Genomic DNA, 57,671 nt, shown 5'->3' on the forward strand with positions numbered 1-57,671 from the left:
ACGACGGCGGCCGGTCGCGTTCTGCGCGTGGCCGCGGTGGGCGCACCGCCGCCCCGGCGGGAACGCCCGACGGCGCCCGTTCCGGTGGCGGCTCGGCGACCGGTTCAGCCGGTGGCCCGCGGTCGACCGAGGGCGGGCGCTCCGGCGGGCGCTCCGAGGGTGGGCGCTCCGGCGCACGCGACGGGCGCGGCTCGGGCGGTGGCCGTTCCGGTGGCCGCGGCGGCGCGCGTTCCGGTGGTTCGACCCTGACCTATTCGACGTCCTCGGGCGGCACCGGCTCGGCCGGGGGTCAGACCCGCTCCGGCATGCAGGCCTCTTGGGCCACCGAACGGACCGTTGCCGGCTCCGGCTCCGGTGGCGGCGCGCCGCGTGGCCGTCGCGGCGGCCGCCGGTCCGGCCGCGCCGCGGGAGCACCCGGGGCCCGCTGACTGCCGAACCGAACGCCCTGCCACCCGCAACCCGGGTGGCAGGGCGTTCGGCTGTCCCAGCTCTGCCCAGCCCAGCCCGGCCGCGGGGTGCCGGGTGGGTGGGCCGTCCGCCCCTCGGTCGCGGTGCCGCGACAGCGCACGGCGCGCCTACGCTGAAGGGATCAGGTCCACCGCGCGGGCCGGCTCTCGGCAAGGGCGACCGGCGCGGGACGCGCCCCCCGATCCCGAGACGAGTGAGACGAACACCGTGGCCACCTCTGACTCCCGCGACCTCAGCTACCTGACCGACCCGGACCCGCACACCGGCCGGCTGCCCGCCCGGGCCCGCCTGGCCGGCGACGCCCCCGCCGTCGACCTCGACGGCGACTGGGCGTTCCGGTTGGCGAGCGACACGCTCGACCTGACCCCCGCCGTCGGCGCCGAGGACCTCGACGACTCCGGCTGGGACCGGATCACGGTGCCCGGCTCGTGGCAGTTCGTCGGGCTGCCGGGCGAGCCGACCTACTCCCCGCCCGCCTACACGAACGTGGTCTACCCGTTCCCGGTGGACCCGCCGCACGTGCCGGACGCGAACCCGACCGGGGAGTACCGGCGCACGTTCACGGTGCCCGCGCTCGCCGAGGGTGCCCGCGCGGTGCTGCGGTTCGAGGGCGTCGACTCGACGTTCGTGGTGTGGGTGAACGGCACCGAGGTGGGCACCAGCGCGGGCAGCCGGCTGGCCGCCGAGTTCGACGTGACCGGGCTGGTCCGCGAGGGCGAGAACACGGTCGCGGTCCGGGTGCACCAGTGGTCCGCGGCGAGCTACCTCGAGGACCAGGACATGTGGTGGCTGTCCGGGATCTACCGGTCGGTGCGCCTGCTGCTGCTGCCCGCCGGTGGCATCGAGGACGTGTTCGCCCACGCCGGCTACGACCACACCACCGGCACCGGGACGCTCGCCGTCGACGTGACCACACGTGACGGTGCGGCCGCCGTGCTCGACGTGCCGGAGCTCGGCCTGCACGGGGTGGATCCCGCCGGTCCGCACACGCTGGACGTCGAGCCGTGGAGCGCCGAGGTGCCGAGGCTGTACGACGCCGTCGTGCGCACGCCGACCGAGCAGGTCAGCCTGCGCCTGGGCTTCCGCACCGTGCGGGTCGCCGACGGGCTGATCACGGTCAACGGTGCGAACATCCTGTTCCGAGGCGTGAACCGGCACGAGTGGCACCCCGAGACCGGGCGGACCCTCGACGAGGCGACCATGCTCGAGGACGTGCTGCTCATGAAGCGGCACAACATCAACGCCGTGCGCACCTCGCACTACCCGCCCGATGCCCGGTTCCTGGACCTGTGCGACGAATACGGTCTGTGGGTCATCGACGAGTGCGACCTGGAGACGCACGGCTTCGGGCTCAACGGCTGGCGCGGCAACCCCAGCGACTCCCCGGACTTCGCCGAGGCGTTGCTGGCCCGGATGCAGCGCACCGTGGAACGGGACAAGAACCACGCCAGTGTCATCTCCTGGTCCCTCGGCAACGAGAGCGGGACCGGGGCGAACCTGGCCGCGATGGCCGCCTGGACGAAGGACCGGGACCCGAGCCGGTTCATCCACTACGAGGGCGACTGGGACAGCGCCCACGTGGACGTCTACTCCCGGATGTACGCCGACCACGCCGAGACCGAGGCGATCGGGCGTCGCGCCGAGGCCCCCACGACCGACCCGGCCGCCGACGCCCACCGGCGCACCCTGCCGTTCATCCAGTGCGAGTACGCGCACGCGATGGGCAACGGTCCCGGCGGACTCAGCGAGTACCAGGACCTGTTCCACACCTACGACCGGCTGCACGGCGGCTTCGTCTGGGAGTGGATCGACCACGGCATCACCCGCACCATAGATGACGGTCGCTCCTACTACGCCTACGGCGGCGACTTCGGTGAGGTGCTGCACGACGGGAACTTCGTCACCGACGGCCTCGTGTTCCCCGACCGCACGCCCTCGCCCGGGCTGCGCGAGTACAAGAAGGTGATCGCCCCGATCGAGATCGAGGCGGTCGACGGCGGCTCCCGGGCCCGGGTGCGGAACCGGTACGCGGTGCGCTCCACCGCGGGTCTGGTGGTGCGCTGGGACGTGGAGGTCGACGGCGAACCCGTCGCCTCCGGCGACGTGGACCTGCCGGTCATCGCGGCCGGGCAGGTCGGCGAGGTCGACCTGGCGCAGGCGGCGGCGGTCGCCCTGCCGGACGCGGTCGACGGCGAGGCCTGGCTCAGCCTGCGGGTGCGCCTCGGTGCCGACACGGCCTGGGCGGACGCGGGGCACGAGATCGCCTGGACCCAGCACCTGCTGCGCGAGCGCGCGCGGCCGCTGGTGCGCGCGGGCGGCGGGGCCGCCGACGGCGACCACGGCGGCGGTGGCCGGTCCGGCGCAGTACGGACCGACGCGGGCTACGCCGTCGGGCCGGCGCGGTTCGACGCCCGCGGAACCCTGACCGCACTCGGCGACCTGCCCGTGGCCGGTACCCGCCTGGACCTGTGGCGGGCGCCGACGGACAACGACTCCGGGTGGGATGACGTGGCGACGGCGTGGCGCAAGCTCGGGCTCGACCGCACCGAGCAGCGGACGGTGTCGGTGGATGTCGACGGGGATGCGCTGCGGGTCGTGACGCACACGATGGGGGCGGCCGTCGACGTCGGGATGCGCGCGGTCTGGACCTGGACACCCACCGCCGACGGCGTGCTGCTCGACGTCGCGACCGAGGCGATCGGCACCTGGACCACCACCGTGCCCCGGATCGGGGTGCGCCTCGGCCTGCCCGCGGCCCTGACCGACGTGACCTGGTTCGGGCTCGGACCAGGCGAGGCCTACGCCGACACCCGGCGGGCGCCGCACGTCGGCCGGTTCGACTCGACCGTGGCGGACCTGCAGACGCCGTACGTGTTCCCCCAGGAGAACGGGAACCGTGCGGACGTGCGCTGGGCCGAGCTGCGCGACGGTACCGGCCACGGCATCGGGCTGCGCGCCCCGGACCTGGTGGACCTGACCGTGCGGCCGTGGACGTCGGAGGACCTCGATGCGGCGAAGCACACCACGGACCTGGTGGCCGGCGAGACGACCTGGGTGAACCTGGACGCCGCCCAGACCGGGATCGGCACGAACTCCTGCGGCCCGGGCGTGCTCGCGCAGCACCGCCTGTACGCGGCGCCGGCACGGATCACGGTGGAGCTGCGCACGATCTGACCGGTCGGTTCCCGTCGCTGAGATCGCACCTGCCGTGCTGAACTCGTGCATGGGCAGGTGCGATCTCGACGCGGCGGGTGCGAACTCGGCGCCCCCGGCCCGGCTGCGTGGCCGCCTACGTGCCTCGGCCCCAGCGTGGTCTGGTTGAGGCGGTGCGCGCCGCGCTAGCGTGTGCGACCTCGGATCATTCCGTTCTGCGCGAACGCCGCGCTTCCGCGGAAGAGCTCCCGTGATCCTGCTGTTCGGCGGAAGGTGGGCTTTGACGTGAGCACGAACAGCACCGGCAGCACCAGCAGCCCGGAGGGCACGGACGGCCCGGAGAGCACCGACGGCACGGACCGACATGCGGACCGACCCGGGCGGCCCAGCGGCGACGGTCCGCAGAGCCGGACCCACCGCAAGCACCTGATCGGCCAGCTCCCCGGGCCGCTGCGCTCGTTCCTGGCCACCGAGGCGGGCGGCGCGACCCTGCTGCTCGTGGCAGCCGCGCTCGCGGTCATCTGGGCGAACTCGCCGTGGTCCGCCTCGTACGAGGCGATCTGGGACGCGGACGGCGTGATCGGGCTGGGTCCGTGGATGCTCGAGATGCACCTCGGGCACTGGGTCAACGACGGGCTGATGGTCGTGTTCTTCTTCGTCATCGGCCTTGAGGTGCGCCAGGAGCTCGCCACCGGTGAGCTCACCGACCGGCGCCGGGTCGTGGTCCCGATCCTGGCCGGTATCGGCGGCATGCTGATCCCGGCGGCGGCCTACCTCGCCCTCAACGCCGGCACCGAGGCGGCGCACGGGTGGGGGATCGTGATCGGCACGGACACCGCGTTCCTCCTCGGAGCGCTGGCCCTGGTCGGCCCCGCGGTCTCCACGCAGCTGCGGATCTTCCTGCTCACGCTCACGGTCGTGGACGACCTCGTGGCCGTCACCGTCATCGGCGTCGCCTACTCGGACGACCTGGACCTCGCCGCGCTCGCGCTCGCGGTGGTCTGCCTGCTCGGACTCGTGGTGCTGAGCCGGTACGGGGTGTGGCGGGCCTGGCCGTACGTGGTGGTGGTGGTCGTGCTGTGGCTGGCCACGCTCGCGTCCGGGGTGCACCCCTCGATCGCCGGCATGGCCGCCGGGCTCCTCGTGCCCGCCTACCTGCCGCGGCGCCAGGAGGTGGAGGGCGCGGCGCGGTTGTTCGCAGCCTTCCGGCAGTCGCCGCAGCCGGACTCGGGTCTCATCGTGCAGGCCGGGGTGGCCCGCTCCATCTCGGTCAACGAGCGGATGCAGACCATCCTGCACCCGTGGACGTCCTACCTGATCGTGCCGGTGTTCGCGCTCGCCAACGCGGGCGTGGACCTGCGCGGCGGCGTGCTCGCCGATGCGCTCGGTTCGCCGGTGACCTGGGGCGTGGTCGCCGGCCTCGTGCTGGGCAAGACGATCGGGATCAGCCTCGGCGCGTTCGCCGGGGTGCGGGCCCGCCTCGGCGCACTCCCGCAGGGCGTCGCGCCCGGGCACGTGGTGGGTGGCGCCGCCCTCTCCGGGATCGGGTTCACGGTGTCGCTGCTGATCGTGGACCTGGCGTTCGGGGACTCGGTGATCGCGGACGAGGCCAGGGTCGGGGTGCTGCTCGCTGCGGTCCTCGCGGTCGGGCTCGGCGCCCTGGTGTTCCGGCTGGCCGCCCGGTTCCGCGGCGAGACGAACGCGAGCCTGCCGACGGTGCTCTCCGAGCCGGTCGACCCCGGGCGCGACCACATCCGGGGCCCGGTGGACGCCCCGCTCACGCTCGTCGAGTACGGCGACTTCGAGTGCCCGTTCTGTGCCAAGGCCACCGGTGTGGCCCGGGAACTGCGCGAGCACTTCGGCGACGAGATGCGGTACGTGTTCCGGCACCTGCCGCTGCCGGACATCCACCCGCACGCCGAACTCGCCGCGGTTGCGTCCGAGGCCGCCGCCCACCAGGGCCGGTTCTGGGAGATGCACGACCTGCTGTTCCGGCGCCAGGACGAGCTCGAGGTGGAGGACCTGGTCGGGTACGCCGCGGACCTCGGCCTGGACGTGGAGGTCTTCATGCGCGGGGTCGACAAGGAGATGCTCAGACGCCGGGTGCGTGCCGACGTCGCCAGCGCCGAGGCCAGCGGCGCCCGGGGGACTCCCACGTTCTTCGTGGGGGAGCGGCGCCACATCGGCCCGCACGACACCGCCTCCCTGATCGCGGCCCTGGAGGCCTCCCGCGTGTCCGCCTGACCCGGCGCGCCGCGTGCGCTCCGGTGGTGGCAGACTCTGCCGGATGGTCACGGACGAGCGGGCGGGCGGGCACCAGCAGGCAGGCGGGCCCGGTCGAGCGCCGGTGCTCGGCGACCGGTCCTGGGTGGCCCTCTCGCTGCGCGGCCTCATCGTGGTCCTCGGGCTGGTGGCCGAGGTGTGGAACCTGGCCGAGCTGGGCGCCGGCGGCCTGGCGAACCACGTCGCCTACTTCACGGTCCAGACCAACCTGCTCGTCATCGTGGTGCTCGGCTGGGCGCTCCTGGTGCCGCCGCGGCGCCGGCCCACGTGGTTCGACCCGTTGCGTGGGGCCATGACCACCTACATCGTGCTCACCGGGGTCCTGTACAACTTGCTGCTTGCGGCGCCGGGCGAGCTGTTCTCCTGGGACGTGCACCCGTCGAACCTGCTCCAGCACCGGATCATCCCGATCCTGGTCGCCCTCGACTGGCTGCTGATCCCCGTGGCGCGGCGGCTGCGGCTGTCCCGGTTCTGGATCTGGCTCGGCTACCCGGTCGCCTACCTCGCGTTCACGCTGATCCGCGGCCCTCTGGTGGGCGACTGGTACCCGTACTTCTTCCTCGACCCGAACGAGTTCGGCGGGTACGGCGGGTTGCTGGTGCCGATCCTCGGCCTCGTGGTGGTGTTCGCCGTCGGGGCGTTCGTGGTGGGCGCGCTCGGGAACCTGCGGTACCGGACGACGGGTCAGCCGGTCAGCCAGTCCGGGGCGGACTCCTCGAGGTAGTCACCGATCAGGGCCAGGTTCTGGATCGCGGCGAGCCCGAACTGGGACGCGTCGTTCGTGGACACGAACGGGGCCTCGTCCACGGGCTCGAGCACGCCCGGGCCGTCGACCCGGGTCCGGGCCCAATGGCGCTCGCGGCACAGGGCGTTGACGTTGACCATGTCCCCGGAGTCCACAAAGAACCGACGCCACGCGAAGGCGGCCAGGTCCGCGTCGCCGTCGCGGCCGGCCGCATAGGCGCTCAGCCGGCTGTGCGCCTGGATCAGTGAGATCCCGGTCAGCGCCTGCCCGACCGCGGCCTCCTGGGTCGCCGCGTCCGCGAGGTAGAGCCGGCAGTACTGCAGCCACGCCTCCTCGAACCCGGGCACGTCCGCCAGGTCGATCAGCTCCGAGCACACCTCGACGAGCCCGAACACGGCACTCAGGTGCGAGACCCGGACCCGTTCGGGGGAGGTGTCGAACCGGCCGGTCGCCAGGTCCAGGCGCGCCTCCCCGGTGAGGAAGCCACGCCGGAGCGCCCCGATATCGGCCATCGTGCCGAGCACCTTGTCCCGGGCCACGGTGTCGGCATGCCGCTCCCACCGGGTCAGCCAGGTCGCGGCGAGCGCGCCCCAGTCCGTGCCGAGCCCCACCGAGAGCGCGGCCGGGTCGGGAGAGTAGACGTCGCCGCGGACCTTGCGGGTGGCGTCCACGTTCAGCAGGGCCCGCTCGGACGCCGCGAGCTCGTCGAGCAGGTCCCCGACCCGCTCATCGGCCGTCAGGTAGTAGTAGAACCGCCGGTAGCTGGGGTTGGAGATCCGCAGCTGCTTCGCGCTGCACCCCCAGTGCTGCACGTTGTGCCGGGTGCCCAGCCCGGCGAAGCGCCCCGCGTGGTAGACGTCCACCTCCCCGGTGTGCCGGGTCATCGCCTCCGCGAACCGGAACACGTCGGCCCTCCCGGACCGCAAGTAGGACAGCCAGAACCACAGGTCCGGGGACAACTCGGAGTTGTCCCACGCGTACCCGCCGACGTCGTAGCGCCAGGTGTGCCGGTCCGCGTCGTAGGTGTGCATCACGTCGCCGTAGTCCCAGAACCCGTACCAGCGGCGCTGCTCCACCTGGTCCAGGTAGAACGCGAGCAGGAAGTCGATCCGGTCCTCGATCGCGGCCCGGGCCGGAGTGGACCGGTCCACCGGGGCCCAGTCGCCGAACACACCGGCCGAATGCAGCCGGTCCGGGTCGGCCACCAGCAAGGGGGGTGTCGCCAGCGCTGCGGCGCGGGCCGCAAGAGCCGCCGACGACGGCGTCCCCGCCACCGCGGTCAGGTTGAGTTCGTGGGTGCGGGCGATGCCGTGGGCATCGCCGTAGCCGGGCTCGTAGTCCTCGTAGGTGATCTCGAGCGCGTCGAGCTGGTCGGCGTAGTCGGCCTGGCCGAGCCCGTCGTGGAAGAACCGCAGGTCCATGGCCCGCGACTCCGGCGACCACAGCCACACCGTGAGCTCGCCGGTGTCGGTGGTGGCGCCGCGCACGTCGAGCTGCGTCGGCGCGCCCTTCCAGAAGTCCCGGAGACCGAGCTCCAGTCCACCGGAGGTGTCCCCGAGGTAGGCGTACCCACCGGCCCGGGTGCCACCCCCGATACCGACCCAGCCTGCGCCGTCGGCCGTGCGTTTGCGGACGGTGTAGCCGTCCGGACTGCCCTGGTGCAGGGTCCAGTCGTTCCAGGTCGGCACCCAGTGCAGCCGGTCCGCCACGGCCGGCGCCCAGTCCCCGACCGGCGGGGTCGGCCGGCCGGCCACCTGCGCGGCCCGGACGTCTCCGCCGGGGTTGCGGCGGAGCCCGGTGATCCCGCGGACCGACTCGGTGAGGAAGCCGCCCGCGCTGCCGGCCACGCGCACGTGCCGGTCGTGCGGCTGCTCGCGCAGGGGCACCTCGAAGCGAACCCCGAGGCCGGCGAGGAAGTCGCGCTCGGCGTCGCCGTCCCAGACGAAGGAGTGCATCAACCTGAGGGTGGGTGAGCCGGCGTAGAGATACAGGCGGACGGTGAACGGCAACCACTCACGGGCGCCGCCGTCCTCGCGGTGGACGCCGTCGATGCGGAGCACCGCGCGCACCGGACCGGCCTGCTCCACGGTAGCCGCGCGCACCCGGGACGTGAACGGTGCCCGAGGCCGGGGGCCGTCATCGTCCGGGCCGTCCGCGAGCAGGCTGACGAGGCGGCCCGCGCGAGCGACCACCCGCCCGCCGGTCTCGATCTCGGAGACCAGATGCGCCCCCGTGCGCGGCACCCGGACCCGGATCACGCCGGTGTCCACGAGGACGTGGTCGTCGGTCTCGCGGACGTCGACGGCGGAACTCGGCTCGGGCGGCTGGGTGCCGGCCTCCAGCACGTAGGAGTCGGTGGGCGCCGTCGGCGCCGCGGCGTGGGCGGTCCACTTCACGGACCCGTCCGGCCAGGTCGCGGTCACCCAGGTCTGCACCGGTTCGGGGGTGCCACCGGCGGTGCGGAGCCCGATCGGGGTGTCCGGCGCGAGCGTGCCCCGAGCCCAGGGGACGCCCCAGGTCACGCCGGTCGCCGCGGCGGGGACGTCCTCCAACCAGTGCAGCGCGGTGCTCGGCCGGCCCGTGGGCTGGTTCGTGGGCGTGGTCGGGCCGGTCGCCGGCGACACGCTGGGGGCTTCGGTGGGCATGGGGCTCCTGGGTCGGGTGGTGCGGTCCAACGGGTTCACGCCGCGGCCAGGACGGGCGCCAGCGCGTCGGCGACGATCCGGGCCACGGCGGTGGCGCCGGTGACGTTGAAGTGGGTGTCGTCGGCGATGCCGTCCGGGTAGTTGGGGTGCTCGCCGGGGCCGAACCGGGTGAACAGGGACATCGACCCCTGCTCGCCGAGCGACTCGTACAGCTCGGTGGTGGCCGCGGTCAGGTCGATCAGCGGCACCCGCTGCGCCGCGGCCAGATCCCGGACGGCGTCCGGGTAGTCCCCGTGGGTGGCCGCGACCGCGCCGCCGGCGAACCGGCGCCGCTGCACGCTCGTGCAGAGCACCGGTGCGGCGCCGGCCTCGCGGACCTCGGTGAGCATCCGGGTCAGGTTGGCGGTGTAGCCGGCGCTCGCACCGAGGACCTCGGGCTGCTTCTGATCGTTGTGCCCGAACTGCAGCAGGACGACGTCACCGGCGGCAGCCTCCCAGAGCAGCGCGTCCCAGAGCCCGTCCGCGCGCAGCGACGCCGTGGTGGCGCCGCCCTTCGCGAAGTTGTGCACCACCACCCCGGGCGTGAACGTGGCCAGGTGCGCGCCCCAGCCTGACATCGGGGCCTCGTGCGGCGGGCACGCCGCCACCGTCGAGTCCCCGGCGAGCAGGATCCTCATCCCTTGACACTCCCGATCAGCATGCCCTTGGCGAAGTGCTTCTGCAGGAACGGGTAGGCGAGCAGGACCGGGATCGTGGCGACCATGACCACGGCGAACTTGATGCCCTGAGCCGGCGGCGGCAGTTCGTTGCCGAGATCCTCGGCGGTGAGGGAGGACGCCGCGGTGACCTGACGCAGGAACATCTGCAGGGTCCACTTCGAGGTGTCGTTGAGGTAGATCAGGGGCGACATGTAGTCGTTCCAGATTCCGACGGCGTAGAACAATGCGAACGTGGCTAGCACCGGCTTGGACAGCGGCATCACCACACTGCGCAGGATGCGCAGTTCGTTCGCGCCGTCGATCTTGGCCGACTCCTCGAGTTCCTTGGGCAGTTCCTGGAAGAAGTTCTTGATGATGATGAGGCTGAACGGGTTGATCGCCGCCGGCAGGATCAGGGCCCAGTAGGTGTCCAGCAGCCCGAGTTCCTTGACGATCAGGAACGTCGGGATCAGGCCCGCGGAGAACACCATGGTGAACACGACCAGGGACATGATGGTGCGCCGGCCGGGCAGGTCGATCTTGGACAGCGGGTACGCCATCAGCGCGGTCAGCGCGAGCTGGATGGCGGTGCCCACGCCGGTGACCGCGACCGTGGTGATGAACGCGCGCACGAACACGGTCGAGCCGAGGATCGAGGCGTAGGCGTCGGTGGTGAACTCGTTCGGCCACAGGAAGAAGGGCCGGGTGGTCAGCTCGTACTCGGTGGCGAACGAGCCGGCGAGCACGTACAGGAACGGCAGGATCGCGATCGCCCCGACACCGACCAGGACGACGACGTTGACGACGTCGAACGCCTTGCCGGCCGGGGTGTTGAACCGGTACTTGACCCTGGCCATCAGAAGATCCCCTGCTGGTTGAAGCGCTTGGCGAGCCAGTTCGTCCCGAAGATCAGGATCACGCCGACGATCGCCTTGGCCAGGCCGACGGCCGTGGCGTAGGAGTAGGAGCCCTGCTGGATCCCGACGAAGTAGACGTAGGTGTCGAACACGTCGGCGACGGTGCGGTTCAGGGCGTTGGACATGAGGTAGATCTGCTCGAACCCGGTGTTCAGGATCTGGCCGGTCTGCAGGATCAGCAGCACGATGATCGTGGATCGGATGGACGGCAGCGTGATGTGCCAGACCCGCTGCCAGCGCCCGGCGCCGTCGATGATCGCGGCCTCGTACTGCTCCTGGTCCACCCCGGCGAGGGCGGCCAGGAAGATGATGGTGCCCCACCCGGTGTTCTTCCAGACGTCCTGCAGCACGATCAGCGGGCGGAACCAGGCCGGATCGGCGAGGAAGTTCGTGTCGGTCCCCAGGACGTCGTTCAGCAGCGTCCACAACGGACCGTTGCCGACCGCGAACAACAGCCCGGTCAGGGAGACCACCACGGTCCAGGACAGGAAGTGCGGCACGTAGACGAGGGTCTGCACGGTCCGCTTGAGGATGTTCAGGCGCAGCTCGTTGAGCAGCAGGGCCATCACGATCGTCAGCGGGAACGCGATGAAGAGGCTCAACGCGGCCAGGATCAGCGTGTTGCGCAGCAGCCGCGGGAAGTCGGGGTTCGTGAAGAACGTCTCGAAGTGTTCCCAGCCCACCCACTGGCTGCCTTCGATCCCGAGGAACGGGATGTAGTCCCGGAACGCGATCTGGGCGCCGTACATCGGCCAGAACCGGAACAGCAGGAAGTAGATGATGCCCGGCAGCATCAGGAACAGCAGCCACCGGTAGCGAACGAGCGTCTCGCGGACGTTGCGGCGGTTCGGCGGCCGTGGCGTGATGTCCGCGCCGCCGCTGACAGCCTCCGCCTCGATGAGCGTGGCCATGGGAGCCTCCTCTCAGGGGTGGGGATGCGGGGGCCGGCCAACCGGCCCCCGCATCGTCGATCAGCCGAGTTCGCTGTAGAGCTCGTTCAGTTCGGCGATCACCTGGTCGCCGCCCTGGGAGTGCCAGCGGTCGATCACGTCCTGCAGCCCGGCCTCATCGATCTGACCCGCGATGAACTGGATCCGCGCATCGGAGATCAGCGTGTCGAGCTGGGTGCCGCTGGACTGGTAGGTCTCGGAGGCCAGCGAGGCCGCCGGGTTGAACACCGCGTTCTCGAGGTCCTCCGCCTGCAGGTCGAGTCGGAGCTGGGCCAGCTCCTCGTCGTACGGAGTCGCCGGCTGCGTCGCGTAGGCGTTGTAGCCGGCCACGTTCGTGCCGAGCTGGGCCCACGCACCGCTCACCTGGTCGGTGAAGTCCTGGCGGTCCTCGTTGTACACGGCGTACTCGCCCTCGACGGTGAAGTTGTCACCTTCGATGCCGTTGTTCAGGAGGATCTGCGCCTCGGTGCTGTTCATGTCGTTCAGGACCTGGAGCACCTGCTCGAGCTGTTCCTCGGTCTCCACCGAGGACCGCGGGATGGCCAGGAAGTTCGAGTAGCCGGAGGTGGGCATGGCGAACGTCCCGTGCGGGCCCTCGGGCTGCCCGACCAGGGCGACGTAGGACTCGGCGTTCTCGGGGTCCTGCTCCCGGAACAGCTCGACCAGCTGCGGTGCCCGGGACTGGACGTCGATGATGATGCCGCCCTGGCCGTTCAGGAACGGTTCGTTCCAGGTGGCCGGATCCATCGTGGCGTAGTCCGGGTTGGTGTACCCGTTCTGGACGAGGTCACGCTCGTACTCCACGGCTTCCATCCACGCGTCGGTGGTGAACGACGGGACCAGCTCCCCGCCGTCATCCAGCCAGACGTTCCCGGCGCCGTGCCAGAGCTCGAGCGCGTCGTACGGGCTGCCCGAGCCGATCGACCCGGGCCATGCGGGGTTGATGAAGCCGTAGGTGTCGTCCGCGCCGTTGCCGTCGGGGTCGTCCTCGGTGAACGCGCGGGCCACCTCGTAGAGCTCCTCGACCGTCTGGGGCTGCTCGAGGCCGAGGTTCGCGAGCCAGTCCGCGCGCAGGATGATGCAGTGCCGGATGACGTCACGGGACCGGTACACGCCGTAGACGTGGCCGTTCACGCTCGTCGCCTCCTGGACCTCCGGGTTCTCCGAGACGAGGTTCGGGTAGTCCCCGGAGTTGAGGTAGTCGGTGAGCTCCCAGAACCCGCCGGCCTCCGCGGTCTGCACGAACGCCGGGGTCTTGCCCATCACCATCACGTCCGGGATGTCGTCGCCGGCCAGGACCACGTTGGTGCGCTCGCCGTAGTCGGTGTTCGGCACCCACTGCACGGAGATGTCGACGCCGGTGAGCTCGGTCAGGGCCTGGTCGATCGGGTCGTCCTCCTCCGGCGGAACGGCCGCGAAGTAGGGCGACATGATGCTCAGGCTCGAGAGCGCGTCGCCCTCACCGCCGCCGTTCCCGTCGCCATCGCCTTCGTCACCCCCGCTCGAGCAGGCGGCGGTCAGCGCGAGGCCGGTCACGGTCAGGATCGCGAGCGGAGCTCGCAGTCGCTTCCTCGGTGTCATGGTCAGTGTTCCTTTCGTCATCGTTGGCGAGGTCAAACGGGGGTGGTGCGGGGCTGCGCCTCGACCTGGCGGTCATTGGCGGCGAAGAAGGACAAGCACAGCGCGGTGCACAGGTAGATCCAGACACCGACCGAGACGGTCGGCAGCAGGCCGGGCAACCAGGCGGTGACGGCGGCCACGAGGGCGGTCGTGGCGGCGAGCAGGAGCGGGACGCCGGGGAACCGGAGCGCGAACGCGAGCGCCAGGCGCAGGCAGTCCCGGGCGCGCAGGTCGTAGTGGGCGTCCATGGTGATGACGAGGACCTGATGGGTCAGGGTCAGACCCGCGGCGACGGTCAGGGCGACGACCAGCGCGGTACCACCGGGCTCACCCCAGAACGCCGAGAGGTTGAGCGCCAGGACCAGCAGGAGCAGCCAGCCCGGGGCCTGGAGCAGGTTCGCCCGGCGCAGTTGTCCGCGCCAGGCCGAGGCGAAGGTGCGCAGCAACGGCTGTGACTCGCCGCGGATCCGCGCCCGGCTGACCGCGACCGCGGCGGCGAGAGCCGGGGCGAACCCCAGCACCACACCGCCGGCGACGGTGAAGGCGAGGACCAGCACGTTGAGGACGGCCACGAAACCGACGGCGTCCGCCCACCCGTACCAGCGCTCGGTGCGCCCGGCGGCGACGGTCGTCGGTGCCTCCGGTGCCGTCGTCACGGTGCGTCCGTGGTCGCACGACCGGTGCCGAAGCGCCGTTCGTGAACGTTCACGAAGTTGAGTGTCATGGTTCTTTCCTCGATGAAGGGCTTGCGCTCGCCTGGCCTGGAGTCACGCGGGCACGTCGCCGGGTGGTAACCGGCTGGGTCGGGATGTCGGAGCTGGTGCAGTTGTGGCCGAGTGGGTCACCACCTCGGGGCCCATCCGGCCGGAGTGGACTGCGACTTCGCGAGCCACTCGGACGGGACTTCGTGAACGTTAGGGTTGAAAGCATTCAGTGTCAAGAGGGTTGGAAAGCGGTCTCCACGGTGATGTGCCTGGCGTGGGGCCGCGTTCCGGCCGGAGCGCGACGCCCGGGGGTTTAGGCTCGCGCTCACAACGCAGAGCGTGGGGAGTAGGAATCGCATGGTGGCGAATGGTCGTACGCGTCCAGGGATGAACGACGTGGCCAGGCTGGCGGGGGTGTCCCATCAGACGGTGTCCCGGGTCCTCAACGACCATCCGAACGTCCGTGAGAGCACCCGGGAACGCGTGCTTGCCGCCATTGCCGAACTCGGCTACCGCCGCAACAGCGCGGCGCGCGCGCTGGTGACCCATCGCTCCGGGATCCTCGGCATCATCACCAGCGGTTCGGTGCACTCCGGGCCGGCGAGCACGCTCGCGGTGCTCGAGCGGACGGCCCGGGCGGCGGGCTATTTCGTGACGGTGGCGGCGGCCCCGCACCCGACGCCGGAGCTCATGCAGGAGATCTTCGGCTCGTTCATGGACCAGTCCGTCGAGGGCGTGGTGGTCATCGCCCAGGGGGACGAGGTGGCCGGCGCCGCACGCGCAGCCTTCGCCGAGGTGCCGCTGTTGATGATCTCCTCGCTCACGCCGGAGCCGGGCGATCCGCCGCTGGTCTGCGTGGACCAGGAGGCCGGAGCGCGGCTGGTGGCCCGTTATCTGCTCGACCGGGGGCACACCGACGTCGTGCACCTGGCCGGCCCGCCGGACTGGTTCGACGCTCGGGCGCGGGTGCGCGGGTGGCATGCCGAACTGAGCGAGGCCGGCGTGGCGCCGCGCCCGGACCTCGCCGGCGACTGGAGCGCGGGCTCCGGGTACGAGGCCGCGCGCACGCTCCTGGCGGACCTGCCGACGGCGGTCTTCGCGGCGAACGACCAGATGGCCCTCGGGGTGCTGCGAGCGTTCGCTGAGGCCGGGGTCGCGGTCCCGGGCGGGGTCTCCGTGGTCGGCTTCGACGACATCGTCGGTGCGGACAACTTCTTCCCGCCGCTGACCACGGTCCGGCAGGACTTCGAGGCGCTCGGCCGACGTGCGATCGATGCCCTGGTTGCGGCCATGGGTGGCGCGGCCGTGCCACGCGAGCTCGTCGAGCCCGTGCTGGTCGAGCGAGCCAGCTCCGGCCCGCCCCGTCCTTAGCAGGCAGGCGACCCTCTCGACGGTGAGAGTGCTGAAGTGGCGACCACTTCAGCACTCTCGGGGGTGGCGGGCGAGGTCGGAAGGTGCGGGCGGGCGTCGCGCCGGCGGTGAGGGTGCTGAAGTGGCGACCACTTCCGCACTCTCGCGGCGGCGACCTGGCCGGAGAATGCGGGAGGTGGTTGGCAAGTCGCCATGTGAGCGTTAACATGCTAGGAGCGACACTACGAAGGAGTACGACTGCGATGAGTGAGCACCCCAACGCCCTCGTGATCGGGGTGGACTACGGGACGCTGTCCGGGCGGGCGGTGGTGGTCCGGGTGGCCGACGGCGCCGAACTGGGCAGTGCCGAGTATGCCTACCCGCACGCCGTGATGGACCGCGCCCTGACCGCCTCGAACGATCAGCCGCTCCCGCCGGACTGGGCTCTGCAGGTGCCCGCGGACTACGTCGACGTGCTCAGGAACGCCGTGCCGGAGGCGCTGCGGGCCGCAGGCGCGGACCCGGCCGACGTGATCGGGATCGGCACGGACTTCACCGCCTGCACGATGATCCCGACCCTCGCCGACGGCACCCCGCTGAACGAGGTCGCGCAGTTCGCCGACCGCCCGCACGCGTACGTCAAGCTGTGGAAGCACCACGCCGCCCAGCCGCACGCGGACCGGATCAACGACCTGGCCCGCCAGCGCGGTGAGGCCTGGCTGCCCCGGTACGGCGGCCTGATCTCCTCCGAGTGGCAGTTCGCGAAGGCGCTGCAGGTGCTCGAGGAGGACCGCGAGATCTACGACGCGATGGAGCACTGGGTCGAGGCCGCGGACTGGATCGTCTGGCAGCTCGGGGGCACCTACGTCAGGGACACCACCACCGTCGGCTACAAGGGCATCTACCAGGACGGCGCCCACCCCGGCGCCGACTTCCTCGGGGCGCTCAACCCGGATTTCGCGACCTTCGTCACCGACAAGCTGGATGCGCCGATCGCCCCGCTCGGCGCCCGCGCCGGGCGGCTCACGGCCCAGGCGGCCCAATGGACCGGGCTGCCCGAGGGCATCGCCGTGGCCGTCGGGAACGTCGACGCACACGTCACCCTCCCGGCCGCGAACGCCGTGGACCCGGGCCAGATGGTGCTCATCATGGGTACGTCGACGTGTCACGTCGTCAACGACGAGAACCTCCACGAGGTGCCCGGCATGTGCGGCGTCGTCGACGGCGGCGTGGTCACCGGTCTGTACGGGTACGAGGCCGGGCAGAGCGGCGTCGGCGACATCTTCGCCTGGTTCGTCTCCACCGGGGTGCCGCAGGCCTACGTGGAAGAGGCCGAGGCGGCCGGGCAGTCCATCCATGCCTACCTCACCGAGCTGGCGTCCCGACAGCCGATCGGGGCCCACGGCCTGGTGGCCCTGGACTGGCACTCCGGGAACCGGTCGGTGCTCGTGGACCACGAGCTCTCCGGTCTCACCCTCGGGCAGACCCTCGCGACCCGTCCGGAGGACATCTACCGTGCCCTCTTGGAGTCGACGGCGTTCGGCACCAAGAAGATCGTCGACACCTTCGCCGACTCGGGGGTTCCGGTCACCGAGTTGGTCGTGGCCGGTGGTCTGCTCAAGAACCGCTTCCTCATGCAGATGTACGCCGACGTCACCGGTCTGCCGCTGAGCACGATCGTCTCCGAGCAGGGACCGGCGCTCGGGTCGGCGATCCACGCCGCCGTGGCCGCCGGCGCCTACCCGGACGTGCGCGCGGCGGCGGCCGTCATGGGCGGCCGGGTGGCCGGCGCCTACACGCCGGACCCGGAGGCGACGGCAGGCTACGCCGAGCTGTACGCCGAGTACACCGCGCTGCACGACTACTTCGGCCGCGGCGGCAACGACGTGATGCGTCGGCTCAAGAAGATCCGCCGTCGGGTCTCGGCCGCCGCCGAGGGTGGTGCCGGGACCGTCGCTCCCGACCTCGAGCCGCAGGGAGATCTCGTATGACCGGGTCGACCGACGGCACGGAACCGATCGTGCTGGCGGACCTGCCCGACCAGGTGCGCGCCGCCGTCGAGCAGGCACGGGAGCGGGTCGCGGCGCTGCACGCCGAGCTGACCCGCTACGAACTCGTGGTCTGGACCGCGGGCAACGTGTCCGAGCGGGTGGCCGGGGCGGATCTGTTCGTGATCAAGCCGTCCGGTGTCTCCTACGACGACCTGACGCCGGAGTCGATGGTGGTGTGCACCTTGGAAGGCGTGAAGATCGAGGACGGCACCCCGGCGCATCTGAAGCCGTCCTCGGACACCGCCGCGCACGCCTACGTCTACCGGCACATGGGCGAGGTCGGCGGTGTGGTCCACACCCACTCCACCTACGCGACCGCGTGGGCCGCGCGCGGCGAGCCGGTGCCGTGCGTGCTCACGATGATGGCCGACGAGTTCGGCGGCGAGATCCCGATCGGTCCGTTCGCGCTGATCGGCGACGACTCGATCGGCCGCGGCATCGTCGAGACGCTCCGGTCCTCCCGATCTCCCGCCGTACTGATGCGCAGCCACGGGCCGTTCACGATCGGCGCGGACGCCCGCGCCGCGGTGAAGGCCGCCGTGATGTGCGAGGAGGTCGCCCGCACCGTGCACATCGCCCGCCAGCTCGGCGACCCGCTGCCCATCGCGCAGACCGACATCGACTCGTTGTACGACCGCTACCAGAACGTCTACGGACAGGGCCCCGCGCCCGAGGAGGATCCCGCGTGAGCAACCACTTGACCGACCCGTTCGAGGGCAAGGAGATCTGGTTCCTGACCGGGAGTCAGGACCTGTACGGCGAGGAGACTCTGGCCCAGGTCGCCGAGCAGTCGCAGCAGGTGGCGGCGTTGCTCGAGGAGTCGGGCGCGGTCCCGGCCCGGATCGTCTGGAAGCCCGTCCTGAAGGACTCGGCGGCGATTCGCCGGGCCGCGCTGGACGCGAACGCCGACGACGCCTGCATCGGCGTGATCACCTGGATGCACACGTTCTCACCGGCGAAGATGTGGATCACGGGGCTGGACGCGCTGCGGACCCCGTTGTTGCACCTGCACACCCAGGCCGGCGTCGAGCTGCCCTGGGCGGACATCGACATGGACTTCATGAACCTGAACCAGGCCGCCCACGGCGACCGCGAGTTCGGCTACATGGCGGCCCGGCTGGGCGTCTCCCGCAAGGTCGTGGTCGGGCACGCGTCCGACGGCGTCGTCCGCGCCCAGGTGGGCGCGTGGGCTCGGGCGGCGGCCGGGTGGGCCGCCCTGACGGGCATGAAGCTGGCCCGGTTCGGCGACAACATGCGCGGCGTCGGGGTCACCGAGGGCGACAAGACCGAGGCGGAGCTGCGCTTCGGCGTCTCCGTGAACACCTGGGGCGTGAACGACCTCGTGGCCCGGGTGGACGCGGTGGCGGACGCGGCCGTGGACGCGCTCGTGGCCGAGTACGTCGAGACCTACGACGTGGTGCCCGAGCTGCTGCCCGGGGGTGACCGGCACGAGTCGCTGCGGTACGGCGCCCGCCAGGAGCTGGGCCTGAGGTCCTTCCTCGAAGAGGGTGGATTCGCCGCGTTCACCACGAACTTCGAGGATCTCGGTGGGCTCCGTCAGCTCCCCGGACTGGCCGTGCAGCGCCTGATGGCGGCCGGCTACGGCTTCGGCGCCGAGGGCGACTGGAAGACGGCGATCCTGGTGCGGCTGGCGAAGGTGATGGGCCACGGGCTGCCCGGCGGTGCGTCGCTGATGGAGGACTACACCTACGAACTCACGCCCGGCAAGCAGAAGATCCTCGGCGCGCACATGCTCGAGGTCTGCCCGTCGCTGACCACGTCGAAGCCCCGCCTGGAGATCCACCCGCTCGGGATCGGCGACCGCGAGGACCCGGTGCGCCTGGTCTTCGACGCCGACCTCGGCGAGGGCCTGGTGGTGGCGCTCTCGGACATGCGCGAGCGGTTCCGGCTCGTGGCCAACGAGGTGGACATCGTCGGCCCCGACGCGGAGCTGCCGAACCTGCCGGTGGCGCGCGCGGTCTGGGTGCCGCGCCCCGACTTCGTCACATCCGCGCGGTCCTGGCTCACCGCGGGAGGTGCGCACCACACGGTGCTCACGACCGCCGTCGGGCTCGAGGTCTTCGAGGACTTCGCCGAGATCGCCCGGACCGAGCTCGCGGTGATCGACGCGCAGACGACGGTGCGCGGCTTCGCCCGGGAGTTGCGTTGGAACGCCGCGTACTTCCGGCTCGCCCAGTCGTTGTAGGGCAGACTGGGCCGGGGCACCCGACCGCCTCTGATAGCGTTAACAACACCGAGATTCCGCGCACGAGGACGTGATCCCCGAGCGCGTCGCGAAGGAGAAGAGCAAGGATGCGTCTGGCCAGGCTCCATGGGGTGGGTGACCTCCGGATCGAGGAGGCGGGGGTGCCCGAGGTCCAGCCCGGGCACACGCTGGTCCGGGTCACCGACGTCGGCCTGTGCGGGTCGGACCTGCACTGGTTCGCCGAGGGGGGCATCGGCGACGCCCAGCTCACCCGGCCGATCGTGCCGGGCCACGAGTTCGCCGGGGTCGGCGCCTCCGGGGACCTCGACGGCGTCCGGGTGGCGGTGGACCCCGCGATCCCGTGCATGAACTGCGCGATGTGCCACGAGGGGCACCCCAACCTGTGCCCGACGGTCGGCTTCGCCGGCCACGGGAGGATCGACGGCGGCCTCGCCGAGTTCATCTCCTGGCCCACGAACCGGCTGTTCCCGCTCCCGGAGTCCTTCACCGGCGCCGACGGGGCCGTCCTCGAGCCGCTCGGGGTCGCCCTGCACGCGTGGGACCTCGCGCACGTGCCGCTCGCGGCGAACGTGGTGATTGTCGGCGCCGGCCCGATCGGTCTGCTGCTCGTGCAGCTCGCGCGCTCGGCCGGCGCGGACCGGGTCGCGGTCGTGGAGCCGCGTGAGCACCGCCGGGACGCGGCGCTGCGCTACGGCGCCGACGAGGTCTTCGCACCCGACGAGGTGCGCGAGGCCGGAGCCTGGCAGGGCTGGGGTGCGGGCGGGCTCGGCGCGGACGTCACCTTCGAGATCGCCGGGAACGACGACGCGATCGCGATCGCGATGACGTCGGCCCGCCCGGGTGCCCGGGTGGTCCTCGGCGGCATCCCGGACGACGACTCCTCGTCCTTCCGGGCCGGCACCGCCCGCCGCAAGGGCCTGACCCTGGTCATGGTGCGGCGCATGAAGGAGATGTACCCGCGCGCCATCCGGCTCGTCGAACGCGGCCTGGTGGACGTGCGCTCGCTGGTCACCGAGCGGGCCCCGCTGGCCGACGCGCCCGGGGCCTTCGCCCGGGCCACCGAACGCACCGGCCTGAAGGTCGTCATCGGGCTCGACTGAGTCGGGCCCAACCTGCCCAACCGGCTCAACCTGCCCAAACCCGGCACCACCCGTCCGAATCCGAACCACCGAGAGGTCCGCGCAACGATGCAGGTCGACACCGGCACGCCACCGATGGGCTGGAACAGCTGGGACTGCTACGGGCCCAGCGTCACCGAGGCCGAGGTGCTCGCGAACGCCGAGTTCCTGGCGCAGCACCTGCTGCCGCACGGCTGGAACGTGGTGGTCGTGGACATCCAGTGGTACGAGCCGACGGCGCGCGCCGGCGGCTACAACGACGACCCGCCCGTGGAGCTGGACGGCTTCGGCCGACAGCTGCCCGCGCCGAACAGGTTCCCGTCCGCCGCCGGTGGGGCCGGCTTCGGCCCGCTCGCCGCTCGGGTGCACGAGCTCGGTCTGAGCTTCGGGATCCACATCATGCGGGGCATTCCGCGCCGCGCCGTCGAGCTCGACCTGCCGATCCTCGGCACCGACTGGACCGCCACCGACGCGGCCGACACCTCATCGGTGTGCACCTGGAACCCGGACAACTACGGACTGGACCACGACCACCCGGCCGCGCAGGCCTATTACGACGCCCAGGTGGCGCAGTTCGCGGCGTGGGGCGTCGACTTCATCAAGGCCGACGACATGCTCGCCCCGTTCCACGACGCCGAGATCGCCGCCTACGCCGAGGCGATCCGCCGGTCCGGCCGCCCCATCGTGCTGTCGCTGTCGCCCGGCACCGGCCTGGACACCGCGCACCTGGACCACCTGCGCGCGAACGCGGCCATGTGGCGCATCAGCGACGACCTCTGGGACCGCTGGGAGGACGTGCTCGACCAGTTCGACCGCCTCGCCCGCTGGGCACCGACCCAACGTCCGGGCGGCTGGGCGGACGCGGACATGCTCCCGCTCGGTCGGATCGGCATCCGCGCCGAACGCGGACAGGACCGCCCCAGCCGGCTCACCGCCGACGAGGCGCGCACGCTGATGACCCTGTGGGTGATGGCCCGCTCGCCGCTGATGTTCGGCGGTGACCTGCCCTCCACGGACCCCGACACCCTCGCACTGCTCACGAATCCGGACGTGCTGGAGATCCTCAAGGCCTCCGACGGCGGAGCGCAGGTCTCCCGGGACGGCGACGCCGTGCTGTGGTCGGCTCGGGCCACGCGGCCCGCGGCGCGGGCCGAAGGTGCGGCGCCCGTCCCGGCCCTCTACCTGGCCGCCTTTCACCTCGGCGATCAGGCGAGTTCCGCCGTCGTCGATCCTGCGGTCGCCGGCATAGCCGGCCCGCACTCCGCCACCGACCTGTGGAGCGGCGAGGCCCTCGACCTCACCGTACCCGTGACCATCCCCGCGCACGGCGTCCGGCTCGTGCGACTCGACCCCCAGCCCTGAACCCGACCAGGAGTACCTCATGTTGACCGCATCCCTCGTGATCGACCCGGCGTTCGTCGTCGGGCCCGTCCGCCGCCGCACGTTCGGCTCGTTCGTCGAGCACCTCGGCCGGTGCGTCTACACCGGCATCCACGACCCCGAGCACGAGACCGCCGATGAGGACGGCTTCCGCGGCGACGTCCTCGACCTCGTCAAGGAACTCGGCACCGGCACGGTGCGCTACCCGGGCGGGAACTTCGTCTCCGGGTACCGCTGGGAGGACGGCGTGGGCCCGCGCGAGCAGCGCCCGGCCCGGCTCGACCTGGCCTGGCACTCGACCGAGCCGAACACCGTGGGCGTGGACGAGTTCATGCGCTGGGCGCGCAAGGCCGACGTCGAGCCGATGATGGCCGTCAACCTCGGCACCCGAGGGGTCCAGGAGGCCCTGGACATCCTCGAGTACTGCAACGTCGCCGGTGGCACCCACCTGTCCGACCTGCGCCGGGCGAACGGGGCGGAGGAGCCCTACGGCATCAGGATGTGGTGCCTCGGAAACGAGATGGACGGGCCCTGGCAGATCGGGCACAAGACCGCCCACGAGTACGGTCGCGTCGCGGCCGAGGCGGCCCGCGCGATGCGGATGATCGACCCCGACCTCGAGCTCGTCGTCTGCGGGAGCTCGTCCTCGGCGATGCCGACCTTCGGCGCCTGGGAGGCGACCGTGCTGGAGGAGACCTACGAGCACGTCGACTACGTCTCCGCGCACGCCTACTACAGCGAGAAGGACGGCGACCTGGCCTCCTTCCTGGCCTCCGCCGTCGACATGGACCACTTCATCGACTCGGTGAGCGCGACCGCGGACGCCGTGCGGGCCGCGAGGAAGCTGACCAAGCGGATTCACATCAGCTTCGACGAGTGGAACGTCTGGTACCAGCACCGCGCCGAGTCCCGCCCGCCGACCGGGGACGACTGGCCGGTCGCGCCCGTGCTGCTCGAGGACCGCTACAACGTCGCCGACGCCGTCGTGGTGGGCAACCTGCTCATCTCGCTGCTGCGGCACACCGACCGGGTGCACTCGGCCTCGCTCGCCCAGCTCGTCAACGTGATCGCCCCGATCATGACCGAGCCCGGCGGCCGGTCCTGGCGCCAGACCACATTCCACCCGTTCGCGCTCACCTCCGAGCACGCCAAGGGCGAGGTCCTGCAGGTCGCCGTGGACGCGCCCACGCTTGAGACCGAGAAGTTCGGCGAGGTCGCTGCGCTCGATGCCGTCGCCACCCGCGACCCCGAGACCGGCGCGGTGGCGATCTTCGCCGTCAACCGGTCCACGACCGAGTCGCTGACCCTGACCGTGGACGTCCGCTCGCTCGGTGACGTGCGCGTGGTCGGCGCGCAGACGCTGTCCAACCCGGACCACACCTGGGCCGCCTCGGCTGACGACGCGACCTCGGTGCTGCCGGTCGAGAACGGCACGGCCGTCGTGTCCGACGGCGTCGTCACGGTCGAACTGCCGGCCGTCTCCTGGTCCGTGGTGCGGTTGGGCGCCTGAATCGTGGTCGGGGTCGGTCGGGGCTCGTCGGGCGGCTCGTCCGGCGCCTCACCGCCGGGCGGTCGGCGTCGCGGCGAGGGCGCGGATGTCGCGCTCGGCCTCGGCGACGCCGGCCGCGCGGCACCCCTTGGCCACCCAGCCGCGGATCAGCGCCGGCTCGGCCCGGAACAGGGCCAGGCCGCGGCGGACCAGGGTCGACGGAGGCTTGCGGGACTCGGCGAGATCCCGGAGCAGCCGGAACCAGAACGTCTGCATCCGGGGCCGGACCAGGCAGATCGCGTCGGCGAGCACGTCCTCGGCGCGCAGGTCGGCGACCAGTTCCGCCGCGAAGATCCCCTCGGCGATCACGATCGGCTCGTCGCCCAGGAGCAGCCGGGTGGTGCCGGTCCGGCGCGACGTCGGAATGTCGTAGACCGGGAGGTCGCTGACCCCGTCCCGGCACAGCGCCACCAACGCGTCGCGGGCCCCGTCGTGGTCCCAGGACGCCGGCGAGTCCCAGTCCACGCTGCCGAACCGGGACGGCAGGCCGGGCCGGTCGATGTCGAAGTAGAAGTCGTCCAACGCCACCACCGGCAGCCCGAGCCGGCGGGTCAGCGAACTCTTGCCCGAGCCGGACGGGCCGGTCAGCAGCACCACCCGGCGGCGCACCCGCCGCTCACCCTCCGGGATGGGGAAGAGGGCCTCATCGGGGTCGGGGGTCGCCGGCATCCGGCCATTATCCCCACCCGTCAGCAGCAACCAGAACGCCACCACCACAGCAGCGAGGAAGCCACGTGAACGCATCAGCCAAGGCCATCATCAACCTCGACGTGGAGGGGCCGGTCATCAGCCGGCACCTGTACGGACACTTCGCCGAGCACCTCGGCCGGTGCATCTACGGCGGCTTCTACGTCGGTGAGGACTCCGACATCCCGAACGCCGGCGGCATCCGCCTCGACGTGGTGGAGGCGCTGCGGGCCCTGAACATCCCGAACCTGCGCTGGCCCGGCGGCTGCTTCGCGGACGAGTACCACTGGATGGACGGGATCGGTCCGAGATCCGAGCGGCCCTCGATGGTGAACACCCACTGGGGCAACGTTGAGGAGAACAACCACTTCGGCACCCACGAGTTCATGGCCCTGTGCGAGCTGCTCGGCGCCGAGCCCTACATCAACGGGAACGTCGGCTCCGGCACCGTCAAGGAGATGAGCGACTGGGTCGAGTACCTGACCCGGGACGGCGACTCCCCGATGGTGCGGCTGCGCAAGGCCAACGGCCGTGAGGAGCCGTGGACGGTGCCGTTCTGGGGGATCGGGAACGAGGCGTGGGGCTGCGGAGGCAACATGAGCGCCCAGCACTACGCCGACGAGGCCCGCCGCTACGCCACCTACTGCCGTGACCACGGAGACAACAAGCTCTACCGGATCGCCGCCGGCGCCTCGAACGACGACTACGCGTGGACCGAGACCCTGATGAAGGCGGTCAACTGCCTCGGCTGCGCGAAGGAACCGCGTGGCTACTTCCAGGGGCTGACGTTCCACTACTACACGGTGCCCGGCCCGTGGTCGGACAAGGGCAGCGCGCTCGAGTTCGAGGTCGACGACTACTACGCCACCATGGTCAAGGCCGCGCGCGTGGAGGAACTCATCGCCGGGCACGCCGCGGTGATGGACTGCTACGACCCCAAGAAGAAGGTCGGCCTGATCCTGGACGAGTGGGGCACCTGGTGGAACGTGGAGCCGGGCACGAACCCGGGGTTCCTGTACCAGCAGAACACGATGCGCGACGCCCTCGTCGCGAGCGTCCACTTCGACGCCTTCCACCGGCACGCGGACCGGCTCGTCATGGCCAACATCGCCCAGACCGTGAACGTGCTGCAGGCGATGATCCTCACCGACCCGGACTCCGGCGCGCTCGTGCTCACCCCGACCTACCACGTGTTCGAGATGAACAAGGCCCACCAGGACGCCGCCTCGCTGCGGGTCGACGTGGCGTCCGAGGGCACCACGCGCACCGTCGGTGAGGACGAGCTGGACACATTCTCGGTCTCGGCCAGCACGAAGGACGGCCGGGCCCTGGTGTCCCTGACGAACCTGGACGCGGACAGCCCGCTGGAGGTCGACCTCGACCTGCGCGGCCGGGCCGTGGGCGGCGTGCGCGGACGGGTGCTGACCGCGGACGCGCTGAACGCGCACAACACCGCCGACGCGACCGGCGTGGCCGTGCAGGACCTGGACGGCCTGGCCGTCGAGAACGGGGTGCTGCGGGTGAGCATCCCGGCGCACGCGTTCGTGACGGTGGAGCTCGACCTGGTCTGACTTCGGGCGCCTGAGCGTCCACCTCGTTCCGTACCCACGCCCGGATCACCGGGGGCCCTCGCGCCGCGGGTGAGCCCCGGTGATCATGAGTGGGTGGACTATGTCGCTCGCGCCCCGGATCCGCCGCTCGCGGCGCTGATCGACGACGTCTATCTGCTCAGCGGGACCCCGCGGCATCGGCGGCTGAACGTGCCGCCGATGCCGTCCGCGCATCTGTTCCTCAATCTTGGCGAGCCCGTCCGGTTGTACGACTCCGATCCCGGCGTGCCGGCGGCCACGCTCACCGACGCCTGGTTCCTGGGGTTGAGCACCAGGCGTTTCATCATCGAGTACCCGACGTCGGTCCGGCTCGCCGGCGTGCACTTCAAGCCGTGGGGGCTGGCCCCGTTCGTCGACGTCTCCCTCTCCGACCTGCGGGATCAGTGGGTGCCGGCGGACGCGGTCTGGGGACCCGCGGTTCACCGGCTTCGAGACCAGATCGCGCAGGCGCCGTCGCCGTGGACGGCCCTTCAGGTGGTGGAGGACGAGCTCCGGGCACGCCGGGTGCCCGAACCACCGCGACACTTCGACCTGGTCAACCACACTGCGGGGCGCCTGGAGTCGTCCTGGGGCAGTGTCGGAGTTCGCGCCCTGACAGACAGCGCCGGCGTCAGCGCCACCCACCTGGCCTCGCAGTTCAAGGGGCTGGTCGGGATCACCCCGAAGCGGCTGGCCCGGATCTACCGGTTCGCGCGGCTGATCCTGTCCGTCGACGCGGCGGCACCCGTCGACTGGTCCGGACTCGCCCAGACGGCGGGCTACTTCGACCAGGCCCACCTCGGCAAGGAGTTCAAGGACTTCACCGGGCTGACCCCGACCGGCTACCTGGCCCTTCGGCGCCGGCTCCCCGCGGCGCCGGGCTTCCCGCCGGACCTCGGGCCGATGCCGGCCGATTGATTTCCTACAAGCCACGACCGCTCACCCTTCCTACGATCGAGGCACCGGGCGCGAACCGAGGGAGAGATCGTGGGCACCGTGATCATGCACAACGTCGTGTCGGTCGACGGCTTCATCGCCGATTCGAATGATGACGTGGGACCGTTGCACGACTGGTACTTCAGCGGTGACACACCGATCACCGAGCCGACAGACGGCGCCGAGTTCGACCACTCCGGGGACGGTGGGGGGTTCCGGGTCTCCGCGAGGTCGGCACCGTACGTCCGAGCCATGTGGGCGCGGATCGGCGTGATCGTGATGGGTCGCCACTTCTTCGATCTGATGAACGGGTGGGAGGGCCAGCCGCCCACGGGAGAGCACGTGGTGGTGGTCTCCCACCGTCCCAAACCCGAGGGATGGCACCCGGAGGCGTCCTACCACTTCTTCGACGACGTCCGGGCCGCCATGGCAGCGGCGCAGGAGTTGGGAGGTGACCGGGCGATCGCGGTGAACGCCGGGGAGGTCGGGGGCCAGATCCTCGCGGCCGGCCTGGTCGACGAGGTCGCGATGGACGTGGTGCCGGTGGTCTTCGGGACGGGCAAGCGCTACTTCGGTGGCATCGACACCCAGCTCCTGCTCGAGGATCCCCATGTGGTGATCGAGGGCGACCGAGTCCTGCACCTGGCCTTCAAGGTGCGCCGCCAACCCTGAGCGCGGGCGCCCGTGTAACCTTCCCTCGACAACGGGGTGAGACGGGGGCACAGCATGGGCAGGGGCCACATCGCGGCGATTTCGGCTGTGGCGATCACCACGCTCCTGGTCAGTGGCTGCAGCCCCGCAGACAGCGGCGCTGGGGCCGCGGCGCGGGAAGGAACGTCCGCCCCGGAGGCGACCACCGGACCCTCGGCCGAGGCGATGTCGGACGACGACCTCTGTCGCGCGTTCGGGGACGTGCTGACCATCACCGAGAACGCCGACCTCGGTCTGCGGGACGGGCGGATGGAGGCCCAGGAACAGCACGGCTGGTACCGACTGGCCACGCGGGTTCTGGGTCGGCTGCCCTCGAGCAACACCGGTGCCGTGAGCCAGGCGATCGCCGACCTGCAGGCGGTCGCCCCGGCCGTCCCGAGTGGGGCGTCGGAGACCGTTGAAATCGGGTCGGCCGAGTGGACGGACGCGTCCGGGCGGCTCAGCACCGCCTGCGAGGCAGCCGGCGTGGAGGTGAGCCTTGAGTCCTTCACCGGAGGATGACGGCCCGGTCCGGGCGGCTGACGGCGACCCGGGTCTGGTGGGCCAGGGGGGGTGAGGTCGACGAGTCCCGGTGCGCACTCATCGGCGGCGAGGGTTCGATCGCCGGCGTCCGTGGCCGTTGCGGCTGCCCTCGTCGGTGCCGTGCTGGCGATCTTCCCTCTGATGGTCCTCTGGGGAACTGCTCGGCATCCCGGTGGAGGACCGATGGTGCGCTACAGCCAGGTCGCGACGATCCCGACGGCCCTGGTCTGCGCGGTGCTGCTGTTCTTGGCGAGTCGTCAGAGGCGGCCGCTCGGTGCCTGGCTGCTCGCCGTCGGCGCCGTCGTCCTCGCGTTGGCCGTCGGCGTCGGTTGTGGCTTCTACGACGAGTGGACGGAGACCCAGCCCGGCGGGCGTGGCTATCAGCCGTAGGCGCAGAGGCCGATGCGCGACCGCGACGGCTCGGACATACTGCCGCTAAATCTCGATGGTGGAAGGTCTCGTGACAACGACGAAACTGATCAGTCTGCCCGACCAGTTGGCTCGTGACATCAAGGCTGCGGCTGCCAGGGCCGGCCAGTCCGACTCGCTCTGGATCCGGGAAGCCGCAGAGGCGAGGCTCGCCGGTGCACGGGAGGATTCGCTCGCTGAGGTCGCGGACTTCATCTCCCATCGCGACCGCGAGGCAATGGACCAGCTGGCGGAGTGACGTTCAGCTACCTCTCGTCCTCGGATCTGCTCCTCCGGTTCGTCCGGGTCGAGGGCTTTCGACCGGTGGTCCGCGACCTCGGGGCCCTCGAGTCCGCGGTCCAACGTCCGCGGACCGCCTTCGCAGGGCAGCACTTGTCACCGACCCTGAGCCTGGCAGCAGCCATCCCTGATGGAGGCGATCAACCAGAATCACCCCCTGCTCGACGGGAGCAAGCGACTGGCCTGGATCGGCGTGGCGGCGATGTACGCGCTGGCCGGGCACCGCAACCCGGTGCTCTCCCAGGATAGGTGTACTGCCACCGGGCGGTGGGGTGGCCGAGCGAGCCGGAGATCGTGGAGGCCGTCCCGGTGCGCTCCTGCCGGCGCCGTGGGGCCGCGATCGACCTCGTGCTCGAGCGGTCCCGGGAGAACCGGAGCCAGCTCGTGCTCACCCGGATCAAGGGCGGCCGGGAGGCGGTGTTCTGGCAGACCGCCCGCACGGCGAAGCAGGCGCGGCCCGCCGTCAGCATCCCCACCGCCCGGGCGGGTGGACCGGCCGGGCTCGAGATCGTGGTCGACAGCCGGGAGCGGTACGCCTGGAACTTCGCCCACCAGCAGGTGACCACCCGGCGCGCCTCACTGGCGGCCGGCGACTACGCGATCACGGTCGACGGCGTGGTGGTGGCCTCGGTGGAACGCAAGAGCCTGGCCGACCTCGCCAGCACGCTGAGCTCCGGCAGGATGCGCTACCTCGCGGCAGATCTGAGCGAGGTTCCGCGGGACGCGGTGGTGGTCGAGGACCGCTACTCGAAGGTGTTCTCGCTCGAGCACGTCCGGCCCTCGGTGGTGGCCGACGCGGTCGCCGAGCACCACGCCAGGTTCCCCCAGGTGCCGATCGTCTTCTGTGAGACCCGTGCCCTCGCGCAGGAGTGGACCTACCGGTTCCTCGCCGCCGCCCTCACCGAGGTCGCGGGGGAGGACATCGGTGCCGCGCGCACCGGTGCGCTCGCGACCGCTGCGGCACCGGCACCGGCGGCGATCCGTGCCTGGGCCCGCCGTCAGGGGTTCGAGGTGTCCGACCGCGGCCGCATCCCTGCCGAGATCCGCGCCGCCTTCGACCGCCGCCACGAGTGAGTCGCGGGCCGGCCCGGCGCGACGGCGCCATCACGATGTCGGGCGTGGCGAACCGGGGCCGGGGAATGCGGTTCCGGACCTGACTCGGGCCTACCCTGACCCCTATGGCGGCGACGATGCGGGATGTGGCTGCACTGGCCGGGGTGTCCCTGAAGACGGTCTCCCGGGTGGTCAACAGCGAACCGCACATCCGGCCCGAGACCGTCGCGCGGGTGCGGGAGGCGATCGCCCGCCTGGGCTGGGTGCCCAACGGGGCCGCCCGGGCGCTGCGCACCGGGCGGACCGGTGTCATCGGCATCGCCGTGGCCGGGCTGCGCCGCCCGTATCTGGCCGCCCTCGTCGAGGCGCTGGTGACCGAGACCGACCGGCGCGGGCTCCAGGCCGCCGTGGAGCCCAGTCACGGCGACCCGGCGCGGATCCGGTCGGTCCTGGACGGCCGCGGCGTCAGCTACGACGGCGTCGTGCTGATCGGGGACGACGGCGCCGGCCTCCCGCTCGACGGCGCGCTCACCGACCGCCCGGTCGTGGTGGTCCAGGGTGACGAGGGCGACGCGGACCTCGTGGTCGACGACGTCGCCTCGGCCATGGGGATGGTGACCCGACACCTGGCGGTGCTGGGACGCCGCCGCCCCCTCCTGCTCGGCGGAGACCGCGGCGCGGACCGTGGCCCGCGGACCCCTGGCACCCTCGCCGAGCCCGGTGCGGTGACCCGGGCCGCGCTCGCGGCCGCCGGGTTCGAGGCGGCCGTGCCCGTGATCCGGCCCGACGGCGAGTGGGACCGGGCCTGGGGCGCCACGGCCGCGGTCGAGGCCTTGGCCGCGCACCCGCAGACCGACGCGCTCATCTGCGTCAACGACGAGGTGGCGCTCGGGGCCCTGTCCGCCCTGGCCGCCCGCGGCGTGGACGTGCCGGGCCGGGTGGCGCTGTTCGGGTACGACAACCTCGACGACGGCTGGTTCACCACGCCGTCCCTGACCACCGTCGACCCCGGCCCGGCGCGTCTGGCCCGGGCCGCCCTGGACCTGCTCGGGGAGCGGATCGCGCGGACCGCGCCGGCCGCGCCGCGCCGGGTGGTGCTGCCCGTCGAGCTGGTGCGTCGGGAGTCCACGATGGGATCGCCCCGATGAGCCGGCCGACCCTTGCGGACGTGGCCGCGCGCGCCGGCGTCTCGGCGAAGACCGTCTCGAACGTCCTGCTCGGGCGCCGGCACGTGGCCGAGGCCACCCGGGCCAGGGTCCTCGAGGCCGTCACCGAGGTCGGGTACACCGTCAACGCGGCCGGACGCGGGCTGGCGTCCGGACGGACCGGCCGGGTGGCGGTCGTGGTGCCGATGATCTACCAACCCTATTTCGCCGAGGTCGCCGAGCGGCTCATCCTGGCCCTGGCGGAGCACGGACTGACCACCACGCTGCGGATCGCGCACGACGACGCCGCCGAGCGGGACGCCGTGCTCGGACTCACCACCCCGGACGTCGACGGCGTGATCCTGTGCCCGCACGGGCTCAGCCCGGAGGTCCTCGGCGACGGGATCGTGCCGCGGCCCGTGGTGCAGCTCGGCGGCGGGATCATGCCGTCGTTCGACTGCGTGATCATGGGCGAGACCGAGGGCTTCCGGTCCATGACCGAGCACCTGCTGGCCACCGGCCGCAAGCGGATCGCCCTGATCGGCACCGGTCCGGGCGGGGCGCCGCAGGGAAGCCGGTTCGCCGGCTACCTCGAGGCGCTCACGGCCCACGGCATCGACCTCGACGAGCGGCTGCTGATCACCGGGTCGGACTGGGACCGGCGCGCCTCCGGGTACGAGGCGGTGGTGGGTCTGCTCCGGACCGGAGTGGAGTTCGACGCGGTCATGTGCTTCAACGACGCGATGGCCGTCGGCGCCCTGCGCGGCCTGCGCAGTCACGGCCTCCGGGTGCCCCAGGACGTGGCCCTGACCGGGTTCGACGACACCGCCGAGGTCGAGTTCACCTCACCGCCGCTGTCCTCGGTCAGCCCCGAGCAGGCGCAGATGGTCGCCGCCACGGTGCGGATGCTCATCGAGCGGATCGACGGTTACGCCGGCGAGCCGCGGGTGGTGCGCACCGGCGCGCACCTGGTGCCGCGGGAGTCCTCCGCCCCGGCCGAGTCCGCCGGGTAGCGCGCGGGCGATCCGGCGCCCTCGCGCGCCCCAAGACGATCGCGATGCCGTGACACGAACTGACAACGCTGATGGCTTGCCTGTTGACAACGCTGAATGGCAACGTTAACAATTGGTCCCGTCGCACCGATGAGGGAGTCAGAGTTGACCACGCAAGCCGTTCCCGCCGGATCCGTCCAGCCGGGGTCCGTCGCGCCCGCCGTGCCCACCGGGCCGGTCGCCGTGCAGCGTCCGCTGGATCTGCGGGCGGTCCGCCTGGACCCCAGTGGCCGGCTCGGCGCCTGGCAGGACCTGAACGCGACCGCCACCATCCCGCACTGCATCGACCAACTCGAGGCGTCCGGGGTACTGGACAACTTCCGCCGCCTGGTCTCCGAGTCCGACGCGGCCCACCGCGGCTTCGTGTTCGCCGACTCCGACCTGTACAAGGTGATCGAGGCGGTCGCCTGGGAGATCGGCCGGTCCGGCACCGACCGCTGGGACGCCTGGCTCGACGACGTGATCGCCCTGGTCGCGAGGGCCCAGGACGAGACCGGCTACGTGATGACCTGGATCCAGGGCGTCCACCCCGAGAAACGGTTCGCCGAACTCGAGTGGACCCACGAGATGTACGTGCTCGGGCATCTGGTCCAGGCCGCTGTCGCCCTGGACCGGGCCGCGGGCCGCACCGACCTGCTCGCGATCGCCGAGCGGTTCGTGGCCCTGGTCCAGCGCACGTTCGGGCCGGGCGGCACCGACGGTATCTGCGGCCACCCCGAGATCGAGACCGCGCTCGTCGAGCTCTACCGGCACACCGGCGACCGGGCCCACCTCGACCTCGCCCAGCGGATGGTCGACCTGCGCGGCCGCGGTCTGCTCAAGGTCGGCTCGCTCGGCGCCCGCTACTTCCAGGACCACGCCCCGGTACGGGAGGCGACGGCCGCCGTCGGGCATGCGGTTCGCCAGCTGTACCTGAACGCGGGCGTCACCGACCTCTATCTGGAGACCGGCGAGGCGGCGCTCCTGGACGCGATGGACGCCCAGTGGGCCAGCGCGCACGAGCGCAAGATGTACCTCTCCGGCGCGTTCGGAGCCCGGCACCGGGACGAGGCCTTCGGCGACGACTACGAGCTGCCGTCGGAGCGCGCCTACGCCGAGACCTGCGCGACGATCGCGGACCTGCACTGGACCTGGCGGATGACCCTGGCCCGCGGCGGGTCCGCCTATGCGGAGACGATCGAGCGGGAGATCCACAACGCCCTCGCGGCCTCCGTGGACGCCGGCGGCACCCGGTTCTTCTACTCCAACCCGCTACAGCTGCGCCCGGACCGCTACTCCGAGGAGAACTCCCCGCGCGAGCGCACCTCCTGGTACGCCTGCGCCTGCTGCCCCCCGAACATCGCCCGCGTGGTCGCCCAGCTCTCCGCCTACGTGGCGAGCAGCACCGACGACGAACTCCTCGTGCACCAGTTCGCCGCCGCCGAGATCGACCTCCCGGCACACCTCGGCCAGGGCACGCTCCTCGTCGAGACCGACTACCCGCGCACCGGCGCGGTGGCGCTGAGCGTGCGCGGCAGCGTGCGGCCGGGGGCACGGCTCGCCGTGCGGATCCCGGGCTGGTCGGCCGGCTCCCCTCTCGTCGCCGTGATGCCCGACGGCGGCCCGGCGGCCGGGTCGGGGAGCGTCGCCGAGGCGGACGGTTACGCCCGCGTCGACCTCGCCGACGGCGCCCGGTACCGATTGGACCTCGACCTCACCCCGCGCTGGACCACCGGGCACCCCCGCGTGGACGCCGTCCGCGGGTGCATCGCGCTCGAGCGGGGGCCGGTCGTGTACTGCGTCGAACAGGCCGACCTGACCGGGCCCGCCGAGGTCGACGACCTGAGTGTCGTCGTGACGCAGGCGCCACGCGAGGTGACCGCCGCCGACGGCGGCACCCGCCTGGAACTGGCCGCTCGCCTGAGCGAGCCACCGACCGAGCTGTACCGGACCGCCGAGGGCGAGCCTGCGCCGTCGGGCACCACCACCGTGACCGCCATCCCGTTCGCGACCTGGGGCAACCGCGCCCCGGGCGCGATGCGGGTCTGGCTCCCTGTCGCCCGTGACTAGTCGCGGCGACGCACGCATCACACCCGCAACAACCACACGAAGGGCTCAAGGATGAGAACGGCACGAAAGACACTGACCGCGGTCGCCGCGGTCGCGATCGGCGGGCTCGTGCTCGCCGGCTGCACCTCCGGCGGCGACGACGGTGGCAACGGCGACGCCGACGGTGGCAGCGGCGGCGGCGAGACCCTGCAGATCCTGGTGCTGAAGCACCCGCTCACCGGTCCGATGGCGGACATGGACTGGGTCAGCCAGCTCGAGGAGCTCGCCGACGTGACCATCGAATGGGAGGAGGTGTCCGCCGACTGGGACCAGAAGAAGTCCACCATGCTCGCCGCCGGGGACATCCCCGACCTCGTGGTCGGCGTCAACGCGATCACCGACTCGGACCTGGTCACGTTCAACGGTCTGTTCGAGGACCTCGGTGACGACCTGGACGCGCTGCCCAACGTGCAGGGCATGTTCGAGGCGGTCCCGGAGACCGAGGTGATGGCCACCCAGCCGGACGGCGCGGTGTTCTCCCTGCCCAGCTACCGCAGGTTCTGGCCGCAGACCGCGACCCGCCAGTACATCAACCAGCAGTGGCTGGACAACCTGGGCCTGGAGATGCCGACCACCTGGGACGAGCTGTTCGACGTGCTCAAGGCGTTCAAGGACGAGGACGCGAACGGCAACGGCGACGCGAACGACGAGATCCCGATGGACTGGTCACCGACCGGGACCGGCGGCTTCGGCTTCTTCCAGCCGTCCGCGTTCCTGGGCAGCCTGGGCCTGCCGATCACCGGGGGCGGCGGCTCCGGCTACTTCGTCGAGGACGGCGAGGTCGGCAACTTCTTCACCGACGAGCGCTACCGCGACCTCGTGGAGTTCCTGCACGACTGCTACGCCGAGGGCCTCATCAGCCAGGAGGTGATGACCCAGGACTACTCCGCCTACCAGTCGGTGGGCCGGGGCAACGGCGACGACGCGACCGTCGGGTTCTCCTGGGGGTGGACGGCCTCGGACCGGTTCGGCGCGCAACTCGCCCCCCAGTACGCGGCGACCGCACCGATGGCCGCTCCGGGGGCCGACGCCGCCGACGTGGTCTGGAGCTACGACAACTATTCGCTGAACTACGGGCCGAACAGCATCACCATGTCCGCGCAGACCGACGCCCGTGACGCCGCGCTGCGGGTGATCGACGCGTTCTACGACCAGGACATCTCCGTGCAGGTGCTCTGGGGCGACATCGGTCCGAACATCGAGGAGACCGGCGACAACGCGTACACGGTGCTCCCGCCAACCGACGCGAACTCCGACCCGTCCACCTGGAAGTGGACCACCACCCTGGCGGACAACGGGCCCATGTGGATCCGTGACGACATCGACGTGGTGCTGCCCGCCGACCTGCAGGAGGCGAACGACCAGGCCGAGCCGCTCGCCGACGCACTGGCCAACGTGGACCCGGTCGCGGACGTGTTCCCGGCGGAGTTCTTCAGCCTGAGCGCCGAGGACTCCTCGACGGTCTCCCTGAACAACACCAATTTCCTCGCGATCGCCATGCAGAACTGGGCGACCTGGGTCACCGAGGGCGGCGCCGACGCCGGTTGGGACGACTACGTCGCCCAGCTGGAGGCCGCCGGTGTGCCGCAGAACGTGGAGATCTACCAGGGCTACTACGACGAGTACGTCGCCTCCCTGGGCTGATCGGTTCCCGGGCCCGCCGCCGCTGCAGGTGGCGGGCCCGGCCAAGCGGTCGAAGGAGACCCGATGACGTTGATAGATCCGGCGCCGGTGAAGATGAGCCGGCGCGCGAAGACCTCCACGGGAGCGAGTGTGCCCCCCCGCAGGGGACTGCGCCGCCACATCCGGCGGTACTGGCAGCTGTGGGTGATGGCCGCACCGGCCATCGCGTTCGTGGCCGTGTTCTCCTACATCCCGATGTACGGGATCCAGCTCGCGTTCCGCGAGTTCGACTTCACCGCCGGGCTCACCGGTGGGGAGTGGGTGGGCCTGAAGTACTTCCGGCAGTTCTTCGAGAGTCCGCAGTTCTGGACGCTCATGCGCAACACGGTCGTGATCAGCGTGACCACCCTGGTGGTCGGGTTCATCGCCCCGATCGCGCTGGCCCTGCTGGTGAACCAGGTGATCGGCAGGTCGCGCAAGAAGTTCCTGCAGACCGCCACCTACCTGCCGCACTTCATCTCCATCGTGGTGATCGTCGGCATGCTGCAGGTGTTCCTCTCGCCGACCTCCGGGCTGATCACCCGGTTCCTGGAGGGCCTGGGCCTGACCGGGGTCAACTTCCTCGGCGACCCCTCGGCGTTCGTGCCGGTCTACGTCATCTCCGAGGTGTGGCAGCACTGCGGCTGGAACTCGATCATCTACCTGGCCGCCCTGGCCAGCGTGGACACCCAGCTCTACGAGGCCGCGAAGATCGACGGCGCCGGCCGGGTGAGCATCGTGCGGCACATCGACTTCCCGGCCCTGATCCCGACGATGATCGTGCTGCTCATCCTGAACATGGGCGGGGTGCTGAACGCCGGCTTCGAGAAGATCTTCCTGATGCAGAACCCGCTGAACCTCTCGGTCTCGGAGGTGATCTCGACGTACGTGTACAAGATCGGGATCCTGTCCAACCAGTTCAGCTACGCGACCGCGATCGGGCTGTTCAACACGGCGATCAACTTCGTGTTCCTGGTGGTCACCAACCAGATCGCCAAACGCGTCTCGAACACGAGCCTGTGGTGAGAGGAATGACGACCATGCTGACCCGGCTGACCCGGCTGCGGCGCCGCAGTCCCGGTGACATCGCCTTCACGGTGTTCCTGGGCCTGACCTGTGCCCTCATCCTGTTCATCACCCTGTACCCCGTGTACTTCGTGATGATCGCCTCGATCTCCGACCCGACCCTGGTGGCCACCGGCCGGGTCTCGTTCTGGCCGCGCGGACTGTCCTCGTTCGGTTACGAGCAGATCTTCGCCGACACCCGCATCTGGACCGGCTACCGGAACACGCTGCTGTACACGGCCGCGGGGACCGCGTTGAACCTGCTGGTGACCCTGCCGGCGGCGTACGCGCTGTCCCGGCGGGAGTTCGCCCCCCGCAAGGTGCTCATGCTGTTCTTCGCGTTCACCATGTTCTTCAGCGGCGGGCTGATCCCCACCTACCTGCTCTACCGGGACCTCAACCTGCTGGACAACTGGGCCGTGTTCGTGATCCCGTCCGCGGTGAACGTCTACAACCTGATCATCGCGCGCGCGTTCTTCGAGCACTCCCTGCCGGAGGAGATCTTCGAGGCGGCCACGATCGACGGCGCCAACTACTTCCAGTTCTTCCTCAAGATCGCGATCCCGCTGTCCGCGGCGATCATCTCCGTGATCGGCCTGTACTACCTGGTGCAGCACTGGAACGACTTCTTCACCGGCCTCGTGTTCGTGCGCACCTACGACAAACAGCCGCTGCAGATCGTGCTCCGGGACATCCTCATCTCCAACCAGGCGTTCGCCGGTGGTGCGGGTGGTGCCGGCGGCACCGGCGGCAGTTACGCCCAGCAGTACGCGGACCAGATCAAGTACGGCGTGATCGTGGTCTCCACGCTGCCGATCATCGCGCTGTACCCCTTCCTGCAGCGGTACTTCGAGAAGGGCGTCATGATCGGGTCGGTGAAGGGCTGATGCTGCGGCTGCTCGGCTGGCACACGAGGGCCGGCGAGGTCGGCCTGCGGCTGCTCCTGCTGAACCTGCTGTGGCTGCTGTACACCCTGCGCGGCGGGATCGTCCTCGGGCTGTTCCCGGCGACTGCCGCCGTGCATGCGGTGCTGCGCCGCGACGCGATGGGGCACGACGGCGGAACTCGCCCCGGTCTGCGTGCGGAGTTCGCAGCGGCGTGGCGCAGCGAACTGCGGTCGGCGAACGTGATCGGTTACCTGCTCGCCGTGGCCTGGGCGGTACTGCTCACCGAGCATCGCGTCCTGACCGACGGCGGTGCGCAGGGTCTGGCGGCCGGCGTCGCGGCCGTGCTCTGGTTCGCCGCCGCGTTCCTGTTCGTGGTCAGCGCCGTCGTCTGGATGCTGGCGGTCCATTTCGACGAGGGACCACTGGTCACCCTGCGGCGCGCCGTGCTCCTCGCGCTGGCCCGGCCGCTGACCGCGCTCGGGGCCGCGGCGATCCTCGCGGTCACGCTGTGCGTCTACTACGTGGTGCCGGGCCTGATCCCGGTGTTCGGCGTGGCCGTGCCGGCCATGCTGACCTGCGCCCAACTGTGGCGCAGCGGCGTCCTGCCAGGCCCCGCGCGCCCGGCCCGGCCGGCGCGGGTGCCGGCACCGTTGAGTCACTGAGAGGATCCACCGTTGGCACAGGTCACCCACGGACCGAACGGCCGCGCCCGGGCGCCGCAGGTGTTGCGGTCGCTCGGGCACGAGGGGCGGGTCCGGATCGACGGCGGCCCGCTCGCCGAGCGCATCGCCGACGCCACGGCGACCTACCTCGCCATGGAACCGGACGACGTCCTGCACGGCTTCCGGGTGGCGGCCGGGCTGGTGTCGCCGGGCACGCCGATGACCGGCTGGTCCTCGGTGACGTCGGAGCCGACATTCGGGCAGTGGGTCAGCGGGCTCGCCCGCCTGGGCGCCACGACGGGCAACCGGGCGGCGCGCGAGCGGGCGGTCGAGCTGGTCGACGGTTTCGCGGCCACGGTCGGCGTCGATGGCGACACCCGGATGTCCCTCTACGGCTACGAGAAGCTCCTGTGCGGGCTCGTCGATACGTACACGTTCGCCGGGCACGAGGGCGCGCTGACGCTGCTGGAACGGACCGTGCCGTGGGCCGAGCGGACGTTCGACCGGGCCCGCCCGACGCCGTCGGCCCACAACTTCGCGGGCGGCCACATCGGGCCGACCGGTCATGCCCGCACCATCGAGTGGTACACCCTCGCCGAGAACCTCCATCGCGCCTGGCTGGCCGGCGCCGGCGACCGGGTCGGGGACTTCGCGCGGCTGTGGCACTACGACGCCTACTGGGACCGCTTCCTGGAGGAACCGGGACCGGGGCGGCCGTGGCCCGTGCCCACCTGGCTGCACGCCTACTCGCACCTGAACACCTTCGCCTCGGCCGCCGCCGCGTACGAGGCGACCGGACAGCACCGGTACCTGCAGATCGTGCGCAACGCGCACACCTACTTCACCGCGACCCAGACCTACGCGACCGGCGGCTTCGGTCCCAGCGAGTTCACGCTTCCGGAGGACGGCTCGCTCGGGCGCAGCCTGGAGTGGCGCACCGACACCGCCGAGATCGTCTGCGGGTCGTGGGCGGCCCTGAAGGTCTGCGCGGCCCTGCTGCGGTTCACGGGGGAGGCCCGCTACGGCGACTGGGTGGAGCAGCTCCTGTACTCCGGCGTGGGCGCGGTGACGCCGGTCCGGCCCGGCGGTCGGAGCCCGTACTACCAGGACTACCGGCTCGGGACCGCCACCAAGCTGCCCCACTGGGACGACTGGCCGTGCTGCTCCGGTACCTACCTCCAGTGCGTGGCGGACCTGCCCGACTTCGTCTACCACGCGAGCGAGGACGGCCTGGCCGTGCTGCTCTACGTGCCGTCGTCCGTCTCGTGGGAGCACGACGGCCGCGAGTTCGGCCTCACCCAGGAGACCGACTTCCCACGGACCGACACCGCACGGCTGGTCCTGCGCGGCGCGGGACGACTCGCGCTGCGGCTGCGCGTCCCCTCCTGGAGCAACGGGTTCCGGACGGCGGTGAACGGCGAGACTGTGCCGACTGTGCCGACTGTGGCGACGCCGGGCCAGTGGCTGGTCATCGACCGGGACTGGGCCGACGGCGACGTCGTCGAGGTCACCCTCGGCGCCGGCCTGCGGGTGCTCCCGGTCGACGACCGGCACCCGAACCGGGTCGCCTTCGCGCACGGCCCGGTGGTGCTGGCGCAGAAGGCGGACTGGACCATGCCGATCTCCCTGCCGACGCCGTGGGAGATGGTCGACCTCGACGAGGCGCTCGTGCGGCAGGACGCCGGGAACGGCGACGGTCCGCGCTACCGGCCGGTCGGCGTCGGCACCGCGCGGCTGCCGCTCGGCGACCTGCGTCCCCTGTCCGAGATCGCCGAGCGCACGCCGCACCGGGTGTACTTCGACCTCGACGACCCGCGGATCGTCTGAACGCACGCCCTCCGGACCCCGGTCCACCCGGTGCGGCCCGGCGGGCAACCGCGCGAACCTCGACGTAACTGATTGACCCTAGTCTGACGATCTGTGTAGCGTACTTACATCAGTCGATGACGAGTGGGGGAACGGCCAGTGGTCCAGGTGGACGATGTGGCACGGGTCCGAACGGGCCTGAGCAGAGCGATCGCCGAGCCCGGCCTGATCGGCGACGGCCCCACCGGACTCTGCGCGAACTACACGTCCGTGACGGCGGACCTGCAGCGCGGTGTCGACGCGCTCCTGGCTGCGGGCGTGCCGCTGACCACGATCTTCACGCCCGAGCACGGCTACTGGGGGGCGGTACAGGCGGGTGAGAGCGAGGGCGACGGCGTCGACGTCGCCACCGGGCTGCCGGTCCTGGACACCTACCGCTCGGACGGCGAGCGGCTGGACGCGCTGCTGCGCGGGTCCGGCGTGGCTCAGATCCTCGTGGACTTCCAGGACATCGGTGTTCGGTTCTACACCTACACCTGGACGCTCTTCGACCTGCTCTGTTCCGCGGCGCGCACCGGGATCCGCGTCGTGGTGCTCGACCGGCCGAACCCGCTGGGCGGCCTGGTCCGCACCGGGCCCGGCCTCGCGGCGTCCTGCTCGAGCTTCGTGGGTCGGGTCTCGATCCCGCTCCAGCACGGACTCACCCTCGGCGAGCTCGCGCGCTGGTTCAACGCCGTCCACGTGCCCGAAGCCGTCGGTGGCCCCGCCGACCTCGAGGTGATCGAACTCGCCGGCTGGGGCCGGCAGCGCCAGGATCCGGGGCGCGCCTGGGTGATGCCCTCACCGAACATGCCCACGCTCGACACCGCCACCGTGTTCCCCGCGATCGGCCTGCTGGAGGGAACCGTGCTCTCGGAGGGCCGCGGTACGACGAAGCCGTTCGAGTTGTTCGGTGCCTCGTGGACCGACGGACGCCTGGCGGCTGCCCTGACCGAGCGGGACCTGCCCGGCGTCGCCTTCCGCGAGGCCGTCTTCCGCCCCACGTTCAGCAAATGGCACGGCGACGTGGTGCACGGCGCCCAACTGCACCTGAGTGACCTCGGCGCATTCGACCCGATCGCCACCGGCGTGGCCGTGCTCCAGACGGTCACGGAACTGCACCCCGGGGAATCGATCTGGCTGCCTGCGCACCCGGGGCGCCCGCCGTTCATCGATCTCCTCTGGGGCTCGCCGGCCCTGCGTGAGGGCGTCGACCGCGGCGCGGACACGGACGCGATCCTCGACGACGGCCCGCCGACGCCCACCGTGCCGGCGGACGCGCTCCTCTACACCTGACCGGCACGTGCCAAGACCCGAACGAACGAAGGACGAACCGTTGTCTCCACAGACGATCATGGCCGTGGGCGGTCACATCGGCGACATGGACCTGGCCGCCGGGCCACTGCTCGCGCAGAACGTGCTCGACGGCGGACGTTCGGTGCTCGTGGCGCTCACCCCGGGCGAGCGCGGGCACCCCAGGATGTCTGCCGATGACTATCGCGACCAGAAGATCGCCGAGGCGCAGGCGTTCGCGGCCGGGATCGGGGCGGAGGTGGTGGTCTTCGACGACATCTCCGACGGGTTCCTGACCACCGACGACCTGGTCGCCGAACGTCTCGCGGACCTGATCCGTGAGGTCAGGCCCGCCACGTTGCTCGCCCACTGGCGGCGCAGCATCCACACCGACCACGAGAACGCGTCGATCCTCGCCGAGCGGGCCCGCTTCCTCGCCGGCCTGCCCGGCTGGAAGGACGAGACCGAGCGCCACGGCGTCGGGCGCCTGCTGTTCACGGAGAACTGGGAAGACGCGACCGGTTTCGACGCCGACCTGTTCATCGAGATCTCGGCCGAGGCGCACCGGCGCTGGACCGAGGCGATCGGCGGCCAGGCGTTCGCACGCGGCGAGACCTACGGGTTCCGCTACATCGACTTCTACACGGCCCAGATGGTCACGCGGGGCTGCCTTGCCGGCGTGCCCCACGCCGTCGCCCTCTCCTCAGGGCCGACTCGGGGGATGTCACCCCTGGACTGAGTCGCCCGCCGACGTCGGGAGGCGCCGGCCGCCCTGGCACCGTCAATCAGCACCATCGAACAGATCGGAAAGGTCATTCCCTTGCAGGTCTCCTATCGTGCGCACCGGCCCGGCGATGCCGCCCGGCTCGCCGAGCTCACCGCCCTCGCGATGCCACGCGATGCGGTCAGTGAGGACTGGTTCACCGACACCGTCCTGCTCGACCCGAACTTCGACCCGGACGGGCTGATCGTCGCCGTGGACCCGGAGACGGGACGCCCGCACGGTTTCGTCTACGCGGTGCGCGCCGGCCGGGGGATAGGCCCCGATCCCGACGGCGGCTGGATCACGATCGGCTGCGTGCACCCCGAAGCCCGCGGCCAGGGCATCGGGACCGAACTGGTGCGGCGGGCCGGCGCGTTCCTCGCCGGCAAGGGTGCGCACTGGGTCAACTTCGCGGCCTACCCGCTCGCCTACTTCGTGCCCGGCCTGGACTCGGCGGCCTATCCGGACGCCGCCCGGCTGTTCGAGCGGGCCGGCTTCCGGCGGCTGTACACGGCCGCGGCGATGAGCCTCGATCTGGCCGAATACGCGACCCCCGCCGAGGTGCGGGACCTGCGTGCCGCCCGGGTCGCGGAGGGCTATTCTTTCGCGACCGCCGGGCCGGACGATCTGCCCGAGGTGATCTCCTTCGCCGCGCAGCGGCTGGCACCGGACTGGGGTGAGGCGGTCCGGGACTCGGTCCTGCAGCACGGCCGGATCGACCGGGTGCTCCTGGCGCGCCACCCCGAGGGCTCCGTCGTCGGGTTCGCCACCTACGGCGCCTACCGCGGCCTGCGGGAACGGTTCGGGCCCTACGGCGTGGACGAGACCTGCCGCGGCACCGGTCTGGGCAAGATCCTGCTGCACGAGACCCTCACCCGGATGCGCGCCGAAGGTGCCCAGAGCGCCTGGTTCCTGTGGACCGGTGAGAACTCACCCGCCGGGCACCTCTACCTCCGGTCCGGCTTCCGGGTCACCCGGCGCTTCGACGTGCTCCGCGCCGACCTGGACCACTGAGCCCCGTCCATCCCCTGCTCCACCCCATCGAAAGGTCACCACATGAGAACCCCGAGGTTCATCCGACTGGCCGCCGTGCTGACGGCCGGTGCCCTGGCATTGTCGGCCTGTACCGGCGGCGACGGCGACGGTGACTCCGGCGCCGACGCCGGCGCCGTCCAGCCGCTCACGATCCACGCCAACACGGCGAACACCTACCAGCAGAACTTCAACCCGTTCTCCCCGACCGCGCTGCAGGGCACCAAGGGCATGCTCTACGAGCCGCTCATGGTCGCCACCGCGATGGTCCCCGGCGAGACCCAGCCCTGGCTCGCCGAGTCGATGGAGTTCAACGAGGACGGCACGGTCGTCACGTTCGTGCTCCAAGAGGGCGTCACCTGGTCCGACGGCGAGGCGTTCGACGCCGACGACGTCGCCTTCACCTTCAACCTGATGCGCGACAACCCGGCGGCGAACGCCGGGGCGCTCGACCTCGCCGACGCGGTCGCCGTGGACGCTCGCACCGTGGAGGTGACCTTCAACAGCGTCGCGTTCGCATTCCAGTCCTCCATCGCGAACACCGTCATGGTCCCCGAGCACGTGTTCTCGGGTGTCGACCCGATCGAGTTCCAGAACGAGGAACCGGTGGCCACCGGGCCGTTCGTGCTCGAACAGTTCGGGCAGCAGCTCTACACACTGGGTGCGAACGAGGCCTACTGGAACGCCGACGAGGTCCAGGTCGAGCAGGTCCGGTACCCGGCGTCCACCGACCAGACGTTCAACAGCTCACTGCAGGCCGGCGAGTTCGACTGGTCCGGCGGGTTCGTCGCCAACATCGACCAGATCTACATCTCGGGCGACCCGGACCACCGGTCCTACTGGTACCCCGGGGACGGGCTCGTCAACCTGCTCGTGAACACCCAGACCGCCCCGTTCGACGACGTCGAGGTTCGCCGGGCGCTCAGCGCCGGCATCGACCGCAACCAGCTGTCCGAGGTCGCCATGCAGGGGTACACCCCGCCGGCCCACCCCACCGGGCTGCCGTTGCCGGCCTACGAGTCGGTGATGAGCGAGGAGTACGCCGACGCGGAGTTCAGCTATGACGTCGACGAGGCGAACGCGATCCTCGACGAGGCCGGCTACCCGCTGGGCAGCGACGGGGTGCGCACCACCCCGGACGGTGAGCAGATGTCCTACGCGCTGCAGATCCCGTCGAGCTATGTGGACTGGGTGACGATAAGCGGACTGCTCCAGGAGCAACTGGCGCAGATCGGCGTGGTCGTCGAGCCCCAGGGGGTCTCGTTCGAGGCCTGGCTCGAGGCCCGCAACTCCGGCAACTACCAGATGACCATCGCCTCGGTGTCGATGGGGCTCACGCCGTACACCCTGTTCCGTTCCATGATGAGCTCGGAGTACCGGACCGGTCCGGGCGAGACCGTCGTCTCGAACTACAACCGTTTCTACGACGAGGACGCGGACGCCCTGTTGGAGTCCTTCGCGAGCACGATCGACCCGGCGCAGCAGCAGGCGGCCTTCGACGGGCTCGAGCGGATCATGGTCGAGGAGCTCCCGGTGATCGCGATGCTCCAGTCCCCGAACTGGTTCCAGTACAACACCGTGCGTTGGGAGGGCTTCCCGACCGAGGAGGACCCCTACGCCCTGGGTGCGCCGTACCAGTTCCCCGACAACCTGCTCGTGGTCACGAACCTGACGCCCGCAGGCTGACCGCGCCGGGCACCGGGACGGGCGGCGCCCGCCCCGGTGCCCGCGTGGCCGCATCCGACCCGAGAGGTTGTCCCGCGTGAAGTACCTCCTGCGCAAGGTGATGTTGTACGTGTTCATCGCCTGGGCTGCGCTCACCATGAACTTCCTGATCCCACGGCTGATGCCGGGCGATCCCGTCGCGCTGCTCGTCGAACGGCTCCAGGGCCGGATCGACCCGGCCGCCATGGAGGCGATCGCGGAGAGCTACGGACTCACCGACGCGCCGTTGCTGCAGCAGTACCGGGACTATCTCGCGTCGCTCGCGGCGGGTGACCTGGGCCTCTCGATCGGCTTCTTCCCGGTCCCGGTCTCCGAGATCGTGATGGGGGCGTTGCCGTGGACGATCGGCCTGGTCGGGATCACCACCGTGATCAGCTTCCTGGTCGGCACCGGCCTCGGTGTGGTGCTCGCCTGGCGCCGCGGCTCCTGGACCGACCACCTGCTGCCGGCCCTCACCTTCCTGAACGCCGTCCCGTACTTCTGGATGGCGCTCATCCTGGTCCTGGTCCTCTCGGTGAACCTGGGCTGGTTCCCCGTCTCGCAGGCCTACGAGCCCGGCCTGACACCGGGGTGGGACTGGGAGTTCATCTCCTCGGTGCTCTACCACGCCTTCCTGCCGGCGGTCACGATCATCCTGGCGTCCTTCGCCGGGTGGGTGCTGAGCATGCGGAACATGACGGTGACCGTCCTGGGTGAGGACTACGTGACGATGGCGGAGGCGAAGGGGCTGCCGAAGCGGATGGTGCTGGTCAACTACGCGGCCCGGAACGCGATCCTGCCCTCGGTGACCGGGTTCGCGCTGTCCCTCGGCGCCGTCGTCGGTGGATCCATGCTGACCGAGGTCATCTTCAACTACCCGGGGGTGGGGTACACCCTGTTCGAGGCGGTCCAGAACCAGGACTTCCCGCTGATGCAGGGACTCTTCCTGATCATCTCGCTGGCGGTGATCGTCGCGAACCTCGTGGCGGACGTCATCTACGTGTTCCTCGACCCCCGCACCCGCCAGGAAGGCTGACCATGAGACTCTCACGATTCCTGCCGACCTCCGGGAAGGTCCGCGCGGGGCTGATCATCGCCGTCTTCTTCGTGCTGCTGGCCGTCTTCGGGCCGCTCCTGACGAGCTACTCGCCGCAGGCCAGCGGTACCGATCTGCTCCAGCCGCCGTCCGGCACGCACTGGCTCGGCACCACCCAGACCGGTCAGGACGTCTTCGCCCAGTTCGTGTACGGGGCCCGGATCTCGCTCGGGGTCGGCCTGGTCGCTGGGATCCTGTCGCAGATCGTCTCGGTCCTGGTCGGCGTGATCGGGGGCTACTTCCGCGGGCTCTCGGACGACCTGCTCTACATCCTGACGGCCGTGTTCCTGGTGGTTCCCGGGATGCCGCTGCTGATCGTGCTCACCGGCTACCTGCCCTCCCGGGGGATGGTCTCGGTCGCGTTCGTCATCGCGATCACGTCCTGGGCCGGTTCGGCCCGGGTGCTGCGGGCCCAGACCATGTCGCTGCGACGACGTGAGTTCGTCGAGGCGGCCCGCGCCACGGGCGAGTCGCGCACCCGGATCGTGTTCTCCGAGATCATGCCGAACGCGTTGCCGCTGATCGCCTCCGGATTCCTGTTCTCGGTGATCGGGGCGGTGCTGGCCGAGGCCGGGTTGTCCTTCCTCGGCCTCGGCTCGCTGACGACCACGAGCTGGGGCTCGATGCTCTACTTCGCCCAGAGCGCGCAGGCGTTCCTGTACGGCGCCTGGTGGTGGTTCGTGCCCCCGGGCCTGGCGATCGCCGTTCTCGGGGCCGGTCTGGCCCTGATCAACTTCGGGATCGACGAGTACTCCAACCCGCGGCTGCGCACCGGTAGGAGCCGGGCCCGGGCCGTGCGGTCCCGTGGGCCGCACGCGGCCGCCCTCAGCACCGCCGGCGCCTCGGCCGCCGCCTCCGGTGCCGAGACGCCCGGCGTGGCGACGATCCTGCACGACGACGCCCCGGACGAGACGGTCGGGTCCGTGCCGGCCGGCGCCGCACCGGCGCCACCCCAGATCCGAGAGCTCGACGTGCCCGGCAAGCCGATCATCGAGGTCCGTCACCTCAAGGTCGACTATCCGGGCGCGGACCAGGTGGTGCACGCCGTCGACGACGTCTCGATCACCCTGCACCGCGGCGAGCTCCTCGGCCTCGCGGGGGAGTCCGGCAGCGGCAAGTCCACGCTCACGAACGCGATCACCCGGCTGCTCCGCAACCCGGCTCAGGTGACCGGGGGATCGATCACCTACCACCGGTCCGCGCGTGGGCGCCCGAGCGGGCCGACGACCGGCGGCTCGGAAGCCGAGGTCGAAGCCATCGACCTGCTCGGGCTCTCCACGGAGGAGCTACGCGCCTACCGCTGGGACGAGCTCGCCATCGTGTTCCAGAGTGCGATGAACGCGCTGAACGCCGTGACCAGTGTCGGGGCCCAGTTCGACGACGTGCTCCGCGTGCACCGGCCCACCATGCCCGCCCGCGAGCGGGAGGCGCTGGCCCGGACCATGCTCGAGAAGGTCGGGATCGACCCCGGCCGGGTGTCGGCCTACCCGCACGAGCTCTCCGGCGGGATGAAGCAGCGGGTCGCCATCGCCATCGCCCTCGTGCTCGAGCCGGACGTGATCGTCATGGACGAGCCGACCACGGCGCTCGACCTGCTGATCCAGCGCGAGGTGCTCGACCAGGTCATGGCCCTGCGGGACGAGTACGGCTTCGCGATCATCTTCACCACGCACGACCTGTCCCTGCTGCTGGAGGTCTCGGACAGCATCGCCGTGATGCAGCGTGGCCGGCTGGTCGAGTACGGTCCGGCGCTCGAGGTGTACGCCGAACCTCGCCACCCCTACACGCGGGCGCTGCTCGCCTCACTCGCAGACATGGGAGCACTGGTATGAGTTCCGACGTGACGGATCCAGTCGGCCCCGGAAACGGGCGCGTGGTCCTCGAAGCCCGGAACCTGGTCAAGGACTTCCGCACGAACAAGCGGGCCGGGGTGTTCGGCCGGGAGTACTTCCGGGCCGTCGACGACGTCTCCCTGGAACTGCGTGCGGGCCAGGTGACCGCGCTCGTGGGCCAGAGCGGCTCCGGCAAGAGCACGGTCGGCCGCCTGCTCGCGCAACTGGTGCCGCTGACGTCCGGGGAGATCCTGCTGAACGGTGCGCCGGTGGCGGCCACGCGCGGGCGTGCCTTCATCCGCTACACCGGCACCGTGCAGATGACCCTGCAGGATCCGTTCGCCTCACTGAATCCCCTGCACCGGGTCAGTTACACACTGGGCCGGGCGCTGCGCATCCACGGCGGTCCGATGAGTGCCGACGACGTGACCGAGCGCAGCCTCGCGCTGCTCCGGAAGGTGGAGCTGGGTCCGGCCGAGCTGTACCTGCACCGGTTCCCGCACGAACTCTCGGGCGGGGAACGGCAGCGGATCTCGTTCGCACGTGCGCTCGCCGCCGAACCGAAGGTGCTGCTCGCGGATGAACCGGTCTCGATGCTCGACGTGACGATCCGCAAGGGGATGCTCGACCTCCTGGACCAGTTGCGCCGGACCGAGGAACTCGCCGTCCTGTACATCACCCACGACCTGGGTTCCGCCCGTGCCTACTCCGCCGAGACCCTGGTCATGTACCACGGCAAGGTCGTGGAGCGGGGGCCGAGCGACCAGGTGATCCACGACCCCGCCCACGAGTACACGCGGCGGTTGCTCGCCGCCGCGCCGAACCCCCGACGGCGTCTGGCCGGGTGAGGCCGCCGGTGGCGGTCTCACCACAGCAGGAGATCGGCCACGGCGGCCGCGCTCACCGCGCTCGAGCCGTACGTCGTGACCAGACGCGGCACGTCCACGTCGAGGTCGCCGGGCCAACCCACACGCACCACCACGGTGTCCCGGTGTCGGGCCATGACCTCGGCGAGCGCATCGCGCTCGGCCGCGGCGAGGTGCGGCTGGTCGACGACCAGCACGACCTCGCCGCTGCGCGGGCCGGGCAGCAGGTCGGCGATGTCGCCGGCGTCGAACCGGCGGTGGACGATCGGCGTGCGAGCGGCGAGCGCCACGCCGACCAGGTCCGCCTCACGCCCGGCCGCGCGATTGCGCAGCACCCGGGCGTCGATCACGGTGACCGGTTCGTCGCCGCGCAGACGGACGTCCCCGCGGACGTCGCAGGCACCGGCGGCCGCCCGCGTCGCAGCGGCGGTCGGGATGCGCGACGCCGACCCATCGGGGACCCGGGCGCCGCGCTGGGCGGTGACCCAGGCGCGCAGGGACGCGATCCGCTCGACGGCTTCCTCGAGCCGCTCGGTCGGCAGCGTCCCGGAGCGGAGGGCGTCGACGACTGCGGTGTGCACCCGGACGTAGGCCGACTCGTCCGGGTGCGGGTCACCTGGCGTGCGGGGATCCGCCCCCTGGTTGCCGAGGCAGACGAGGTCCACGCCGGCGGCGAGGGCGGCGACGGCGCCCGGCCCGAGACCGAGGGTGCCCGCAATGGCCTCCATCTCCACGGCGTCGGAGACGATCAGGCCGTCGAAGCCCATCCCGCGCAGGATCGACAGCGCCCGTGGGTTCACCGTCGCCGGTTCCGGACCGAGCACGGGCACGATGATGTGAGCCGTCAGCACGGCCCGGACCCCGGCCTCGATCGCGGCCCGGAACGGAGCGAGGTGGATCTGCTCGAGTTCCTCGGCGCTCACCTCCATCCGGCTCACGCCGAGGTGGGAGTCGGTGGTGGTATCGCCATGGCCGGGGAAGTGCTTCGCGCACGCCGCGGTGCCGGCGCGCTGCAGTCCTCGCACGTAGGCGGCCGTGTGCCGCGCCACCAGTCCGGGATCGGCCCCGAAGGAACGACTGCCGATCACCGGGTTCGCGGGGTTGTTGTTCACGTCGGCGACGGGGGCCAGGTCGAGGGCGATGCCGTGGCGGGCCAGTTCGCCGCCGATCTGCTCGGCAACGGCCTCCGTGTCCGACTCGACGTCGTGGCGGCCCAGCGCGGCGTGGCCAGGGCTCGGCGAGCCGTCCCGGGCGTGCAGGCGGGTCACCAGGCCACCCTCCTCGTCCACTCCGACGAGACCGTCCGTGGGACCCAGTTCGCCGACGAGACGTGCCACCTGGCCGGGGTCGTCGGGCTCGACGTTGTGGGCGAACAGCAGGGCGCCCGGCGTTCCGGCGGCGCGGGCCCGCAACAACCAGTCGGGTGCCCGGGTGCCCGCGAATCCCGGCCAGAGCACGGCGTGGGCGAGGGACTCGAGCGAGCGGTCGATGCCGCGGTGTTCCGCCATGACCTCATCGTGCGTCAATCATTGGCGGACAGCAAGGAATTCGCGTCAATAGTTTTCTCCGACGTGATGTTGCTGGTTTACTTGGCATGGTCGATTCAGGAAGGCGAGGTACGCGGTGGCTGAGTCCCAACCCGTCCCGGGCGACGGGACCGGCGCACTCGAGACCGAGCGGATCGACGCGAGGTATCGGCGACTGGACGTGGTCCCGACCCTGGACGCGCTCCGCGCGATGAACGAGGCGGAGGCCGGGGTGCCGGCGGCGGTGCGAGCCGTGCTGCCCCAGATTGCGAGGGTCGTCGACGCGGTCGCGGCCCGGATGGAGGCCGGAGGGCGGCTGATCTACCTCGGAGCCGGCACCTCGGGTCGGTTGGGGGTGGTGGACGCCTCGGAGTGTCCCCCGACGTTCCACACCGACCCGGACCAGGTCGTGGGGGTGATCGCCGGAGGACGTGGTGCCATGTTCGAGTCCGTGGAGGGGGCTGAGGACTCCGCCGACCTAGGTGCCGCCGACATCGGCCGCCTCGGGGTCGCCGCCGTCGACACGGTCGTCGGGATCGCCGCGAGCGGCCGCACCCCGTTCGTGCTCGGCGGGATCCGGGCCGCGCGCGCCGCCGGTGCCCTGACCGTGGGCCTGGCCTGCAACACCGGCTCCGCGCTCGGGGCTGCCGTGGACCTGCCGATCGAGGTCGAGGTGGGGCCCGAGGTCATCGCCGGCTCGACCCGCCTGAAGGCCGGCTCCGCGACGAAGCAGGTGCTGAACATGATCTCGACCGGCGTGATGATCAGGCTCGGGAAGACCTACGGGAACCTGATGGTCGATCTGTCCGTCAGCAACGTCAAGCTTCGGGAGCGGGCCGAGCGCCTGGTCGCGACCATCACGGGTGCGGACCCCCAGGCCGCGGCACGGGCCCTGACGGAGTCCGGTCTTCGGGTCCCGGTGGCCGCGATCATGCTGGCCCGCGGGGTGGATCGGGACGCCGCCGAGCGGCTCCTCGCCGGGGCCGGTGGCCGGCTCGGCGGCGTTCTGGACGCTCAGGCCTGAGCGAGGTGGCGGCGGGCCAGGCCGGTCACGGCGCGTCGTAGCGGACCGGCGTCGAACGCGCTCCGGTCCGGCTGGACACGGTTGGTCAGCAGTACCACCGTCAGGTCCGCCTCGGTGTCGATCACCAGCGAGGTGCCGGTGAACCCGGTGTGGCCGATCACCGCCGGATCTGCGGTACCCATGAACGTGGCGTCGCCGAGGCGCATGCCGAGCGCCTGCCCGTACCCCACCCGGTCCCGCTCGGCCGCGGGGAGGACGTCCCGGCGGAGCAGTGCCAGGGAGTCCTCGCGCAGCAGTCCCGGTCGGTCCGGACGCAGGGCGGCCGCGAACCGGATCAGATCCGGGGCGGTGCCGAACGCGCCGGCGTTCCCGGAGCCGCCAAGACTCCAGGCCGCCTCGTCGTGGACGACGCCCCGCACGAGCCCGCGGTCCGGGGCGGACTGGTACTCGGTCGGCACCACCGACTCGCCGGCACCGCTGGGGTCGTAGCCGGTGCTCGACATCGCCAGCGGCCCGGTGACGGTGTCCCGCAGGAGCGTGGGTAGGTCGCGCGCGGTCAGGTGTTCGAGCAGGAGACCGAGCACCATGAAGCCCACGCACGAGTAGGCGTGGCTCGCACCCGGTTCGGACCGCAGCCCGGTGCCCAGCACCAGCCGGGCGCGGTCCTCCCGGGTGCCGGGGACCTCCCACAGCCGCAGCACCGGCGGCAGGCCGGAGGTGTGGGTGAGCAGGTGCCGGGCGGTCACCTGGTGGTGGGCGCGGTCGACGGCGAACTCGGGGAGGGCGTCGGTCACCGGGCGGTCGAGGTCGAGGACGCCCGCGTCCACCTGGACCAGTGCGGTGACGGTGGTCAGGATCTTCGTCAGCGACGCGAGGTCGAACACCGGCGCCAACGGCAGCGCGCGCCGGTCCGCGGCCGGGAGCAGGGCGCCGTCGGCCGCGAAGAGGGTGGCGTACCCGGCCTGCGCGCGGGCGACCACCCGCCCGCGGTGGGCGATCACGGCATCCGCTCCTGCGGTGCCGGGGACGGGGTCGCCGGCTCCGACCGGGGCCGGGCCGGAGGCGGCGCTACGGGTGCTCGCGTCGAGCAGGCCCTGCAGGGCGGCCGTCAGCTCCTGGTCGAGCCCGGTTCCGGCCGTGGACGTGGGCTCGTGGTCGTTCCGGCCGGTCACGGGTCTCGCCCCGGTGCCCTCGGTCGTCGGCTGGTCGGTCATTCGTCGTCAGTTGTCCCGGAACAGGGCGACCGCGTCATGGGTGTCGCGCAGGGCGTCGACCGTCTCGGCCATCCGGCGCTGCGCGACCGCCACGAAGATACAGTCCACGATCAGCAGCTGGGCCGTCCGCGAGGCCATCGACCCGGACCGCAACGGTGACTCTCGGACCGTGGTGCGCAGCACCAGGTCCGCGGCCCGGGCCACGGGTGAGCCGGCCACGTTCGTGATCGCCACCGCGGTCACCCCGCGCTCGCGGGCGGACTCCAGGAACCGCACCACCTCGGCCGTCGTGCCCCGGTGCGAGAAGCCGACCGCCACGTCACCCGCGCCCATCAGGCCGAGCGAGGTGACGGCGTCGTGCCCGTCCGGGAAGGAGTAGGCGACCCGACCGATCCGGAACAGTTTGCGATGCAGGTCCGCCGCGCTCCAGCCGCTTCCGCTGACGCCGTAGACGGAGATCCGCGCGGCGGAGTCGATCGCGTCCACGACCCGGCCGAGCTCGGCCACGTCCAGGTTGTTGATGGTCTCCTCGATGCACAGGTTCTCGGTGAACCCGATACTCGCCACCACCTCCTCGAGCGTGCTGCCCGCCGAGATGTCCGAACCGTACGCGGCCACCGGGCCTCGTCGTGCGCCCTCGCGGCCCACCTCGGTGGCGAGTGCGATCCGGAGCTGGACGTATCCGGCCAGGCCCAGCGTCCGGCAGAACCTGACGATCGTGGTCTCCGACGTCGAGCACTTGCGCGCCAATTCGGAGATCGTCTCCTCCAGCACCAGCCGCGGGTCGGCCAGGATCGCGTCCGCCACCCGGCGCATCGAGGGCGCCAGGGTGTCACGCTTCGCCTGGATCTGGGACTGGATGCTCACGTGAGCCCTTCGACGACGGGTGCTGTCTCTCGGGTCGGGCGCCACCGGCCGCTCCGACGCAAGCACTTTACCGAGCCGGTCCAGATCCCGGTGCTCGTTTGCGACGGGCCGTCGAGCCGGTGCAGAACCGCGCGCCCGAGGCAGGACCACGTGTCCGACTGCGTGGGTCTGAGAACTCGGTCGCCGCTCTGAAACGATACAATCGACGTCACGTGTCCGCTACCATCGCGGGGTGGCTGATCGCCGCCCCGCTTGATGAGACTGGAGAGTTCCCCCGGATGGTTCAGCGTCGAGTCCCGAAGGTGCGCGACCTCGCGCCGCTGATGCAGTTCAAGGCACCGGAGCTGAACGGCCGTAAGCGCCGCCTCGATGCCGCGCTCAACGTCGAGGACCTGCGCGCGATCGCCAAGCGGCGCACGCCGCGGGCCGCGTTCGACTACACCGAGGGTGCCGCCGAGAAGGAGCTGTCACTGGCCCGTGCGCGGCAGGCGTTCGAGGACATCGAGTTCCACCCCGCGATCCTGCGCGACGTCGCGCAGGTGGACACCTCCGCGACCGTGCTCGGCGGGCCGGTCGCGCTGCCGTTCGGGATCGCCCCCACCGGGTTCACCCGGATGATGCAGACCGAGGGCGAGATCGCCGGCGCCGGGGCGGCCGGTGCCGCGGGGATCCCGTTCTCGCTGTCCACCATGGGCACCGCCTCCATCGAGGACGTGGCCGCCGCGAACCCCGGCGGGCGGAACTGGTTCCAGCTGTACATGTGGAAGGACCGGGACCGGTCGATGGCCCTGGTGGACCGGGCCGCGAAGGCCGGGTTCGACACGCTCCTGGTCACCGTGGACGTCCCCGTCGCCGGCGCCCGGCTGCGGGACACCCGCAACGGGATGACCATCCCGCCCTCGCTGACCCCGCGGACCGTGCTGAACGCGATCCCGCGGCCGCAGTGGTGGATCGACTTCCTCACCACCGAACCGCTCGCGTTCGCCTCCCTCGACCGCTGGTCCGGCACCGTCGCCGACCTGCTGAACACGATGTTCGACCCGACCGTCGACTTCGACGACCTGCGCTGGGTCTCCGAGCAGTGGCCCGGCAAGGTCGTGGTCAAGGGCATCCAGACGCTCGAGGACGCGAAGCGGGTCGCCGACCTCGGCGTGGACGGCATCGTGCTGTCCAACCACGGCGGCCGCCAGCTCGACCGCGCCCCGATCCCGTTCCACCTGTTGCCCGAGGTCGCCCGCGAAGTCGGGAACGACCTCGAGATCGTGCTGGACACCGGGATCATGAGCGGCGCGGACGTCGTCGCCGCCATCGCCCTCGGCGCCGACTTCACGCTCGTCGGCCGTGCCTACCTGTACGGGCTGATGGCCGGTGGCCGCGAGGGCGTGGACCGGATGATCGCCATCCTCACCGCGGAGATCGGCCGCACCATGCGTCTGCTCGGGGTCGCCTCGCTGGACGAGCTGGGACCGCAGCACGTGACCCAGCTGAGCCGGCTGGCACCCCTGCAGCGGCAGATCCGCGCCGAGAGCGACCGCCCGGTCGGCTGACCGCACGGCCGGGACGGGCGACCCCGAACACCCCGGGGCCACCCGCGGACTCAGCCGACCCGGCTGGCTCGGCCGACCCGGCTCGCCGCCACCGCCGCCCGTCCCATCCGCGAGAGCCGGCGCAGCGCCTCGGCGTGCACGCGCTCCGCGGCGGCGCGGGCCGCGCCCGGGTCCGCGACCACCCGGGCGAGCCGCTCGATGACTCCGGCTGCGCCGTCGTCGATCTCGTTGACCATGTGCGTCCCGCCCAGGTCCGCGTACATCGCGCCCTTGACCGTGTCGGTCGGCTGGCGCAGGTAGGTGCCGGGCGTGCCCGCCGTGGTGGCCAGGATCGGGGAGTGGCACTCGATGCTGACGACGGCGGCCGCTCGCGCGTACGTGGCGGTCGCCGTGGGCAGGTCCCAGAAGCCGTCCACGATCGCGACCCGGTCGCGGACGTCGCGCGGCAGGGTGGCCGGCCAGTACTCGGCGATGAGGTCGACGGCGTAGCTCATCTCGGGCGCGATGAGCACCTGCCGGCCCGTGGTCCGGACCCACCAGGCGATGGTCTCGGTCAGGACGGCCAGGTCGCGCGGGGTGAACGCCTCGTTCACGGCGTCCTTGGTCAGATCGGCGGCGGTGACCGGCAGGTTCCGGAGGTGCGCGTACGGCGTGTACCGCAGCCGGGGCACGGCGACGAGGAAGCCGGGCTCCAGGCCGTGGTCGGCGAGCACCGCGTCGGCGCCGGCCTCGTCGCGGATGTCGAACGCGAACGTGGCGTCCGGGCCCGGCTCGAGGATCTCGGCGCGGACGCCCTGACCCTGGAGGTAGGCCAGCGAGATGGTGTCCCGGCAGAACACGAACGCGGCGCCGTCGAGGATCTCGCGGGCCTCGTCGTCGAGGTGGCCGGGGGCGATCGCGCCGACCACCCGGCGGGCGTCGGGGAGCTGGAACGGCATGAAGTTGCCGAGCGGGTCGAAGGTGATGCCGAAGAATCCGTACGGCTTGCCGGAGGGGCGCCAGGCGTTCAGTCCGGGCCTCGAGCCCATGCCGGCCGCGCTGCCGTGGATGAACAGGTCCGCCTCGTCGAACGCGCGCGCCAGCTCCGGGGTGTCCGGGCGACCGTCGGGGCCGATGTCGCCGTAGGCGAACTCGAGGTCGGGGAACCGGTCGGCGAGCATGGCCTGCTCCCGGTCGCCCAGGCTGCCGGGCCACAGGATGATCCGGCTCGCGCCGGCACCGAGCAGCGCCGTGATCGCGCCCGGCGTGTGGGCCACGTCCCCGATGTTGATGGTCTGCCAGGAGGACCGGAGCAGGATCGTTCCGGCTCCCTCGGTCTCGGCAGGAGTGTCTTGAAGCATCGTTGCATCACCAGTCATGCCGGCAGCATAGCGCCTTCACTGACGGGGGATTCGCCCGGATCGGGCCGCCCCGCTGCTCAGCCGCTGATGCTGGAGGCCCGGACCACGAGTTCCGGCTCGAACTCCACCTGCTCGGCGGCCGCACCCTCGGCGCCCCGACGCAGCAGCATGTCCGCGGCCGTCCAGCCCATCTTGTACATCGGCTGACGCACCGACGTGAGCGGCGTAGCGAGCATGTTCGCGAACATGACGTCGTCGTAGCCCACCACGGCCATCTCGCCCGGCACCGAGACGCCCAGGTCCCGCAGCGCTCGCAGCGCCCCGAGTGCGGTCACGTCGTTCACGCAGAACGCGGCGCTCGGGACGGGCCCGGCGCTAGCGAGGAGCCGGCGCATCCCCTCGTCCCCGCCGTCGGCGTTGAGTGCCTCGAGCGGGATCTCGACGAGCGCCTCCGCCGGGTCCAGGCCGTGCGCGGCGAGCGTCTGCAGCACTCCCTCGCGCCGGTCCGCGCACTGGCGCAGGGTCAGCGGCCCGTTCAGGAAGGCCAGCCGGGTGTGACCCTGCGCGAGCAGGTGCTCAGTGGCCAGGGCCCCGCCGCCGACGTCATCGACGGCGACCGACGGCAGGTCCGGCAGGGGCGAGGTGTGGTCGAGGAGCACCACGTCGATGCCGCGCCCACGCATCGCCAGGAGGGTGTCCAGGCTGCCCTCCGAGGGGGTGGCGATCACGCCGCGCACGCCGTGCTCCTCGAACAGGCGCAGATACCGGCCCTCCCGCTCCGGGTTCTCGTCCGAGCTGCACAGCATCAGCGTGTACTCGTCCTGCGCCAGGCGGTCCTCGATGCCGCGGGCCATCTCGGTGAAGAACGGGTTCGCGATGTCGAGCACCACGGCTCCGACGGTGTTCAGCTCGCCGCTGCGCAGCTGGCGCGCGGAGGCGTTGCGCACGAACGAGAGTTCCTTGATCGCGGCCTCGACCTTGGCCCGGGTGCTCGGCGCGACGTTCGCCGGCCGGTTCAGCACGTTCGACACCGTGCCCACCGAGACGCCGGCGAGTCTGGCCACGTCCGTGACGCTCGGGCGCTTGCCGTTGCGCAC

The 57,671-nt window shown here is 71.4% G+C and carries 46 protein-coding genes and 1 pseudogene (1 of these 47 running past the window's edge); 35 read left to right on the plus strand and 12 right to left on the minus strand.

What is annotated here, in order from left to right; translation table 11 throughout:
• The 4 genes and pseudogenes from EXU48_RS24840 to EXU48_RS20750 all read left to right on the plus strand — a co-directional run.
• Window positions 1-428: pseudogene (locus EXU48_RS24840) on the plus strand (hypothetical protein); the annotation flags it as partial.
• 247 nt (window positions 429-675) lie between these two features.
• Complete coding sequence (locus EXU48_RS20740; protein WP_133109605.1) at window positions 676-3,642, plus strand: glycoside hydrolase family 2 TIM barrel-domain containing protein; 2,967 nt, start codon at window positions 676-678, stop codon at window positions 3,640-3,642.
• A gap of 264 nt (window positions 3,643-3,906) precedes the next feature.
• Complete coding sequence (nhaA, locus tag EXU48_RS20745) at window positions 3,907-5,865, plus strand: Na+/H+ antiporter NhaA (RefSeq protein ID WP_235857173.1); 1,959 nt, start codon at window positions 3,907-3,909, stop codon at window positions 5,863-5,865.
• Between the two features lie 43 nt (window positions 5,866-5,908).
• The gene (locus EXU48_RS20750) at window positions 5,909-6,628 is read left to right on the plus strand and encodes a Pr6Pr family membrane protein (protein WP_133109606.1); all 720 of its coding nucleotides are present in this window, start codon (window positions 5,909-5,911) and stop codon (window positions 6,626-6,628) included.
• Here EXU48_RS20750 and EXU48_RS20755 read toward each other — a convergent pair.
• Genes EXU48_RS20755 through EXU48_RS20780 form a run of 6 tightly spaced genes read right to left on the minus strand, consistent with a single transcriptional unit; the run spans window position 6,589 to window position 14,135 of the window.
• Window positions 6,589-9,294, minus strand: coding sequence for an exo-rhamnogalacturonan lyase family protein (locus tag EXU48_RS20755; RefSeq protein WP_235857174.1), 2,706 nt, complete (start codon window positions 9,292-9,294; stop codon window positions 6,589-6,591). The two genes, EXU48_RS20750 and EXU48_RS20755, sit on opposite strands and share 40 nt — an antisense overlap.
• A gap of 35 nt (window positions 9,295-9,329) precedes the next feature.
• Window positions 9,330-9,971 (minus strand): rhamnogalacturonan acetylesterase, encoded by a 642-nt coding sequence (locus EXU48_RS20760; protein WP_133109607.1) that lies wholly within the window; start codon window positions 9,969-9,971, stop codon window positions 9,330-9,332.
• Window positions 9,968-10,849 (minus strand): carbohydrate ABC transporter permease, encoded by an 882-nt coding sequence (locus tag EXU48_RS20765; protein WP_133109608.1) that lies wholly within the window; start codon window positions 10,847-10,849, stop codon window positions 9,968-9,970. Before EXU48_RS20765 ends, EXU48_RS20760 begins: the two co-directional genes overlap by 4 nt.
• On the minus strand, window positions 10,849-11,820 hold the full coding sequence (locus EXU48_RS20770) for an ABC transporter permease (protein ID WP_133109609.1): 972 nt from the start codon (window positions 11,818-11,820) through the stop codon (window positions 10,849-10,851). Before EXU48_RS20770 ends, EXU48_RS20765 begins: the two co-directional genes overlap by 1 nt.
• A 60-nt stretch (window positions 11,821-11,880) precedes the next feature.
• On the minus strand, window positions 11,881-13,440 hold the full coding sequence (locus tag EXU48_RS20775) for an extracellular solute-binding protein (protein WP_133109610.1): 1,560 nt from the start codon (window positions 13,438-13,440) through the stop codon (window positions 11,881-11,883).
• A gap of 32 nt (window positions 13,441-13,472) precedes the next feature.
• Window positions 13,473-14,135 (minus strand): DUF624 domain-containing protein, encoded by a 663-nt coding sequence (locus EXU48_RS20780; RefSeq protein WP_133109611.1) that lies wholly within the window; start codon window positions 14,133-14,135, stop codon window positions 13,473-13,475.
• A 435-nt stretch (window positions 14,136-14,570) separates the two neighbouring features.
• On the opposite strand from EXU48_RS20780, the gene EXU48_RS20785 reads away from it, so the two are divergent.
• The 7 genes from EXU48_RS20785 (at window position 14,571) to arfA (ending at window position 23,819) form a co-directional block, all read left to right on the plus strand.
• The gene (locus EXU48_RS20785; RefSeq protein WP_133109612.1) at window positions 14,571-15,554 is read left to right on the plus strand and encodes a LacI family DNA-binding transcriptional regulator; all 984 of its coding nucleotides are present in this window, start codon (window positions 14,571-14,573) and stop codon (window positions 15,552-15,554) included.
• Window positions 15,555-15,796: 242 nt separating this feature from the next.
• Window positions 15,797-17,524 carry a ribulokinase gene (araB, locus tag EXU48_RS20790; RefSeq protein WP_133109613.1) on the plus strand — a complete coding sequence of 576 codons (1,728 nt, stop codon included), beginning with the start codon at window positions 15,797-15,799 and terminating at the stop codon, window positions 17,522-17,524.
• On the plus strand, window positions 17,521-18,273 hold the full coding sequence (locus tag EXU48_RS20795) for an L-ribulose-5-phosphate 4-epimerase (protein WP_133109614.1): 753 nt from the start codon (window positions 17,521-17,523) through the stop codon (window positions 18,271-18,273). Before araB ends, EXU48_RS20795 begins: the two co-directional genes overlap by 4 nt.
• A gap of 8 nt (window positions 18,274-18,281) precedes the next feature.
• Window positions 18,282-19,790, plus strand: a complete 1,509-nt coding sequence (gene araA, locus EXU48_RS20800) for an L-arabinose isomerase (RefSeq protein ID WP_133109721.1) — start codon at window positions 18,282-18,284, stop codon at window positions 19,788-19,790.
• 131 nt (window positions 19,791-19,921) lie between these two features.
• The gene (locus tag EXU48_RS20805; RefSeq protein ID WP_235857176.1) at window positions 19,922-20,911 is read left to right on the plus strand and encodes a zinc-dependent alcohol dehydrogenase; all 990 of its coding nucleotides are present in this window, start codon (window positions 19,922-19,924) and stop codon (window positions 20,909-20,911) included.
• An 87-nt stretch (window positions 20,912-20,998) separates the two neighbouring features.
• Window positions 20,999-22,291, plus strand: a complete 1,293-nt coding sequence (locus EXU48_RS20810) for a glycoside hydrolase family 27 protein (protein ID WP_235857177.1) — start codon at window positions 20,999-21,001, stop codon at window positions 22,289-22,291.
• A gap of 19 nt (window positions 22,292-22,310) precedes the next feature.
• Complete coding sequence (gene arfA / locus EXU48_RS20815) at window positions 22,311-23,819, plus strand: arabinosylfuranosidase ArfA (RefSeq protein ID WP_133109616.1); 1,509 nt, start codon at window positions 22,311-22,313, stop codon at window positions 23,817-23,819.
• A gap of 48 nt (window positions 23,820-23,867) precedes the next feature.
• On the opposite strand, the gene EXU48_RS20820 is transcribed toward arfA, so the two are convergent.
• Window positions 23,868-24,602, minus strand: a complete 735-nt coding sequence (locus tag EXU48_RS20820) for a uridine kinase family protein (RefSeq protein ID WP_235857178.1) — start codon at window positions 24,600-24,602, stop codon at window positions 23,868-23,870.
• Between EXU48_RS20820 and EXU48_RS20825 the strand changes: the two genes are divergently transcribed.
• The 22 genes from EXU48_RS20825 to EXU48_RS20930 all read left to right on the plus strand — a co-directional run bounded on the left by EXU48_RS20825 (window position 24,593) and on the right by EXU48_RS20930 (window position 49,038).
• The gene (locus EXU48_RS20825; RefSeq protein WP_133109617.1) at window positions 24,593-26,116 is read left to right on the plus strand and encodes an alpha-N-arabinofuranosidase; all 1,524 of its coding nucleotides are present in this window, start codon (window positions 24,593-24,595) and stop codon (window positions 26,114-26,116) included. The genes EXU48_RS20820 and EXU48_RS20825 overlap by 10 nt on opposite strands.
• Window positions 26,117-26,209: 93 nt before the next feature.
• Window positions 26,210-27,052, plus strand: a complete 843-nt coding sequence (locus tag EXU48_RS20830; RefSeq protein WP_133109618.1) for a helix-turn-helix domain-containing protein — start codon at window positions 26,210-26,212, stop codon at window positions 27,050-27,052.
• Between the two features lie 69 nt (window positions 27,053-27,121).
• Window positions 27,122-27,742, plus strand: coding sequence for a dihydrofolate reductase family protein (locus EXU48_RS20835; protein WP_133109619.1), 621 nt, complete (start codon window positions 27,122-27,124; stop codon window positions 27,740-27,742).
• Window positions 27,743-27,829: 87 nt separating this feature from the next.
• Window positions 27,830-28,282: a hypothetical protein gene (locus EXU48_RS20840; protein ID WP_133109620.1), complete on the plus strand. Its 453-nt coding sequence runs from the start codon at window positions 27,830-27,832 to the stop codon at window positions 28,280-28,282.
• 204 nt (window positions 28,283-28,486) lie between these two features.
• Window positions 28,487-28,693, plus strand: a complete 207-nt coding sequence (locus tag EXU48_RS20845; RefSeq protein WP_133109621.1) for a hypothetical protein — start codon at window positions 28,487-28,489, stop codon at window positions 28,691-28,693.
• Between the two features lie 70 nt (window positions 28,694-28,763).
• Window positions 28,764-28,970 carry a hypothetical protein gene (locus tag EXU48_RS20850; protein WP_133109622.1) on the plus strand — a complete coding sequence of 69 codons (207 nt, stop codon included), beginning with the start codon at window positions 28,764-28,766 and terminating at the stop codon, window positions 28,968-28,970.
• Window positions 28,971-29,260: 290 nt separating this feature from the next.
• The gene (locus EXU48_RS20855) at window positions 29,261-30,085 is read left to right on the plus strand and encodes an ERCC4 domain-containing protein (RefSeq protein WP_133109623.1); all 825 of its coding nucleotides are present in this window, start codon (window positions 29,261-29,263) and stop codon (window positions 30,083-30,085) included.
• A gap of 104 nt (window positions 30,086-30,189) precedes the next feature.
• A complete protein-coding gene (locus EXU48_RS20860) occupies window positions 30,190-31,212 on the plus strand; it encodes a LacI family DNA-binding transcriptional regulator (protein WP_235857179.1) in 1,023 nt (340 codons plus the stop codon).
• Window positions 31,209-32,222, plus strand: coding sequence for a LacI family DNA-binding transcriptional regulator (locus tag EXU48_RS20865; RefSeq protein ID WP_133109624.1), 1,014 nt, complete (start codon window positions 31,209-31,211; stop codon window positions 32,220-32,222). The genes EXU48_RS20860 and EXU48_RS20865 overlap by 4 nt, the downstream gene beginning before the upstream one ends.
• A gap of 144 nt (window positions 32,223-32,366) precedes the next feature.
• Window positions 32,367-34,310, plus strand: a complete 1,944-nt coding sequence (locus EXU48_RS20870) for a glycoside hydrolase family 127 protein (protein ID WP_235857180.1) — start codon at window positions 32,367-32,369, stop codon at window positions 34,308-34,310.
• 51 nt (window positions 34,311-34,361) lie between these two features.
• Entirely contained in the window at window positions 34,362-35,993 is a 1,632-nt protein-coding gene (locus EXU48_RS20875) for a type 2 periplasmic-binding domain-containing protein (protein ID WP_133109626.1), read from the plus strand.
• 63 nt (window positions 35,994-36,056) lie between these two features.
• A complete protein-coding gene (locus EXU48_RS20880; RefSeq protein ID WP_133109627.1) occupies window positions 36,057-37,037 on the plus strand; it encodes an ABC transporter permease in 981 nt (326 codons plus the stop codon).
• Window positions 37,038-37,042: 5 nt separating this feature from the next.
• Window positions 37,043-37,963: a carbohydrate ABC transporter permease gene (locus EXU48_RS20885; RefSeq protein ID WP_133109628.1), complete on the plus strand. Its 921-nt coding sequence runs from the start codon at window positions 37,043-37,045 to the stop codon at window positions 37,961-37,963.
• Window positions 37,963-38,625: a YesL family protein gene (locus EXU48_RS20890; protein WP_133109629.1), complete on the plus strand. Its 663-nt coding sequence runs from the start codon at window positions 37,963-37,965 to the stop codon at window positions 38,623-38,625. The genes EXU48_RS20885 and EXU48_RS20890 overlap by 1 nt, the downstream gene beginning before the upstream one ends.
• Window positions 38,626-38,637: 12 nt before the next feature.
• A complete protein-coding gene (locus tag EXU48_RS20895; RefSeq protein ID WP_133109630.1) occupies window positions 38,638-40,452 on the plus strand; it encodes a beta-L-arabinofuranosidase domain-containing protein in 1,815 nt (604 codons plus the stop codon).
• A gap of 156 nt (window positions 40,453-40,608) precedes the next feature.
• Entirely contained in the window at window positions 40,609-41,766 is a 1,158-nt protein-coding gene (locus EXU48_RS20900; RefSeq protein ID WP_165962932.1) for an exo-beta-N-acetylmuramidase NamZ family protein, read from the plus strand.
• Between the two features lie 40 nt (window positions 41,767-41,806).
• On the plus strand, window positions 41,807-42,502 hold the full coding sequence (locus EXU48_RS20905; RefSeq protein WP_133109632.1) for a PIG-L deacetylase family protein: 696 nt from the start codon (window positions 41,807-41,809) through the stop codon (window positions 42,500-42,502).
• 81 nt (window positions 42,503-42,583) lie between these two features.
• Window positions 42,584-43,540, plus strand: a complete 957-nt coding sequence (locus EXU48_RS20910; RefSeq protein WP_133109633.1) for a GNAT family N-acetyltransferase — start codon at window positions 42,584-42,586, stop codon at window positions 43,538-43,540.
• 42 nt (window positions 43,541-43,582) lie between these two features.
• Entirely contained in the window at window positions 43,583-45,244 is a 1,662-nt protein-coding gene (locus EXU48_RS20915; RefSeq protein ID WP_133109634.1) for an ABC transporter substrate-binding protein, read from the plus strand.
• Between the two features lie 76 nt (window positions 45,245-45,320).
• Window positions 45,321-46,298: an ABC transporter permease gene (locus EXU48_RS20920; protein ID WP_133109635.1), complete on the plus strand. Its 978-nt coding sequence runs from the start codon at window positions 45,321-45,323 to the stop codon at window positions 46,296-46,298.
• 2 nt (window positions 46,299-46,300) lie between these two features.
• Window positions 46,301-48,190: a dipeptide/oligopeptide/nickel ABC transporter permease/ATP-binding protein gene (locus EXU48_RS20925; protein WP_133109636.1), complete on the plus strand. Its 1,890-nt coding sequence runs from the start codon at window positions 46,301-46,303 to the stop codon at window positions 48,188-48,190.
• Entirely contained in the window at window positions 48,187-49,038 is an 852-nt protein-coding gene (locus tag EXU48_RS20930) for an ABC transporter ATP-binding protein (RefSeq protein WP_133109637.1), read from the plus strand. Before EXU48_RS20925 ends, EXU48_RS20930 begins: the two co-directional genes overlap by 4 nt.
• A gap of 17 nt (window positions 49,039-49,055) precedes the next feature.
• On the opposite strand, the gene EXU48_RS20935 is transcribed toward EXU48_RS20930, so the two are convergent.
• Window positions 49,056-50,564, minus strand: coding sequence for a glycoside hydrolase family 3 N-terminal domain-containing protein (locus EXU48_RS20935; protein ID WP_133109638.1), 1,509 nt, complete (start codon window positions 50,562-50,564; stop codon window positions 49,056-49,058).
• A 115-nt stretch (window positions 50,565-50,679) separates the two neighbouring features.
• Between EXU48_RS20935 and murQ the strand changes: the two genes are divergently transcribed.
• Window positions 50,680-51,606 carry an N-acetylmuramic acid 6-phosphate etherase gene (gene murQ, locus EXU48_RS20940; RefSeq protein ID WP_133109639.1) on the plus strand — a complete coding sequence of 309 codons (927 nt, stop codon included), beginning with the start codon at window positions 50,680-50,682 and terminating at the stop codon, window positions 51,604-51,606.
• On the opposite strand, the gene EXU48_RS20945 is transcribed toward murQ, so the two are convergent.
• Window positions 51,597-52,820, minus strand: coding sequence for a serine hydrolase domain-containing protein (locus tag EXU48_RS20945; protein WP_133109640.1), 1,224 nt, complete (start codon window positions 52,818-52,820; stop codon window positions 51,597-51,599). The genes murQ and EXU48_RS20945 overlap by 10 nt on opposite strands.
• A 6-nt stretch (window positions 52,821-52,826) precedes the next feature.
• Window positions 52,827-53,687 carry a MurR/RpiR family transcriptional regulator gene (locus tag EXU48_RS20950; protein WP_133109641.1) on the minus strand — a complete coding sequence of 287 codons (861 nt, stop codon included), beginning with the start codon at window positions 53,685-53,687 and terminating at the stop codon, window positions 52,827-52,829.
• A gap of 278 nt (window positions 53,688-53,965) precedes the next feature.
• Here EXU48_RS20950 and EXU48_RS20955 point away from each other — a divergent pair, with 278 nt between their 5' ends.
• Window positions 53,966-55,234: an alpha-hydroxy acid oxidase gene (locus EXU48_RS20955; protein ID WP_133109642.1), complete on the plus strand. Its 1,269-nt coding sequence runs from the start codon at window positions 53,966-53,968 to the stop codon at window positions 55,232-55,234.
• Window positions 55,235-55,284: 50 nt separating this feature from the next.
• Here the strand turns inward: EXU48_RS20955 and EXU48_RS20960 are convergent, their stop codons facing one another.
• A complete protein-coding gene (locus EXU48_RS20960; protein WP_133109643.1) occupies window positions 55,285-56,592 on the minus strand; it encodes a polysaccharide pyruvyl transferase family protein in 1,308 nt (435 codons plus the stop codon).
• A gap of 59 nt (window positions 56,593-56,651) precedes the next feature.
• On the minus strand, window positions 56,652-57,671 hold the 3' portion of the coding sequence (locus EXU48_RS20965; RefSeq protein ID WP_133109644.1) for a LacI family DNA-binding transcriptional regulator. Its footprint extends 24 nt past the window's final position; the window shows 1,020 of its 1,044 coding nt (coding positions 25-1,044); its start codon lies beyond the right edge, outside the window; it ends in the stop codon at window positions 56,652-56,654.

The sequence above is a fragment of the Occultella glacieicola genome, from assembly GCF_004353825.1.
GTDB lineage: Bacteria > Actinomycetota > Actinomycetes > Actinomycetales > Beutenbergiaceae > Occultella > Occultella glacieicola.

Excerpts from the sequence above, each read along its gene's own strand:
- EXU48_RS20915 (WP_133109634.1), top strand. The coding sequence starts at position 43,583 with ATGAGAACCCCGAGGTTCATCCGACTGGCCGCCGTGCTGACGGCCGGT.
- EXU48_RS20760 (WP_133109607.1), bottom strand. The coding sequence starts at position 9,971 with ATGAGGATCCTGCTCGCCGGGGACTCGACGGTGGCGGCGTGCCCGCCG.
- EXU48_RS20890 (WP_133109629.1), top strand. The coding sequence starts at position 37,963 with ATGCTGCGGCTGCTCGGCTGGCACACGAGGGCCGGCGAGGTCGGCCTG.
- EXU48_RS20785 (WP_133109612.1), top strand. The coding sequence starts at position 14,571 with ATGAACGACGTGGCCAGGCTGGCGGGGGTGTCCCATCAGACGGTGTCC.
- EXU48_RS20955 (WP_133109642.1), top strand. The coding sequence starts at position 53,966 with ATGGTTCAGCGTCGAGTCCCGAAGGTGCGCGACCTCGCGCCGCTGATG.
- EXU48_RS20770 (WP_133109609.1), bottom strand. The coding sequence starts at position 11,820 with ATGGCCACGCTCATCGAGGCGGAGGCTGTCAGCGGCGGCGCGGACATC.
- EXU48_RS20875 (WP_133109626.1), top strand. The coding sequence starts at position 34,362 with ATGAGAACGGCACGAAAGACACTGACCGCGGTCGCCGCGGTCGCGATC.
- araB (WP_133109613.1), top strand. The coding sequence starts at position 15,797 with ATGAGTGAGCACCCCAACGCCCTCGTGATCGGGGTGGACTACGGGACG.
- EXU48_RS20885 (WP_133109628.1), top strand. The coding sequence starts at position 37,043 with ATGACGACCATGCTGACCCGGCTGACCCGGCTGCGGCGCCGCAGTCCC.
- EXU48_RS20880 (WP_133109627.1), top strand. The coding sequence starts at position 36,057 with ATGACGTTGATAGATCCGGCGCCGGTGAAGATGAGCCGGCGCGCGAAG.
- EXU48_RS20865 (WP_133109624.1), top strand. The coding sequence starts at position 31,209 with ATGAGCCGGCCGACCCTTGCGGACGTGGCCGCGCGCGCCGGCGTCTCG.
- EXU48_RS20820 (WP_235857178.1), bottom strand. The coding sequence starts at position 24,602 with ATGCGTTCACGTGGCTTCCTCGCTGCTGTGGTGGTGGCGTTCTGGTTG.
- EXU48_RS20795 (WP_133109614.1), top strand. The coding sequence starts at position 17,521 with ATGACCGGGTCGACCGACGGCACGGAACCGATCGTGCTGGCGGACCTG.
- EXU48_RS20845 (WP_133109621.1), top strand. The coding sequence starts at position 28,487 with ATGGTGCGCTACAGCCAGGTCGCGACGATCCCGACGGCCCTGGTCTGC.
- EXU48_RS20925 (WP_133109636.1), top strand. The coding sequence starts at position 46,301 with ATGAGACTCTCACGATTCCTGCCGACCTCCGGGAAGGTCCGCGCGGGG.
- EXU48_RS20960 (WP_133109643.1), bottom strand. The coding sequence starts at position 56,592 with ATGACTGGTGATGCAACGATGCTTCAAGACACTCCTGCCGAGACCGAG.
- arfA (WP_133109616.1), top strand. The coding sequence starts at position 22,311 with ATGTTGACCGCATCCCTCGTGATCGACCCGGCGTTCGTCGTCGGGCCC.
- EXU48_RS20775 (WP_133109610.1), bottom strand. The coding sequence starts at position 13,440 with ATGACACCGAGGAAGCGACTGCGAGCTCCGCTCGCGATCCTGACCGTG.
- EXU48_RS20810 (WP_235857177.1), top strand. The coding sequence starts at position 20,999 with ATGCAGGTCGACACCGGCACGCCACCGATGGGCTGGAACAGCTGGGAC.
- EXU48_RS20935 (WP_133109638.1), bottom strand. The coding sequence starts at position 50,564 with ATGGCGGAACACCGCGGCATCGACCGCTCGCTCGAGTCCCTCGCCCAC.
- EXU48_RS20945 (WP_133109640.1), bottom strand. The coding sequence starts at position 52,820 with ATGACCGACCAGCCGACGACCGAGGGCACCGGGGCGAGACCCGTGACC.
- EXU48_RS20765 (WP_133109608.1), bottom strand. The coding sequence starts at position 10,849 with ATGGCCAGGGTCAAGTACCGGTTCAACACCCCGGCCGGCAAGGCGTTC.
- EXU48_RS20755 (WP_235857174.1), bottom strand. The coding sequence starts at position 9,294 with ATGCCCACCGAAGCCCCCAGCGTGTCGCCGGCGACCGGCCCGACCACG.
- EXU48_RS20930 (WP_133109637.1), top strand. The coding sequence starts at position 48,187 with ATGAGTTCCGACGTGACGGATCCAGTCGGCCCCGGAAACGGGCGCGTG.
- EXU48_RS20750 (WP_133109606.1), top strand. The coding sequence starts at position 5,909 with ATGGTCACGGACGAGCGGGCGGGCGGGCACCAGCAGGCAGGCGGGCCC.
- EXU48_RS20860 (WP_235857179.1), top strand. The coding sequence starts at position 30,190 with ATGGCGGCGACGATGCGGGATGTGGCTGCACTGGCCGGGGTGTCCCTG.